The organism is Streptomyces sp. NPDC048590 (assembly GCF_043199535.1).
Taxonomy (GTDB): domain Bacteria; phylum Actinomycetota; class Actinomycetes; order Streptomycetales; family Streptomycetaceae; genus Streptomyces.
The window spans coordinates 89,957-145,779 of record NZ_JBICWC010000011.1 but is presented as its reverse complement, the minus strand read 5'-3'; the positions used below and the strand labels follow the sequence as shown (position 1 = coordinate 145,779).

Below are 55,823 nucleotides of genomic sequence, written 5' to 3'. Positions count from 1 at the left end.
TCGCGAACGCGGTGAGGCCCTCGGGGAGCCCCGCCGCGTCCGGGGCGAGATAGGCGAGATCCAGCTCGCCGGCGCGTACGGACTCGATCAGATCGGGTGTCGTCGCCTCCCGCAGCGAGATCTGCACCCCGGGGCGCAGCCGGTGGAACGCCGCGAGTTCGGCGGCGAGGTCCACACAGGTCAGCGTCTGGATGGTGCCGACGCGCACCCGCCCGGTGCGCAGCCCGGAGACGGAGGACACCGCGTCCCGCGCCGCTTCCGTGCCGGCCAGCACCGCCCGGGCCGCCGGGACGAGTGCCACGCCGGCCTCGGTCGGCACCACCCGGCGGCCCGTACGGTCGAACAGCTGGGCGCCCAGTTCGCGTTCCAGGTTCCTCACGGACGTGCTCAGGGCCGACTGCACGATCAGCTCCGCGCGAGCGGCCGCCGTGAAGCTGCCGTGCGCGACCACGGCCATGAAATGCCTCAGCTGGCGTATCTCCATGCCATCGACGATAGCGATGGCTGCCATCGAATCCATCTGTTGGACCGAACGAGACGATCCATCCGAACCTGATGGCATGACAACTCAGCTCCGTGGCATCCTCGTTCGCCCGTTCCGCCGCACCCTGGCGTTCCTGCGCGCCCTCGCCCTGGCCGACCACCAGTCGTCCGGCGGGTACTGAGGGCCGCGTAAACCGGGGCGTGGCCCGTCCCCAGATCGTTCGTTATACGGACACCACTGTCCGAAAACCGCCCTTGACGGTACTCGGTCATTCGTTGAGCATCGGGGGCGCACCGAAGCACCTCAGCTCCAGGCCCCGGCCGTGCACGGCCCGGGACCCCCCGCACGTTCCGTCAGTCCCCAACGGAATCCGGAGCCTTCGATGAGACCTGCCCGATTCAGATCCCTCGCCGCGGCGGCGCTCGCCGTCGCGGCCCTGCTGGCGACCGCCGCCCCAGCCGTCCAGGCAGCGCCTGCGGGAGCCCTCGCCGCCCCCGACATCCCGCTCGCCAACGTCAAGGCGCACCTGACCCAGCTCCAGTCGATCGCCACCGCCAACGGCGGCAACCGCGCCCATGGAAGGACCGGTTACAAGGCCTCGATCGACTACGTGAAGGCCAAGCTCGACGCGGCCGGGTACACCACGGCGCTCCAGCAGTTCACCTCCGGTGGCGCCACCGGGTACAACCTGATCGCGGACTGGCCGGGCGGCGACCCCGGCCAGGTCCTCATGGCCGGCTCCCATCTCGACTCGGTGACCTCGGGCGCCGGGATCAACGACAACGGCTCCGGCTCCGCCGCCGTCCTCGAGACCGCTCTCGCGGTGTCCAGGGCGCAGCTCGCGCCCGCCAAGCACCTGCGCTTCGCCTGGTGGGGCGCCGAGGAACTGGGCCTCGTCGGCTCCAAGTACTACGTCAACAACCTGGCCTCCGCCGAGCGCGCCAAGCTCGCCGGCTACCTCAACTTCGACATGATCGGCTCGCCCAACCCCGGGTACTTCGTCTACGACGACGACCCCGTCATCGAGCAGACCTTCAAGGACTACTACGCGGGGCTGTCGATACCGACCGAGATCGAGACCGAGGGCGACGGCCGGTCCGACCACGCCCCGTTCAAGAACGCCGGCGTCCCGGTGGGCGGTCTCTTCTCGGGCGCCGACTACACGAAGACCAGCGCCCAGGCCCAGAAGTGGGGCGGCACGGCCGGCCAGGCCTTCGACCGCTGCTACCACTCGTCGTGCGACACCACGTCGAACATCAACGACACCGCCCTGGACCGCAACAGCGACGCGGTGGCCCACGCCGTCTGGACCCTGTCCGCCGGCACCGTGACCCCGCCCACCGGCACGGTGTTCAGCAACACGGCGGACGTCGCCGTACCCGACAACGGAGCGGCCGTGACCTCGTCCGTCTCCGTCACCGGCCGTACGGGCAACGCCCCCTCGGCCCTCAAGGTGGGAGTCGACATCAGGCACACCTACCGCGGTGACCTCGTCGTGGACCTGCTGGCCCCCGACGGCACCGCGTACCGGCTGAAGAACTCCAGCAGCAGCGACTCCGCGGACAACGTGATCGCGACGTACACCGTCAACGCGTCGAGCGAGACCGCCAACGGCACCTGGAAGCTCCAGGTCAGGGATGTCGCCGCCCAGGACACCGGCTACATCAACAGCTGGCAGCTCACCTTCTGACCCGGCGGGGAGGCGCCCCACGAGCGGCGTCTCCCCCTGCCGGAGGGGTCAGAGGTACTTCTTGATCTCCCGCCGCGCCAGCGAGCGCTGGTGCACCTCGTCCGGACCGTCCGCCAGCCGCAGCGTCCGCGCCGACGCGAAGAGTTCGGCCAGCGGGAAGTCCTGGCTCACCCCGCCCGCGCCGTGCAGCTGCACCGCCTGGTCGAGGATGCCGACGACCGCGCGCGGGGTCGCGATCTTGATCGCCTGGATCTCGGTGTGCGCCCCGCGGTTGCCGACCGTGTCCATCAGCCAGGCCGTCTTCAGCACCAGCAGCCGCAACTGCTCCACCGTCACCCGGGCGTCCGCGATCCAGTTCTGGACTACGCCCTGCTGGGCCAGAGGCTTCCCGAAGGCCGTACGCGCCACCGCGCGCCGGCACATCAGCTCGATCGCGCGCTCGGCCATCCCGATCAGCCGCATGCAGTGGTGGATCCGGCCCGGACCCAGCCGTGCCTGGGCGATCGCGAAGCCGCCGCCCTCCTCGCCGATCAGGTTCGCGGCGGGCACGCGTACGTCGGTGAAGACCACCTCGGCGTGGCCGCCGTGCGAGTGGTCCTCGTAGCCGTACACCTGCATCGCCCGGCGCACCTCCAGGCCGGGGGTGTCACGCGGCACGAGGATCATGGACTGCTGGCGGCGGATGTCCTCGTTGTCCGGGTCCGTCTTGCCCATCACGATGAAGATCGCGCAGTCCGGGTTCATCGCCCCGGAGATGTACCACTTGCGGCCGTTGATGACGTAGTCGTCACCGTCCCGCGTGATCCGGGTCTCGATGTTCGTCGCGTCCGACGAGGCCACCTCGGGCTCGGTCATCGCGAACGCCGAGCGGATCTCGCCGGCGAGCAGCGGCTCCAGCCACTGCTTCTTCTGCGCCTCGGAACCGAACTGGAAGAGGACCTCCATGTTCCCGGTGTCCGGCGCCGCGCAGTTCAGCGCGGTCGGCGCCAGATGCGGGCTGCGGCCGGTGATCTCGGCCAGCGGGGCGTACTGGAGGTTGGTCAGCCCGGCGCCGTACTCCGCGTCGGGGAGGAAGACGTTCCACAGGCCCTGCTTGCGCGCCTCGGCCTTGAGGTCCTCCACGATCTGCGGGGTGTCCCACGGGGAGGCCAGCGCCGCGCGCTGCTCCTCGGCGACCTCCTCGGCCGGATACACGTGCTCGTCCATGAACGTGAGCAGCCTGGTGCGCAGCTCTTCGGTGCGGGCGTCGAATGCGAAGTCCACGGGGGGATCAGCCTTCCTGGAGGGTGGTGAGGCCGTGCGCGATGAAGACCGGGACCAGGTCGCCGATGCGGTCGAAGCCGGCGCCGACGGTCTGGCCCAGGGTGTAGCGGTAGTGGATGCCCTCCAGGATCACGGCGAGCTTGAACCACGCGAAAGCCGTGTACCAGGAGATGGCGGAGGTGTCGCGGCCGGAGCGGGCGGCGTAGCGCTCGATCAGTTCGGCGGGGCTCGGGTGGCCCGGGGCGCCGCTGGTGGTGGAGACGGGCGACTCGGGCAGGCCCAGGTCGGAGCTGTACATCACGAGCAGACCGAGGTCGGTCAGCGGGTCGCCGAGCGTGGACATCTCCCAGTCCAGCACCGCCTTGATGTGGTCGTCCCGGCCGACCAGCACGTTGTCCAGACGGTAGTCGCCGTGGACGACGGTGGGCGCCGGGGAGGAGGGCAGGTCCCTGCCGAGCGCCGCGTGCAGCTCGTCGATCCCGGCGAGTTCGCGGTTGCGGGAGGCGTCGAGCTGCTTGCCCCAGCGCCGCAGCTGGCGGTCCAGGAACCCCTCGGGGCGGCCGAAGTCGCCGAGACCGACCGCCGCCGGATCCACGGCGTGCAGATCGACCAGGGTGTCGACGAGTTCCAGCACCACCGCCCGGGTGCGCTCGGCGCCGAGCGGGGCGAGCTGCTCGGCGGTGCGGTACGGGGTGCCCTCGACGTGCTCCATCACGTAGAACGGCGAACCGATGACCGAGTCGTCCTCGCAGAGCAGGAGCGTCTCCGGCACCGGGACCGCGGTGGGGTGCAGCGCGCTGATCACCCGGTGCTCCCGCGTCATGTCGTGCGCGGTGGCCAGCACATGGCCCAGCGGAGGCCGGCGTACGACCCACCGGGCGGTGCCGTCGGAGACGATGTAGGTGAGGTTGGAGCGCCCGCCCTGGACCACCTCGGCCTCCAGCGGCCCGTTCACCAGCCCCGGCCGCTCGCGGTCGAGATGGCCGCGCAGCAGATCGAGATCGAGACCTGGCGGGTGGACTGGGCTCATGGTGCGCACCTCCGGGGCGGTTGAACGGACGGGACCATGATGCCGACCAGTCGGTATGTCGTCCAGTGTCCTCCCGTAATCCGAGAAGTGATCTCCGGCTCCACCGCGCACCGACGGCCTCCGGCGCCGGTGCCCGCGGGCGGCCGGAGGTCCTGAGTTGCGGGGAGCCCGGGCCCCGCCGATCGTCGGAGGATGAAGGCGATCAGCTACGGCGGGTACGGTTCCGTGGACGTCCTCGAGTACGGCGAACGGCCCGACCCCAAGGTCGGCCCGGACTCCGTCCTGGTGAAGGTCAGGGCCGCCGCCGTGAACCCCGTCGACTGGAAGGCCCGCGAAGGCTACCTCCAGGCGGGACTGGAGGCCGTCTTCCCCGTCATCCCGGGCTGGGACGTCTCCGGCGTCGTGGTGCAGCCCGGCGCGGCCGTCGATGAGTTCGCGGTGGGGGACGAGGTCATCGGCTACGTCCGCGAGGACTTCCTCTCACGCGGTACGTTCGCCGAGTACGTGGCGGCTCCCGTGCGCACCCTCGCCCGCAAGCCCCTGAGCCTCAGTTTCGAGGAGGCGGCGGGACTCCCGCTGTGCGGTCTCACCGCCTACCAGGTCCTGCACCGGGTCCTCAGGGTGCGCGAGGGCGAGACGGTCCTCGTCCACGCGGCCGCGGGCGGGGTCGGTTCGCTCGCGGTGCAGCTCGCCCGGCACGCCGGCTGCCGGGTCGTCGGCACCGCCGGACCCCACAACCACGACTACGTGAGCCGGATCGGCGGCGAACCGGTCGAGTACGGCGAGGGTCTGGCCGCCCGCCTCCGCGGCCTCGTCCCCGACGGTTTCGACGCGGCCTTCGACACCGTCGGCGGGGAGGCGCTCAGGGTCTCCGCCGACACCCTGGCGACCGGAGGCCGCCTCGCCTCCATCGCCGACGCCGAGGTCTTCTCCTACGGCGGGCGCTACGCCTTCGTACGGCCCGACGCGACGGACCTCACCCATCTCGCCGGTCTGGCCGAGCAGGGCATCGTCACCGTCCATGTGGACCGGGTCTTCCCGCTGGAGCAGGCCGCGGAGGCCTACCGGCTCAACCAGGAGGGCCGCACCCGCGGCAAGATCGTCGTCACCGTGGAGTGGGACGACTGATCCCCGGCCGGCGGGGCGTCAGAACAGCATCGTGGCGGCGAACACCGCGAGCGCCACCGTGCACGCGGCGGCCGTCAGGGCATGGCGGGGCGACAGCCGGGCGGGATCGACCGTCCCCATGCCGGTCACCCGACGGTGCGCCACCGTGAGGAACCCGAGCCAGGCCAGCAGGCTCATGGCCACGGCCAGCACCCCGCCGGCCGTCGGCCCCCCGTGGAGCGCCTGACGCCCCGCGAGCAGGGCCACCACCGTCCAGGACAGGGTGGTGCGCCGCCAGGCCAGCCGGGTCCGCTCCGGCTGCAGTCCGGGGTCCCGCGTGGTCATCGGCCCTCCCAGCCGAAGAGGACCACCACCACCATGGCCACCGCCACCACGGCGACGACCAGGCTCAGCAGGGCGGGGAACCGTGAGGTGGGGAGATCCTCACCGCGCCGCATGGCCTGCTCGCACCGGACCCAGTGGTTGACGGCGCGCAGCGAGCAGAGCACCCCGGCCGCGATCAGCCCGAGCGCCAGGCCGACGCGGACGCCCCACACCAGGCCGGGCAGGAACTGGTCGACGGCGAAACCCCCGCCGATGAGCGCCAGCGCCGTGCGGATCCAGGCGAGGAAGGTGCGCTCGTTCGCGAGGGAGAAGCGGTAGTCCGGGGTGTCGCCCTCCTCGCGTATCCGCTCGGGCGCGAACCACAGCCGCAGGCCCCTTACGAAGTCGCTCATGCGCCCGCCTCCGCCCGCGCGGCCCGGAACTCCCGGAGCCGGTGGTAGGTCTCCAGCCCGTCCGGCACCCAGGTCCACCGGCCGAGGTGCTCTTCGAGCTCGGCGTCCGTCAGGAAGGTGTGCCAGGCGACCTCCTCCGGCTGCGGACGTACGGGCAGCTCGCAGCGCACCTCGTACACCTTGCTCCACCAGGTGTGCCGACCGCTCTCGAAGAGGTACTTGAAGAGCGGGACGGGGCGGGGGAGGCCCGAGACGCCCAGCTCCTCCTCGGCCTCCCTGAGAGCCGCCTCGTCGTAGGACTCGCCGGCGCCCACGACGCCGCCGACGAACATGTCGTGGTGCGAGGGGAAGACGAGCTTGGTGGCCGTCCTGCGGTGCACGAAGAGCCGGCCCCGCGCGTCCCTGGCCTCGATGAAGACGCAGCGGTGGCGCAGGCCCCGCTCCGTCGCCTCACCGCGGGGCGCCTGCCCCACGACCTCGTCGTTCTCGTCGACGATGTCGAGGATCTCGTCAGCCGGAGTCATGGGGTCCATCATGGCGTCCATCCAACATCAACCGGTCGGCGGGCGTGGCACCGTGCCTCTCCTTGCCCTCCGGCATCGCCGGATGCAGCCCCAGCAGCACGATCCCCACGACGATCGCCGCGAGGCCGGCCGCGAGCCCGGCGAGGGCCGCGGTGTCCGTGTGCACCTGGTCTCCGAGGAACCCGATCCCGCAGACGATCCCGGCGAGCGGCTGGGCCGCGGTCAGCGCGGGCAGCGACTCCCGCAGCGGACCCGCCTCGAAGGCGCTCTGCACGAGGATCAGGCTGGTCACGCCCATGACGACCAGCGCGTAGGGCTGCCAGCCGGTGAACAGCGCCACCCAGCCGCCCTCCGAGAGCCGCAGCCCGCAGACCCGGGTCAGCGCGTCCTGGAGCCCGTACAGCAGCCCGCCGGCCAGCCCCAGCAGCGTGGGTGCCCAGGGCGTGCGCGGGTGCCGGGCGAAGGCGGTCAGGCCGAGCGCGAGCGCCACCACCGCGCCGATCACCAGCCAGTGCCGCAGAGGCTCCGTCACCGCCTCACCACCCCGTGGCCGGCCGGCCAGCAGGAAGGCGGTGACACCGCCGGCCAGCAGCACGAGACCGCTCCAGCCCTGACGGCCGAGACGCTGCCCGGTGAAGTACCGGGACAGACCCAGCGCGAAGAGGAGGTTGGTGGCGAGCAGCGGTTCGACGACCGAGACCTCGCCCTGTCCGAGCGCCAGCGCGCCGAGGACCATGCCGCAGATCATCAGGGCGATGCCGGCGAGCCAGCTCGGCACCCTCATCAGGTCCAGCAGGAGCCGCGGTGACAGGAAGTCGCTGGGCGGGGCGCGCCGGGCCGCGTCCTGCTGCAGGACGAAACCGAAGCCCGTACAGCAGGCGGCGCCCAGGGAGAGCAGGAGTACCGGCAGGGACACGGTCCGACGATAGCCCGGCATCCGCACCGAAGACGTGAGGCGCCCGTCGCCCGGACGGTTGACGTCGGCGCGACCCTTCCCCAAGATCTGACGCACAAGTAACTTCGCGCCGGCCCGGGATCCGCGCCGCGTCGCACCGAAACGCCCCGAAGGACGGAACCCATGGCGTACGACGCTGACGTGATCGTGATCGGGGCAGGACTCGCGGGGCTGGTGGCCACCGCGGAGCTCGTCGACGCGGGGCGCACGGTGATCCTCCTCGACCAGGAACCCGAGCAGTCGATCGGAGGCCAGGCGCACTGGTCCTTCGGCGGGCTCTTCCTCGTCGACTCGCCGGAGCAGCGCCGGATGCGGATCAAGGACAGCCACGAACTGGCTCTCGAGGACTGGTACGGCACGGCAGGCTTCGACCGCGACGAGGACCTCTGGCCGCGCCGCTGGGCCGAGGCGTACGTCGACTTCGCGGCGGGCGAGAAGCGGTCCTGGCTCCACGCCCAGGGGCTGCGGTTCTTCCCGGTCGTCGGCTGGGCCGAACGGGGCGGCTACGACGCGAGGGGGCACGGCAACTCCGTCCCCCGCTTCCACATCACCTGGGGCACCGGACCGGGCGTCGTCGCGCCCTTCGAGCGCCGGGTGCGCGCGGGCATGGCGAAGGGCCTCGTCCGCACCCGCTTCCGGCACCGGGTGACCGGCCTCGGCCGTTCGGCGGGCGCGGTCGACACGGTCACCGGCGAGATCCTCGCGGAGAGCGGCGCCGAGCGGGGGACCGCGAGCAGCCGCGAGGTCACCGGCTCCTTCGAACTCAGGGCGCAGGCCGTGATCGTCACCTCCGGGGGCATCGGAGGCAACCACGACCTCGTGCGCGCCCAGTGGCCCGAGCGGCTGGGCACACCGCCCGAGAAGCTCCTGTCCGGGGTCCCCGCCCATGTCGACGGACTGATGCTCGGCATCGCCGAGAAGGCGGGTGCCCACCACATCAACCGGGACCGGATGTGGCACTACACCGAGGGCATCGAGAACTGGAACCCGATCTGGGACAAGCACGGCATCCGGATCCTGCCCGGCCCGTCGTCACTCTGGCTCGACGCACGTGGCAAGCGTCTGCCGGTGCCGCTCTTCCCGGGCTTCGACACCCTGGGGACCCTCGAACACATCATGAGGTCCGGGTACGGCTACACGTGGTTCGTCCTCGACCAGAAGATCATCGGGAAGGAGTTCGCGCTCTCCGGCTCCGAGCAGAACCCGGACCTGACCGGCAAGTCGGTGCGGGACGTGATCGGCAGGGCGCGCGCGGACGTCCCCGGGCCGGTCCGGGCGTTCATGGACAAGGGCGCGGACTTCGTCGTCGAGAAGGACCTCGGCGCACTGGTGCGGGGCATGAACGCGCTGACGGACGAACCCCTGATCGACGAGGACGAGCTGCGCCGGGAGATCACCGCCCGCGACCGCGAGATCGACAACCCCTTCACCAAGGACCTCCAGATCACCGCGATCAACGGGGCCCGCTCCTACCTGGGTGACAAGCTGATCCGCACCGCGAAGCCCCACCGGATCCTCGACCCGGCCGCCGGGCCGCTCATCGCCGTACGGCTCAACATCCTGACCCGCAAGTCCCTCGGAGGTCTGGAGACCGACCTGTCCTCCCGCGTCCTGACCGAGGACGGCACCCCGCTGCCCGGGGTGTACGCGGCGGGGGAGGCGGCGGGCTTCGGTGGCGGCGGGGTCCACGGCTACCGGTCGCTGGAGGGGACCTTCCTCGGCGGCTGCATCTTCTCGGGCCGGGTGGCCGGCCGTGCGGCCGCCGAGGCCACCGGCTGATCCCCGACCTGATGGCGGAGCGCCGAGCGGCTGGCAGGGCGTCAAGCGGCCGGCGGAGCGTCGAACGGGGGGTGGAGCGCCGAACGGGTGGTGGAGCGTCAGAGCAGACGCTCCACCACCCGGAAGCGCTCGGCCACGATCATGGTCTCCTCGTCCACGGTGAAGTGAGGGTCCCCGAGCGCCTCGCGCATCTCCTCGCCGTGCCAGAACGGCTCCTGGCCCGCGCGCCATTCGGCCACCGAGCCGTGGCCCTCGCCCTCGTCGCGCACATGGGCCAGGTCCACCGCGCCCAGCGGCAGCACACGGACTTCGGTGAGTTCGACCACGGCCACCTCCCGCCCGTCGCTGTCGATCAGCGCGGACCGCTCGCCCACCGGCGGGAGTTCCTCGCGCTCCGCCTCGTACTCGGCGAGCAGCCCCGAGGTGGAGACCTTCTCGCCCGACAGCACCGCCGCCACCAGCCGGTCGCGCAGCGGCCCCGGGAAGGCCAGGAGGAAGGGTTTCAGCGGTTCACGGTTCTCCATGACGGAAGTGTGGCACGCGTCACTCGGCACCGGCGGCCGCCTTCGTGGCAGCCCGCCAGGCAGCGAGGGCAGGGGATCCCGGTGCCTGCTTCCATCAACTGAGTGAAAAATCAACAGAGTTGACCGCAGTCGCGCCTTGACGCGGACTGTTGCCTAACGCTTAACTGTGCGCGATCATTTGCTCGCGCACAGCATCGGAATGTGCGGGCGCCGTGCCGAAGTGGAAAAGGAAGCCTGCGGATGTCCCCGCCTCCGCCGCCCCTGGGCCGTTCACGCCGCAAGGGCGGGCGCCTCGGTCACCTCTTCGATCCGGCTCTCGGTGACGCCGAACTCATCGAAGTGCGAGCGCAGTTCACTCAGGGACGTTGGACGAGGGCCCGCTCCCTGCTCGTCGCGACGGGCACGGACTGGGACCGTCGCGCCCACCGTCTCCTCGCCCTCGCGGCCGTCCCGTCCGCCGAGGGCTGGGCCCGCGACTGGCTCCTCGCCGAGCCGGGCAGCGCCGACGCCACCACGCTCCTCGCCTGCGCGGCCGTCGCCCGGGCCGAGGGCGCCCGTACCTCGTCGGAGAGGAGCGACCGGGCCCGCGAGGCCTGCCGTGCCGCAGCGGCCCTCGACCCCGCCGACCCCACCCCCTTGCTGGGCCTGATGATGCTGGAGCGCGCGCACGGCACCCAGGAGGCCGTCGCCCGGCACTTCGAGGAGATCCGGGCCCGCCATCCCGAACACCACCACGCCCACCACCTCATGACCGCGGGACTGGCCGAGACGCATCCCGAGAGCGACCCGCTCCACGAGGTCTACGACTTCGCGGCGTGGGCCGCCGAGCAGGCCCCCGCGGACTCCCCGCTCGCGGTGCTCCCCGTCGTCGCCCACGCCGAGCGCTACCGCGTCCTCGTAGCGTCGGGCGCAGCACCGGGCGACCCGGCCGCCTCCGGCCACTGGTCGGGACGCCGGGCGAGACAGGTGATGAAGGCCGCCTTCGACTGGTGGCTCGAATGGGAACGCGAGGACCACCCCCGTCACCGCACCGATCTCAACTTCCTCGCCCACGCCAAGATCTGTGAGGGCCGCCCCGCCGAGGCCGCGGCCCTCCTCCACCGCATCGGCCCCCACGCGACCGCGGCCCCGTGGTCGTACGCCGGGCACGACCCGTACGCGGCGTTCCTCGCCGCGCGCACGCTCGCGCTCGGCGCCCCCTGACGCGTCTCGCGACCGACCTGACGCACCTCGCAACCGACGAAGGGACCGACCCCGCCATGTCGACGGGCAGTACAGATACGAGTGGGACCCGCTCCACCGGAACGCCCGGCGGCACCGGGGGGATCAACACCTACAAGGGCGAGGAACGAGCCCTGCGCGCCGACCGGCTCGGCACTCCGGGCCTCCTGCTGTCCGTCCTCGCCGCCAGCGCCCCGCTGATGGTCGTCGCCGGGGTGATGCCCACGGTCTTCGGCGTGATGGGCATCGTCGGACAGCCGCTGCTCTACGTCATCCTCGGCATCGTCCTGATGCTGTTCGGCGTGGGGTACGCGGAGATGAGCCGGCACGTCCACAACGCCGGGGCCTTCTACGCCTACATCGCCCGCGGCCTCGGTCCCACGGCCGGCGCGGGTGCCTCCCTGGTCGCGCTGGTGGCCTACAGCGCCATGCAGGTCGGCATCTACGGCATCCTCGGCTTCGAGGTCTCCGGGCTCTTCGCCACCTATCTCGACATCGAACTGGGGTGGTGGATACCGGCCCTGGTCTCCGTGGCGGTCGTCGGCGTGCTCGGCTGGCTGAAGATCGACCTCAACGCCAAGGTCCTGGGCGTCCTGCTCGTCGTCGAGTGCGCCCTGGTGGTGATCTTCGACATCGCCGCGGTCGGCAAGCCCGGCCCCGAGGGCCTGTCCCTGCACGCGTTCGACCCCTCGACGCTCACCGGCGCCGGCCTCGGTACGGCGCTCTGCTTCTGCATCGCGGCGTTCGTCGGGTTCGAACAGGCCCCCGTCTACGCCGAGGAGACCAGCCGCCCGCAGATCGTCGTGTCCCGCGTGATGTTCCTGGCCGTCGGCTACGCCGCGCTGTTCCTCGCCGTCAGTTCCTGGGCGCTCACCGTCGCGGCGGGCCCCTCCTCCATCGGCGACCTCTCGCTGAAGGAGGGGCCCGGGATGCTCTTCGGACTGACCGAGGAACGGCTCGGATCGGCCTTCACCGACGTCCTGCACGTCCTGTTCGTCACCGGCATGTTCGCCGCGCTGCTCAGCTTCCACAACGTCGTCGCCCGCTACGCCTTCGCGATGGGCCGCGAAGGACTCCTCCCCGCGGGCTTCGGCCGCACCACCCGGGCGAGCGGCGCCCCCGCCACCGGCTCCCTGCTCCAGTCCGCGGTCTCCGTGGTGATCGTGCTCGCCTTCGCCCTCACCGACGGCAACCCGGCCGGCGACCCCACCGCGCCCGTCCTGCACCTGTTCACCTGGATGGGCAATGTCGGGGCGCTGGGCGTCATCGTGCTGATGGCAGCCGCCTCCTTCGCCGTCATCGCCTTCTTCGTACGACGTGGCGCCGGGCGGGCCCAGGCACCCCGGCTGGTCGCCTCCGGCCTCGCCGGCGTCGCCCTGCTGGCCATCGCCGTCCTCACCGTCCGGGACTTCGACGCCCTGGTCGGCTCGGGCCCCGGTTCCTCGCTCGACCGGATCCTGCCGGGCGTCATCCTCCTCGCCCTCGTCGTGGGCCTCGTCTACGGGGAGGTACTGCGCCGGACCAGACCGGAGGTCCACGCGCGGATCGGCCTCGGCAACGAGGCGTTCCAGCTGGAGAAGACCGCGGAGAGCGGAGGAACGCCCCGCTGACCGGCGGATTCTTACCGATCCATGACGCGCACCCGCGGCACCTGGTGGGACAGGGGCCGCGGGTGTTCGAATGAGGGGGTGAACGCTTCCCCTCCCGATTCCGGTGGCACACCCGTCGGCCGCCGCCTGGTCCTCACCATGCTCGGCCTCGGCGTCGCCGGGGTGGCCGCCGCGCCCGTCCTCCAGGACGCGATGGAGAGCGGTCTGGGAGCGGTGGCCGACAAGGACCCCACCGGGCTCACCGGGCTGCTGCCCAACGGCGGCGGCTTCCGCTACTACTCGGTCACCTCGTCCGTGCCCCGGAAGACCTCCGCGGACTACCGGCTGACCGTGGGCGGACTGGTCGACCGCCCGAAGACGTACACACTGGACACGCTGAAGGCGCTTCCCCAGTCCCGGCTGGTGCGCGATGTCCAGTGCGTCACCGGGTGGCGGGTCCCGGAGACGCCGTTCGAGGGGGTACCGCTCTCCGCGCTGCTGGACGCGGCGGGGGTGCGGCCCGGCGCCAAGGCCGTCCGCTTCACCTGCTTCGACGGCGCGTACAGCGAGAGCCTGACACTGGAGCAGGCCCGGCGGCCCGACGTGTTGGTCGCCCTGCGGATGCGGGACGAGCCCCTGGCCCACGAGCACGGCGGGCCGGTCCGGCTGTACGTCGCGCCCATGTACTTCTACAAGTCCGCGAAATGGCTTTCCGGGATCACCGTCACCGACTCCGTGCGACCCGGCTACTGGGAGGAGCTCGGATATGACGTCGACGCCTGGGTGGGCCGGTCCAACGGCCGGGACGACGCACCCACCGTCTGATTCCACTTCGAGGATCCGCCGGTTCACCACCGCCGAACGCTGGGTGCACCGCACCACGGCCTGGCTGGTGCTGATCTGCGTGGCCACGGCCGCGTGCCTCTACGTACCCCAGCTCGCCCAGCTCGTCGGCCGCCGCCACCTCGTGGTGACCGTCCACGAGTGGTCCGGGCTGCTGACCCCGGTGCCGCTCCTCGCGGGGCTGGTCTCCAGGGCGCTGCGCGCCGACCTCTCGCGGCTCAACCGCTTCGGCCCCCACGACCGGGAGTGGCTCCGCGCCGCGCTGCGGCGTGACCGTACCCCCGGGTCCCGGCCGGCGGGGAAGTTCAACGCGGGCCAGAAGCTCTACGCCGCCTGGATCGCGGGCGGTCTGCTGGTGATGCTCGGCACCGGGCTGCTCATGTGGTTCACGGGGCTCGCGCCCCTGGTGTGGCGTACCGGGGCGACCTTCGTGCACGACTGGCTGGCGCTCGCCGTCGGCATCGTCCTCGCCGGTCACATGGCGAAGGCGCTCGCCGACCCGGAGGCACGCCGTGGCATGCGTACCGGATCGGTCGAGCGCCTCTGGGCCCGCGCCGAGCACCCCCTGTGGAGGGAGCCGGAGGAGTAGCGGTCGAACCCCGCGCCGGCTAGAGCACCAGCGACAGCAGCATGATGAATCCCAGGGCGACGACGGAGATGATCGTCTCCATCACCGACCAGGTCTTGACCGTCTGCGGCACGTCCATGCCGAAGTACTCCTTCACCAGCCAGAAACCCGCGTCGTTGACGTGGCTGAAGAAGAGCGAACCGGCGCCCACCGCGAGGACGAGCAGGGCGACGTGCGAGGTCGAGAGGTCGGCGGCCAGCGGGGCGACCAGGCCGGCGGCGGAGATCGTGGCCACCGTCGCCGATCCCGTCGCCAGCCGGATCGCGACGGCGATCAGCCAGCCGAGCAGCAGGGCGGGGATCGACCAGTTCTCCGAGAAGTCCAGGATCATCTGGCCGACACCGGCGTCGATGAGGGTCTGCTTGAACCCGCCGCCGGCGCCCACGATCAGGAGGATGCCCGCGATCGGGGCGAGCGACTTCTCGACGGTGGAGGAGAGGCGGTCCTTGGTGAATCCGGCCGCCCGGCCCAGGGTGAACATGCCGAGGATCACGGCCGCGAGCAGGGCGATCAGCGGGGAGCCGATGACGTCGGTGACCCGCTGGACGTGGTTCTCCGGGTCGTCCACCACGATGTCGACGAGCGCCTTGACCAGCATCAGGACGACGGGCAGCAGGATCGTCACGAGCGTGGCGCCGAAGCTGGGCCGGCGGTCCAGTTCCTCGGAGGGACGCTGCGGGATCATCTTCTCCGGCGCCTGGATGTCCACCCAGCGGGCGGCGTAGCGCGAGAAGACCGGACCCGCGATGATCACGGTCGGGATCGCCACCAGCACACCGAGCGCCAGGGTGACGCCGAGATTGGCGCCGAGGGCGTCGATCGCGACCAGCGGGCCGGGGTGCGGCGGGATCAGCCCGTGCATCACGGAGAGCCCCGCGAGCGCCGGGATGCCGATCCGCATCAGCGAGTAGTTGCCGCGCTTGGCGACCAGCAGGACCACCGGGATCATCAGCACGATCCCGACCTCGAAGAAGAGCGGCAGCCCGATGATCGAGGCGATCAGGACCATCGCCCAGGGCATCGCGCGTCCGCTCGCCTTGGCGAGGATCGTGTCGACGATCTGGTCGGCCCCGCCCGAGTCGGCGAGGAGCTTGCCGAGGATCGCTCCGAGGGCGATGAGTACGCCCACACCGGCGACGGTCGAGCCGAGGCCCGCGGTGAAGCTGGTGATCGTCTTCGCGGGGTTGGCGCCCGCGAAGGAGCCGAGGGCCAGCGAGCCGATGGTCAACGCGAGGAACGCGTGCATCCGCAGTTTGGTGATGAGCAGGACGATGACGGCGATGCCCGCCAGGACGGCGATGCCCAGCTGCGCGTTGCCGGCCGAGGTGATCGGCTCGACGGCGTCCGCTGCCAGCATCTCGACGCTGAGACTGGTCACGGTGATGATCCTCAGTTCTCGAGCCGGCGCAGCGCTGCGACGGCCCGTTCGGTGATTTCCTCGGGGGTGCCGGACACGTCCACGGCGACGCCCGCCTCGTCCTCCCGCAGCGGCTGCAGGGTGGCGAACTGCGAGTCGAGCAGCGCGGTCGGCATGAAGTGGCCCTTGCGGTCCGCCATGCGGCGTTCGATCAGGGACCGGTCCCCGGTCAGGTGCAGGAAGACGGCGCCGGGGGCCTCGGCCCGCAGCCGGTCGCGGTAGACGCGCTTGAGCGCCGAGCTGCTGACGACACCGCCGAGCCCCGCCCGGCCGTGCGCCCACTGCCCGATCGCGTCCAGCCACGGCCAGCGGTCCGCGTCGTCCAGGGGGGTTCCGGCGGACATCTTGGCGATGTTGGCCGGCGGGTGGAAGTCGTCGCCCTCGGCATAGGGGACGCCGAGTGCGTCGGCGAGCAGGGGGCCGATCGTGGTCTTGCCGGTCCCTGCTACGCCCATCACCACGACGACGTGGGGGGTGCTCATTGCTGCCTCGCTGTCTTCATCGACATCGGTCCGTCGCGCTACTGAAACCCATTACATACGACTTATTCAAGAGGCTGTGACATAAACGTCGTACTTTTCGGTCGGCGAGGCCGCCCCGTAGGCTTGCGGGCATGACCACACCTGCCCAGGGGCTCCATACGCATGTGCTGGACACCCTGGGCCTGGAGATCGCCGCGGGTGACTGCCCGCCCGGCACGGTCCTGCGCACCGACGAGCTCGCCGGGCGGTTCGACGTGTCACGCACCGTCGTACGCGAGGTGATCCGCGTCCTGGAGTCGATGCACCTGGTCGAGTCGCGCCGCAGGGTCGGGGTGACCGTCCTGCCCGCCGAGGAGTGGAACGTCTACGACCCCCAGGTCATCCGCTGGCGGCTCGCCGGCGCCGACCGGCCTCGGCAGCTGCGCTCGCTCACCGTCCTGCGGTCCGCCGTCGAACCCGTCGCCGCGGGGCTGGCCGCCCGGCACGCCACCGCCGAGCAGTGCGCCGCCCTCACGGAGTGCGCGCTCGGCATGGTCGCGACCTCACGAGGCGGGCAGCTCGAGGGCTACCTCCGGCACGACATCGCCTTCCACCGCATCGTGCTCAACGCCTCGGGGAACGAGATGTTCGCGCGGCTCGGCGACGTCGTCGCGGAGGTCCTCGCCGGACGGACCCACCACCAGGTGATGTTCGAGGACCCCGACCCCGCGGCCGTCACGCTCCACGTGCGGCTCGCCGAGGCCGTGCGCGAGGGCGACGCCCAGGGCGCGGAACGGCTGACCAAGGAGATCGCCGTCGGGGCCCTGCACGAGCTGGACGTACTCGCGCCCTGAGGCGGGGACGTCGCCGGCGGACGCGCGCCCTCCGGGAGGCGCTCAAGCCCCTCCGGGTGCGCGCTCAGGCCCCTCCGGGTGCGCGCTCAGGCCCTCCGGGTACTTGCGCCCTCCGGGTGCGCGCTCAGGCCCCCGGCACTCAGGCCCCCGCCGGGTCCTGGCGCAGGTGCAGCAGCCGGGCCGAGGCGGCGGCGAGCATCATCTCCAGCGCGGCGGGATAGCCGCTGGTGCGCATCTCCTTCACGAGTACCGGCGCCGTCGCGGCGATGTGGGGACGACTCGCCGCCGGCTGCTGCGCGTAGACCTCCTGCCACGCCCGCGCCTCCTGCTCCCTGGCCTGCTCCGAGAGCACCAGGGCCGAGGCGTCGAGGGCCGCGAAGGACAGCGTCTGGTCGACGAACACGTGGTAGATCCGCACGGCCTCGGCGTCCGGGAACCCCGCTCCACGGAGCACCCCCAGGATCGCCTCCACCGAACTGACCTCGTGCGTCCGGCCGGTCACCCGTGAGCAGGTCAGCATCGCCGCCCTGGGGTGCGCCAGGTAGTCCGCGTGCATCCGCAGCCCCAGACTCCGCAGATCGGCCCGCCACTCGCCCGTCGGCCGCCACGCGCGCAGGGTCCTGCCGATCAGCTCGTCGGCCACCGCCAGGAGCAGTTCGTCGGTGTCCCGGAAGTACCGGTAGAGCGCGCTGGGATCGCAGCCCAGCGCAGCTCCGAGCCGCCGCACGGTGAGCGCGGCCGCTCCGTGCTCACCGATCAGGCGCAGCGCCGTCTCCACGATCAGCTGCTCCGACAGCACCGTGCCCTGCTTGGTGGGGCGCCTGCGGCGGCGCGCCCCCTCCGGCACCACCCGGTCGTTCGCCTTCATGCGCGGACCTTACGACAACACCGTTGACCTGTGGAAGCCCCCGGGAGTTCGATGTGCGCCGGCGGGGCCGAAGAGCGCCCCTCGGCGAAGGAGCGACCGTGACGACACCCTGTACTCCCTCCGGCGGCGAACCACCGGCCCCGGCCGGCCTGACGAAGAACCTCGGCGTGATCGACGGCTTCGCCATCGCGGCCTCGTCGACCGCGGCCACCACCAGCATCGGCATCGGTCTCGGCGTCACCGCCGGCGCCGTCGGGCTGCATCTGCCGATCATCATGCTGCTCGCCTTCCTGCCCGTCCTGGGCATCGCGAGCGCCTACACCCGGCTCAACCGGGTCGAGCCGAACATGGGCAGCGGCTACGTCTGGGTCGGCCGCTCCCTCAGCCCCTGGCTGGGATTCCTCGTCGGCTGGATCGCCATCGTCGCCACGATGGTCTTCCTCGCGTACACCACCACCGTCACCGGCTCCGCCCTGCTGCAGCTCGCGGGCGAGGCCGGACTGCACGACCTCGTGGGACTGCGGCTCGACCCCGACTCCACCGCCCAGTCGACCGCCCTCGGCATCGTCGTCCTGATCGCGGTCACCCTCACCGCCGTCACCGGCGTACGCTCGGCCGCCAACCTCCAGAAGTACCTGCTGGTGTTCGAGTACGTCGTCCTGCTCGGCTTCTGCGGATACGGCCTGTTCGCCGGTCCGCACCCCTTCAGCCTCGACTGGATCAACCCCTTCTTCATCCCCTCCGCGGAGCAGCTCGCTCAGGGCCTCCTGCTCTCCGTCTTCTGCTTCTGGGGCTTCGAGGCGTCGTTCAGCGTCACCGAGGAGGTGGGCGACCCGCGGGACGCCTCCAGGGCCGGGATCATCACGCTCTTCACCATGCTCGGGCTCTTCCTCCTCGGCTCCTTCGCGTTCCAGCGAGTCCTCTCCCTCGACGAGCTGACCGGCCACGGTGCCCAGGGCCTCACCTACTTCGGGGACCGGCTCGCCGACCAGCCGCTCGCCGCTCTGCCACTGATCGCCCTCACCTTCTCCGCGGTCGCCTCGCTGCAGTCCGGTGTGATCCCCACGGTCCGAGGCATGTTCGCGATGGGCCGGGACCGCACGCTCGGCCCCCTCTGGACGAAGGTCAGCCCCCGGTACGGGACTCCGGCCGCGGGAACCGTCGCGGTCGGCTGCCTCGCGGCCGCGGTCGCCGTGCTCTCGCTCGTCATCCCGAAGGTCGGCGACCTGATCCTCGCCTCCGTCAACGCGATCGGGGTCGTCGTCGCGATCTACTACGCCCTCACCGCGCTGGCCGCCGCCGCCCGGTTCCGGGGCACGCTGCGGGGGGACCGGCGCCAGATCCTGGGCGCGGTGGTGATCCCGGTGGCGAGCGCACTCTTCCTGCTCGCCCTCGGCGGTTACCTCTGCTGGACGTTCTTCGACTCCGCCGACCACTTCGAGATCAGTCCGGACAACGGCTGGTTCATGCTCACCACCCCGGCCGTGATGCTGCTGACCGGAGTCCTGGCCGCCGCGTGGGCCAAGTGGGTCAGGAAGTCCGACTACTTCGTCACCGGCCGCACCACCGAGGAGCCCGGCCCGGCGGTTCCCGAGCCCGCCCGCGACCCGGCCTGACCGCCCCGCCCGCCGCCGCTCCCGCACGGCCGGCCCTCCGCGCCCGCGGACCAACGGAACGGAACCACCCATGCACCACACCCACGCCGACCTCGTCCTCACCGGCGGGCCCGTCCACACGACGGACGCCGCCCGCACCCGCGCCACCACCGTCGCCGTCACCGGGGACCGGATCACCGCCGTCGGCCACGACGAGGTGCGCGAACTCATCGGCCCGCGCACCGAGGTCGTCGACCTCGCCGGACGCCTCCTGATCCCCGGCTTCCAGGACGCCCACGTCCACCCGGTCACCGCCGGACTGGAACTGGCCCTGTGCGACCTCACCGGCCTGCCGGACACGGAGGCCACCGTCGCCGCCGTACGCGCCTACGCCGACGCCAACCCGGACAGGGACTGGATCACCGGCGGCGGTTGGTCCATGGAGGCCTTCGACAACGGGGCCCCCACCCGGCAGCAACTCGACACCGCCGTGCCGGACCGCCCCGCCTACCTGGTCAACCGTGACCACCACGGGGCCTGGGCCAACAGCCGGGCCCTCGCCCTGGCAGGCGTCACCACCCGTACCCCCGACCCGGCCGACGGCCGCATCGAACGCGACGAACGGGGGGAACCCACCGGGCTCCTCCAGGAGGGCGCCATGGACCTGGTCGCCCGCCACACACCACGCTCCACCACCGCGGACCGGCTCGACGCCTTGCTCCGGGCGCAGAGCCTGCTGCACTCCTACGGCATCACCGCCTGGCAGGACGCCATCATCGGGTCGTACGGGTCGATGGACGACGTGTCCGACGCCTATCTCGCGGCCGACAGGGACGGTACTCTCACCGCCCGCGTCGCCGGCGCCCTGTGGTGGGACCGCGAACGCGGCGGCGAGCAGATCCCCGAACTGGTGGCCCGACGCCGAGAGCTGAGCGGCCGGAACTTCCGCGCGCGCACCGTCAAGATCATGCAGGACGGAGTCGCGGAGACCGGCACCGCCGCACTCCTCACCCCGTACCTCGACGCATGCGGCTGCGCCACCTCCAACACCGGGACCAGCTTCGTCGATCCGGCCGCCCTGCGCCGCCACGTCACCGAACTCGACGCGCTCGGCTTCCAGACCCACTTCCACGCCCTGGGCGACCGGGCGGTGCGTGAGGCGCTGGACGCCGTCGAGGCCGCCCGCGCCGCCAACGGGCGTACCGACACCCGGCCCCACCTCGCCCACCTCCAGATCGTCCACCCCGACGACATCCCCCGTTTCCGCGCCCTCGGCGCGACGGCGAACATCCAGCCGCTCTGGGCGGCCCACGAACCGCAGATGGACGAACTGACCATCCCCTTCCTCGGCGGCGAACGAGCCGCGCTCCAGTACCCCTTCGGCGCGCTGCTGCGCTCCGGCGCCACCGTCGCCGCCGGGTCCGACTGGCCGGTCAGCAGCCCCGACCCGCTGCACGGCATCCACACCGCGGTCAACCGGGTCGCACCCGGAGGGGAGGGGCCGGTCTTCCTCCCGGGCCAGCGCATCTCCCTCACCGACGCGCTGGCCGCGTACACGGCGGGTTCCGCGTACGTGAACCACCTGGACGACACCGGGACCATCCGCGCCGGAGCCCTCGCCGACCTGGTGATCCTGGACCGCGACCCCTACGCCGCACCCGCCGAGGAGATCGCCGAGGCGCGCGTCCTCGCGACGTACGTGGGCGGCCGTCGCGTCCACGGGGACTGAGGGGGCCCGGCGGGACGTATGTGCCCGACGCGGCGCGGTCCCGGCCCGCCCCCGCACGGCGTACGGTTGTTCGTGATCGAATCCCCGCGACCGGTCCCCGAATCCTCGTGACCGGTCGCGGAGGAACGCCGGGAAAAGGGAGTCCACGGGAATGCCGCAGCAGGTACAAGGGGTCGTCGCACCGGGAAAGAACGAGCCGGTACGGGTCGAGACCATCGTGATTCCGGACCCCGGCCCCGGTGAGGCCGTGGTCAAGATCCAGGCGTGCGGCGTCTGCCACACGGACCTGCACTACAAGCAGGGCGGGATCAACGACGAATTCCCCTTCCTCCTCGGCCACGAGGCCGCGGGCGTCGTGGAGTCCGTCGGCGAGGGTGTCACCGACGTCGCGCCGGGCGACTTCGTCGTCCTCAACTGGCGTGCGGTCTGCGGCCAGTGCCGCGCCTGTCTGCGCGGGCGCCCCTGGTACTGCTTCGACACCCACAACGCCAAGCAGAAGATGACCCTCCTCGACGGCACGGAGCTCTCGCCCGCGCTCGGAATCGGTGCCTTCGCCGAGAAGACCCTCGTCGCCGCCGGTCAGTGCACCAAGGTCGACCCCGAGGTCTCCCCGGCCGTCGCCGGTCTCCTCGGCTGCGGAGTGATGGCGGGCATCGGCGCCGCCATCAACACCGGGCAGGTCGGCCGGGGCGACTCCGTCGCGGTGATCGGCTGCGGTGGCGTCGGCGACGCGGCGATCGCCGGTGCCCGGCTCGCCGGAGCGGCGAGGATCATCGCCGTCGACATCGACGACCGCAAGCTGGAGACGGCGCGGAAGATGGGCGCCACCCACACCGTCAACTCCCGCTCCGACGACCCGGTCGAGGCGATCCGCGCCCTCACCGGCGGCAACGGCGCCGACGTCGTCATCGAGGCCGTCGGCCGCCCCGAGACCTACAAGCAGGCGTTCTACGCCCGCGACCTGGCCGGCACCGTGGTCCTCGTCGGTGTCCCCACGCCGGAGATGAAGCTCGAACTCCCGCTCCTCGACGTGTTCGGCCGCGGCGGTTCGCTCAAGTCCTCCTGGTACGGCGACTGCCTGCCCTCACGCGACTTCCCGATGCTCATCGACCTGCACCAGCAGGGCCGCCTGGACCTGGGTGCCTTCGTCACCGAGACCATCGGGCTCGGCGAGGTGGAGCAGGCCTTCGACCGGATGCACGAGGGTGACGTCCTGCGGTCCGTGGTGGTGCTGTGATGGCGGCCCGCATCGACCACCTGGTCACCTCCGGCACCTTCGCCCTCGACGGCGGCGAATGGGACGTGGACAACAACGTCTGGATCATCGGCGACGACACCGAGGCTGTCGTCGTCGACGCCGCCCATGACGCGGCCGCGATCGAGGCGGCGCTCGGCGGCCGTACCCTGCGCGCGATCATCTGCACCCACGCCCACAACGACCACATCGACGCGGCACCCGCCCTCGCCGACGCGACCGGGGCGCCGATCCTGCTGCACCCCGACGACCTGCCGCTGTGGAAGCAGACCCACCCGGACCGCGATCCGGACGGGGAACTGGCCGACGGCCAGGAGATCGAGGTGGCCGGGACCAGGCTCACCGTGCTCCACACCCCCGGCCACGCGCCCGGCGCGGTCTGCCTGCACGCCCCGGAGCTGTCCACGGTCTTCACCGGGGACACCCTGTTCCAGGGCGGGCCCGGCGCCACCGGGCGGTCCTTCTCGCACTTCCCGACGATCATCGACTCCATCAGGGACCGGCTGCTCGCCCTCCCCGCGGAGACCGCGGTGCGCACAGGCCACGGTGACTCCACCACCATCGGGGCCGAGGCCCCTCAGCTGGACGACTGGATCGCCCGGGGCCACTGACCCGGGCGGGGGTTCACCGGTCCGGCCACGCGGAGAGCCGCAGCCCGCTCTCGAAGCGGCGCGGCTCACCCGTGACCGGGTCGGTGAACTCCAGTACCTTCGCCAGCAGTTGGAGGGGCCGCTCGAAGTCCCCGGGCTCCCTGTCCGGCTCGACGACCGGATACACCGGATCGTTCAGCAGCCCCAGGCCCAGCGCGTTCATATGGACCCGCAGCTGGTGGGTGCGGCCGGTCGCGGGAAGCAGCCGGTAGCGCCCCAGCCCCGAGCGGTGCTCCAGCAGCTCGATCCGGCTCTCGCTGTTGACCGGGCCGGGCTCCTCACGCGCGGCGATCACCCCGCGCTCCTTGACGATCCGGCTCCGCACCGTGCGCGGCAGCGGGATCTCCCCGTCGTACCGGGCGACGGCCTCGTACTCCTTGCGCACCAGCCGGTCCCGGAACAGGGTCTGGTACGCGCCCCTGTCCCCAGGGCGTACGACACAGAGGACCAGACCGGCCGTCAGCCGGTCCAGTCGGTGCGCGGGCTGGAGCTCCTCGATCCCCAGCTCGTCACGGAGCCGGGCGACCAGGGTCTGGGTGACATGTCGGCCGCGCGGTGTGGTCGCCAGGAAGTGCGGCTTGTCGGCGATGACCAGATGCTCGTCGCGGTGGACCACACCGATGGGGAAGGGCACCGGCACCTCCGGCGCGAAGTCGCGGTGGAACCAGAGGTGGCGCCCGGCCGTGTACGGCTCGTCGGCCCGTACCGCACCGCCGTCCACGCCGACGAACCTGCCCTCGGCCAGCATGGAGTCCACCCGTCCCGCACCGACCGCACCCGCGAACCGCTCCAGCAGATGGTCCCGGACGGTCGGCCACGCACCGGCCGGATCAGCGGGGAGACGCACCCGTACGGGATCGACGCCGGCGCGCTGGGGGAGCGGGGCGGCGGGCGGCTTCGCCCGTCCTCTCATCGCGTGGTCCTGGTCGGGTGAGTGGCCCGCTGAGGCCGGGAACTGGGTGGTCCCCTCCATCATCGCACCGCCCGCGGGAGCGGCGTCCGTCGCGTCGCGGCGGCCGACCGCCCCGGCGGAGCCCGTCGAGGGACCGCTGTCGGGTACCGGCCGTCGTCCTGAATCGAATCAGGCTCTCCTGAGCCGTAGAAAGCGCTTGCGAGTGCCGCTATGGTTCCAGCTCGTTGAATCCATTCAATACGTCAGGAGCCCTTCATGCGCCAAGCCGGTACCGCACTGCTGGCCGCCTGTGCCGCCGTCGTCACCCTCACCTCCGTCGCGGCAGCCCCGGCCCCCACCCGCGGCCGCGACGGAGGTGACGGCGGGCTCGGTCACTGCACCGGCACCGCCCCCGTCGTCTGCCACCTGGACGTCGCCCCCGGGACCTACCGGGTCCGGGTCCGTCTCGGCGGAGGGCCGCAGGCCGGCTCCACCTCGGTCACAGCCGAAGCGCGCAGGACGATGCTCGCCGAGACGCCCAACGCCGCGGGTGAGACGGTCCGCCGCGCCTTCACCGTGGACGTCCGCGATCCGGAGGGTGAGCCCACCGGCGCCACCGGAAGCCCCGGGCTCGACCTCACCTTCGGCGGCGCGGCCCCGCGACTCGTCTCGCTGGAAGCCGTGCGCGTCCGCACCCCGCAAATCCTGCTCGCCGGGGACTCCACGGTCTGCGACCAGGCGTCCGCGCCCTACACGGGCTGGGGGCAGCAGCTCCCGCAGTACCTCACCGACCGGATCTCCGTATCCAACTACGCCGACTCCGGTGAGAGTTCGCAGAGCTTCCGGGACAACCCCGCGCTCTTCCCCGCCCTCCGTGCCCGTATCCACCCCGGGGACCTCGTCCTCGTCCAGCTCGCCCACAACGACAAGCAGACCGACCGCGACACCTACCGCGCCAACCTCAGGGCGATGGTCGAGGACGTACGCGCCGAGGGCGGCAGGCCCGTACTGGTCACCCCGATAGTCCGGCGCTGGTTCAACGCCGACGGCACGCTCGACAACGGCACCGCGCTGCTCGTCAACGGACTGGGCGTGGACCTGCCGGCCGAGATACGCGCCCTCTCGGGTGAACTGGGAACCCCGCTCGTCGACCTCACGGCACTGACCAGGGCGCGCGTGGAGGAACTGGGCCCCGAGGGGTCGAAGGCCCTCTACCTGTACGACGAGAAGCGCGACAACACCCATACCTCGTCCCGTGGGGCGAGCGAGTACGCCGCGCTCGTGCTGGGCGAACTCCGGGGCCAGGGGCTGGTCCCGGACCGCGCCGTCCGATGACCCGGTGAGCCCGAGGCCCTGAAGTGCCTCGACCGGGTGCTCCGTACAACGCGAAACTCCCCAGGTCTGTGACCTGGGGAGTTTCCGCTGGTGTCCGAGGGGGGACTTGAACCCCCACGCCCGATAAAGGGCACTAGCACCTCAAGCTAGCGCGTCTGCCATTCCGCCACCCGGACCGGGTGTCTGTCGTTCCGGGCCTTGCCCGTTCCGACGTGGAAAACAATAGCAAACATTCAGGGGTGCTCGATCACGCCCCCGGGCCGCGTGAACGACGCGTGACGGAGGGCGGGCGCCCTTGGGCCCACGGGGGCGGGCGCGCGAGGATGAGGGGGAGCACCACCGCGCCAGTGGAAGGAAGCAGCGTGAGCGAGACCAACACGGCCCGGTCCGGCATCGGCGAGCGCGCCGAGAACGAGGTCGTGGACCTCTGTCGTGACCTGATCCGGATCGATACCAGCAATTACGGCGACCACTCGGGCCCGGGGGAGCGGGCCGCCGCCGAGTACGTGGCCGAGAAGCTCGCCGAGGTCGGGCTGGAGCCGAAGATCATCGAGTCCCACAAGGGGCGCGCCTCCACCGTGGCGCGGATCGAGGGCGAGGACCCCTCCAGGCCTGCGCTGCTGATCCACGGACACACCGACGTCGTGCCCGCCAACGCCGCGGACTGGACCCACGACCCCTTCTCCGGGGAGATCGCGGACGGCTGCGTGTGGGGCCGCGGAGCGGTCGACATGAAGGACATGGACGCGATGACGCTCGCGGTCGTACGCGACAGGATGCGCAGCGGGCGCAAGCCCCCGCGCGACATCGTGCTGGCCTTCCTCGCGGACGAGGAGGCGGGCGGCACCTTCGGGGCGCGCCACCTCGTCGACCACCACCGCGATCTGTTCGACGGGGTCACCGAGGCGATCGGCGAGGTCGGTGGATTCTCCTTCACCGTCAACGAGAACCTCCGTCTCTACCTGGTGGAGACCGCCCAGAAGGGCATGCACTGGATGCGGCTGACCGTGGACGGCACCGCCGGGCACGGCTCGATGACCAACAACGACAACGCCATCACCGAGCTCTGCGAGGCCGTCGGCCGGCTGGGGCGCCACCAGTGGCCGGTCAGGGTCACCAAGACCGTCAGGTCCTTCCTCGACGAGCTCTCCGACGCGCTGGGGACCCCGCTCGACCCGGAGGACATGGAGGCGACCCTCGCGAAGCTGGGCGGCATCGCCAAGATGATCGGCGCGACGCTGCGCAACTCCGCCGCACCGACCATGCTCGGCGCCGGCTACAAGGTGAACGTCATCCCCGGTCAGGCCACCGCGCACGTCGACGGGCGCTTCCTGCCCGGCTTCGAGGACGAGTTCCTCGCCGACCTCGACCGGATCCTCGGCCCTCGGGTCAAGCGCGAGGACGTGCACGGCGACAAGGCGCTGGAGACCAGCTTCGACGGCTCCCTCGTCGACGCCATGCAGGTCGCGCTGAAGGCCGAGGACCCGATCGCGCGCGCCGTGCCCTACATGCTCTCCGGGGGCACCGACGCGAAGTCCTTCGACGACCTCGGCATCCGCTGCTTCGGTTTCGCCCCGCTGAAGCTCCCGCCGGAGCTGGACTTCGCCGGGATGTTCCACGGCGTGGACGAACGGGTCCCGGTGGACGGCCTGAAGTTCGGTGCCCGGGTGCTGGACCGCTTCATCGACCACTCCTGACCGTTCCGCGACCAAAATCGCCAGCCTGTGCGCACGTCACCGAAAGGGTGAAAGTGATCGCCGACTCGTAGCCCCCGCGATTCCTCGTCGTTACAGGTGATGCGGTCCGCGGCTGGGACCGCACTTGTCAACACAGGAGGAATCATGATCAAGAAGGTCGTCGCAATCGCGGCCGCCACCGGTGGTCTCGTGCTCGCGGGTGCGGGTATGGCTTCTGCCGACGCCGGTGCCCAGGGTGCCGCCATCGGCAGCCCCGGCGTGCTCTCGGGCAACGTCATCCAGGTTCCGGTCCACGTTCCCGTGAACGTGTGCGGCAACACGATCTCCGTGATCGGTCTGCTGAACCCGGCCTTCGGCAACGCCTGCGTCAACGACTGACGAGTGCGTCAACCCGTAAGGGTGTGAGCCCTGTCGGCCTCGGAGTGCGTGCCATGCACTCCGGGGCCGCTGGGCATTCCGCCCCGCGCACGTCTGCGACGGGGCATTTCGTCAGGCAGAAGGCAGGAAGACAACGTATGCGACAGGTCACACGCAAAGGCCTGATCACCATGGCGGCGGCGGGTGGAGTGCTCGCGCTCGGCAGCGGCTACGCACACGCCGACGCGGGTGCGGCGGGTACCGCCTCGGGTTCACCGGGTGTTCTCTCGGGGAACTCGATCCAGGTCCCGATCGACGTACCCGTCAACGTCTGCGGAAACTCCGTCGACGTCGGCGGTCTGCTCAATCCCACGAGCGGAAACGAGTGCGGAAACGGATCTTCGGACTCCGCTCACGCGCACGGCTCGGACGAAGGTTCCCGGTCCGGCCACGGCTCCCACGGCAGGTCCTCCGACCACGGCCGGGACGGCAAGGGCTCCGACGGCAAGGGCTCCGGTCACGGCCGGGACGGCAGGGGCTCCGGCCACGACGGCATGCGCGACGGCGGCATGCGTGACGGCGGCGAGGGGACGGGCAGGCACCGCGCGCCCGGCGCCTCGGCCCAGGCGGAGACCACCGGGTCCCCCGGCATCCTCTCCGGCAACCAGGTGCAGGCTCCGGTGGAGATCGCCCTGAACGTCTGTGGCAACAGCGTCACCGTGGGCGGACTGCTCAACCCGGTCTTCGGCAACTCCTGCGAGAACGGCACGGAGACGGCACCGCCTCCCGTCGTACCGCAGACTCCGCACGACCCGCAGGAGCCGGTCACGCCCCAGGAGCCCCCGGCTCCCGAGACCCAGCTGGTGGTGGGCGAGCAGCTCGCGCACACCGGTGGTGGCGGCCTCGACCTGCTCGTCCCGGCCGGTGCCGGTCTGCTGCTCGCGGGTGCGGGCACGGTCCTCTACCGGCGCTCGCGCAGCGCCGCGTAGCGCGGGTGACGCTCACCACGTTGTGACGCCCGGCACGGACGCCGCTCCCTCACGGGCGGACATCGCCTGCGGCGGTACGGGCAACGGCACGACACCCGTACGACGGGCGGGTTCCGCGGGTGCGGAACCCGCTCCGTCCTACCAGGTGGCGCGGATCTGGCGGATGATGCGGCGGCGCAGCCGCACCCGGCGGCTCCCGTCGAGACGCAGCGTCAGCCGGTCCAACTCCCAGTGGCCGTACTCGGCGTGGTCGGTCAGCAGTCGGGCCGCCTCTTTGCGGGAGACCCCGCGCGGCACGTACACATCGATGAATTCGTATTCCGGCATCGCATCTATTGTGCGGGCAGACCCCCGCTACGGATAGCGTCTGTCCCATGTCTGATGCTGCGCAGCCCACCGCTGCCGAGGTACGCGCCGCCGCCGATGCAGTCAAATCCGCGCTCGACCGCCACCTCCAGGCTGTCGAGCGCCGTACCGGGGACGACGACCCCGCCGTCTACGACGCGTTCAACGCACTTGCCGCCGCGGCCGAGGTCTACGACGAACTCCTCTACGACCGCTACGACGAGGTCACCCCCTTCGAGATCCCGGGCGCGGAGGACTCCCTCCCGCCCTACGAGGGCCCCGAGGAGCCTCACGCCGTGAGTGTGCTGATCAGGCGCGACTACGCCGTGGCGGAGCCGGCCCGGCTGCTCGCCCAGGCCCAGCGGCTCGCCGACCTCGACCCCGACGCGGCGGAGGCCGGCGTCCCCACGGTCGCCGACGGTGGTGTGCACGCCGCGCTCGGGGTGGTCTTCGGCGAGTACGAGGCGGACGAGATCGCCTCCCGGCACACGGAGTTCGGGCTGGAGGAGGGGGACTCCACCCTCTGGGTCTCCGCGATCGACGAGCTCCCCGATCCCGGGGACTGGCTCGGGTCACCGTTCGAGGACGCCGACGCCGCACTGGTCGTCTGCCGGTTCGACGTCAGCGCGGTCTTCGACGAGGAGGACGAGCCGGACGAGGACGCGGACGGTCCCGCCACGGGACGCGCCTGATCCCGAGCCGGCGCTCACCGCCCCGGCGGACCCGGCGTCGCACGCCGGGGTCCGCCGGGGCGGTTCCCGTTCACGGAGTCATGAGGCGTCCGGCGTGGGCAGGGCCTCCAGCAGGGGCCGCAGCCGGGTCGTCCGCTCCTGGGCCGGCACCTCCGCCACCGCGCGTGGCAGTGCCTGGTCCACACCGTGCACCACGGACAGGTGCCGCTCGCCCCGGCTGAATGCCGTGTACACCCAGGGCCTGCTCAGCCCCTGCGCGGCGTCACCCGGCAGCACGACGACGACGGCCGGCCAGCGCATCCCCGCCGCCTGATGGGCACTGAGCGCCCATCCATGGCGTACGGCGGTCTCCACCCGGTCCGGCGGCACGACGACCGGCGTGCCCGCGCAGTCCAGGCGCAGGCCCTCGGGACCGGCCGACACGACCGAGCCGGGCACCGCCCGGCCGGGGGCCGGCACATGGACCACGCGATCGCCGGGGTCGAAGCCGCCGAAGCGCCCCGGTCCCGGATTGAGACGCTGCTTCAGTGCCGCGTTGAGCGCGGAGGTGCCCGCGGAGCCGCCGTGTCCGACGGTGATCACCTGCGTGTCGCCGGACGGCACGCCCAGGGCGCGCGGCACCGAGTCGGCGACCAGCTGCACCGTGCGGTGCACCGCCTCACCGGCGTCACGGACGGGCACGATCACCACCTCCTTGCCGGGCGCCTCGACCTGCGCCAGCTCGCCGACGCCGATGCCGGAGACGAGCTCCCCGATCGGCCCCGGGTCCGGGGTCCGTGAGACCACGTGGGGGCAGGAGCGGGATCCGGCGACATCGGCGAACACCCGGCCCGCACCTGCCGAAGCGAGCACACCGGGATCACCGCTCAGGACCAGCCGTGTCCCGTCCGCGAGCGACTCCACCAGGATCGCCGCCGTCTCCACGTCGAGCTGCGGGGCGTCCAGCACGACCAGTACGTCGAGGGCGAGCGCTCCGTCGGCGTCCCGGCCGGGGCCCTCCTCCCCGGAGAGCAGGGCCGAGAGCGTGACGGCCGAGCGTGGTTCTCCGACCGTCTCCGCCAGCCTCCGCCGCCCGTCGGCGCTGTGCGTGGTGCCCAGGGCGCGCAGACCCAGGCCGTGCGCGGCCGCGATCAGCGCGGCGGGCTCGGCCCGGGCACTCTCCCCGCCGCTGTGGACGACCAGGCCGGCGGTCGCGGCGGCCCTGATCAGCTCGGCGGCCGAGGGGGTCGGTGCGGCCGCGGCGGCCTCCGTCCAGTCGGCGTCCTTCTCGCAGGAGTTCATCAGCCGGGCCAGACCGTCGGCCAGGCTCTCCTCGGCCAGGGCGTACCTGTCGAGGCCGAGCAGGACACGCGCCGGTTCGCCGTCGTCCTGCCGGCCGGCCGGGTCGTCGCCCTGTTCCTCCGGCTGTTCCCCGTCCCCGGGGTCCGCGGCGTCCGCACCGTCCTGGAAGACCAGGACCACGCCCTCGGCGACGGCCTGCCGGACGGCCTCACCCGGATCGGTCACCGCGAATCCCGACAGTGCCGTGCGCACCTCGTCCGCGTCGAGAGCGGTGTGGCCGCGCAGCGCGGCCCGCTCCAGCAGGTGCCCGACCAGGGCCGCCGTGCGCCGCTCGTCGTCGGGCCCGCACTCCGCCCCGAGCAGCGCCCGCGCGAAACCGTCGGCCTGCTCCGGCCGCACACCGGGCACCGACAGCAGCTGCCACGGGTCCGCACGCAGGGCGTCCGCCGCGCCCTCGCCGAGCGTGGCCGCCACCAGGTCCGCCAACGCCCCGGGAGCCCCGCCCTCGGCCAGCACGGCGGCGACGGCGGCAGCGGCCTCGGCGGAGGCGACGCGCGGGGCCGGGTGCACGGGGGCGGGGGAGGGACGGACGACGGGAGCGGCTGCCGCGCGGCGGGGGGCGGGTGCCTCCCGGGGGGAGTCGAAGAAGTCCGTACCCGGCTTCTCGCCGCTCTCGACCGCGCGTACGGCAGCGAGCAGGTCCGCCGCCGTGCCGCTCAGCTTCGTACCGGCGGCGATGGGGCCGTCCTTCTCAGCCTTGCGCTGCTCGATCCGCCGGCGGAGCTCACGCTGCGCCGCCAGCTCCGCCTCGGCCTCGGTGGGAGCGGCGGCCCCGTCGGAGCCCTCCCCGGTCTCCCGCGCCCCTTCCGCGCCGTCGTCCGCCCCCTGTGCGCCCCCCTCTTCGGGCGTACCGGGCGTGTCGTCGGCGTTCACGCCGCCGTCCTCGCCGGCCTCGTGGTCCTCGGCCGCGGGGTCCGGGGTCTCTCCCCGGGGGTGCGCAGTCACAGCGTGCTCCAGTCCTGGTCGGGATAGCGGTGCACGGGCGCCGAAACGTCGTCGAGCGCCTGGCAGATCTCGTCAGGAAGACTAAGCGTCTCCACTGACAACGCCTCCGTCAGCTGCTGCGCGTTGCGCGCGCCGACGACCGGGGCCGCCACCCCGGGACGGTCCCGCACCCAGGCGAGCGCGACCTGCAGCGGGGTCGTGGCGAGGCCGTCGGCCGCCGTGGCCACCGCGTCCACGATCCTGCTCGCGGCCTCGTCGAGGTACGGCTCGACGAACGGGGCCATGTGCTCGGAGGCACCCCGGGAGCCGGAGGGGGTGCCGGTGCGGTACTTGCCGGTCAGTACGCCCCTGCCCAGCGGGGAGGAGGGAAGCAGTCCCACCCCGAGGTCCAGTGCCGCCGGGAGCACCTCCCGCTCGACGCCCCGCTGCAACAGCGAGTACTCCATCTGCGTCGAGGCCAGGCGGGTGCGCGGCCCCGGCGCGGCCAGCTGCCAGGTGGCCGCCTTGGCCAGTTGCCATCCGCTGAAGCCGGACACCCCGGCGTACCGTACGCGCCCCGACGACACCGCCAGGTCCAGCGCCTGCAAGGTCTCCTCCAGCGGTGTCGCGGCGTCGAAGGCGTGGACCTGCCACAGGTCGACGTAGTCCGTCCCCAGCCGCCGCAGGGACGCGTCCAGGGCAGCCAGCAGGTGGCCGCGCGATCCGTCGAAGCGGCGGTAGGGGTCGGGCACGCTGCCGGCCTTGGTCGCCACGACCAGGTCCGCTCTCGGCACCAGGCTGTCCAGCATGCGCCCCAGTACGTACTCGGCCTCCCCGCCGCCGTACACGTCCGCGGTGTCGACGAGGGTGCCGCCCGCGTCCCAGAAGGCCTTCAGCTGATCGGCGGCGTCGTGCTCGTCCGTGTCCCGGCCCCAGGTGAGCGTGCCCAGCCCGATCCGCGACACACGAAGGCCGGTACGGCCGAGATGCCTCTGCTCCATGGGCGCTGAGATTACTGGCCAAGGCCCCACGGGGTGGAGCCCTGTGGACGACGTGCCACCCGGGGCGGGCCTGCCGCGTCCACGCGCTCCGCGCTAGAGTCCCCGGCACAGGAACGTTACTGATCAGTAGAGGGAGCGTGGGTATGCGACTCGGCATCAATCTCGGTTACTGGGGTGCGGGGATGGACGGTGACAACCTCGCCGTCGCCCAGGAGGCCGACCGGCTCGGTTACGACGTCTGCTGGGCGGCCGAGGCCTACGGCTCCGACGTTCCGACGGTGCTGGCCTGGGTCGCCGCCCGGACCGAGTCGATCGACGTCGGATCGGCCATCATGCAGATCCCGGCCCGTCAGCCCGCCATGACGGCGATGACGGCGGCCACCCTCGACTCGCTGTCCGGAGGCCGCTTCCGCCTCGGCCTCGGTGTCTCGGGACCGCAGGTATCCGAGGGCTGGTACGGGGTCAAGTTCGACAAGCCCCTCGCCCGTACCCGCGAATACGTCGAGATCGTGCGCAGGGCGATGTCCCGTGAGCGGCTGTCCTACGAGGGCGAGCACTGGACCCTCCCGCTGCCCGACGGACCCGGCAAGCCGATCAAGCTCACCGTCCACCCCCAGCGTGAACACATCCCCCTCTACATCGCCGCGATCGGCCCGAAGAACCTCGAGCAGACCGGTGAGATCGCCGACGGCGCCCTGCTGATCTTCCCGTCCGCCGACCACCTCCAGGAGACGGCGGTCCAGCACCTGCGGGCAGGCCGGGAGAAGGCGGGGCTGACCATGGACGGGTTCGACGTCTGCCCGACGCTGCCCCTGGCCGTGGGCGACGACATCAACGGCCTCGCCGACATGTTCCGCCCGTACACCGCGCTCTACGTCGGCGGCATGGGCAGCCGCAAGCAGAACTTCTACAACCAGCTCGCCCAGCGCATGGGGTACGAGAAGGAGGCCGCCGAGATCCAGGACAAGTACCTCTCCGGCGACAAGGCCGGCGCCGCGGCCGCCGTCCCTCACAAGCTGATCGACCAGACCACACTGCTCGGCTCGGTGGACCGGATCGCCGACCGGATGCAGGCCTACGCGGCCGCGGGTGTCACCACCCTGACGCTCGCCCCGGCCGGCTTCACCCTCGACGAGCGGCTCGCCGCGCTGCGCGCCGGGACCGAAGCCCTGGAGCGCTCCGGTCTCGCGGCCTGAACCACTGGCCGGGCACTCCCGGACAGCACTGCGGCCGTGGTGGGGGCTCGGGGCCCACCCCGCCACGGCCGTCGCAGGGAACAACGCGCCGCCCGGCACGCGGGTTACGCCCCGTCCCCCTCACGGGACGCCCCGGCAGGTCCGGCGGCCGTCCGGGCGCCCGTTCGGCCCTGCCCGGAGCCTCCCGTGTTGCCTACCGACCCGTACCGAATTTGACTGTGCCTCTGCGGACACCGGTGCGAAAGGTGGCAGTGATGCTCTCGGCAAAGAGTCTGTTCCAGGAGATCCTCGACAACGACGAGTCGTTCCGGCTGTTCTGCTCCATCGCCGCCGGCGGCGAGTCGCAGGGGGGCTGGGAGAACGGACGCATCGCCTCCCTCGTCCCTCCCGCCCTGAGCCAGCTGGCACCCAAGGTCGCCCGGCACGGCGCCGACGAGGACAAGCACGGCCGGATCTTCAACGCACTCCTGAAGCAGCGCGGACTCCAGCCCGTCTCCGTGCCGTACGAGACCGACTACACCCTGCTGCTGGAGCGCCGAGGCATCGGACTGGCCCACGACCGGCTCGGTCGCGAGGAGCCCCTCACCGAGCGGGACATCATCGTCTACCTGGCCCACAGCCGGGTCACCGAGCAGCGGGCCTCGGAACAGATGCGGCTCCTGCTCAGGCACTTCGCCGAGCATCCGGTCCTGGGCCGTGCGGTCAGGATGATCTCGCGCGACGAGGACAGCCATCTCGCCTACTGCCACGAGGAACTCCTCCGCTTCGCACGGGCCGGGCACGGCCGGACCATCCAGTCCGTCCTGCGGGAGTGCGCCCAGGCCGAGATCCGCGTCTACCGCGACGTCAGCCTCGCCGTGATGAGCCACATGGGCACCGTCCTGCGCTGGCCCCGCGCGAAGGCCGCCGTCCTGGCCGCGGGCATCCACGCCATGTACGCGTACGAGCGCCTGGTGGGATGGAGGCGCATGGTGAGTCTGCGGCAGCCCGCCCTGCGCGACGCGCTGGGCGGTCCGCCGGCACCGGAGACCGAGTACGCCTGAGGCCGGCGGCTAGGGCGTGCTTCGAAAGTCCCGTCTGTCTGGCGGCGTCTGGCACGCACTCCCCCAGACTTCGTCCGGGGGTGCCCCCACGCCGCGTTGTCGGGATCGCCCCGATACGCCCAGTATCGGGGCGACCCTCCGCCTTGCGATCGCACGCACCAGACGCCGCCAGGCCCGCCCTGCGGGCGGGCGACGCTACTTTCGAAACACGCCCTACATCCAGCCGCGGTTCTTGAACAGGCGGTACAGGCCGGCGACCGCGACGCCCATCAGCACGATCACCGCCGGATAGGTCCACTCGAGGTCGAGCTCGGGCATGTGGCTGAAGTTCATCCCGTAGATCCCGGCCACCATGGTCGGGACTGCGGCCATGGCCGCCCACGCGGAGATCTTCCGCATGTCGTCGTTCTGCCGTACACCCACCTGCGCCAGATGGGCCGCCAGGATGTCCGAGAGCAGCCGGTCGAGCCCCTCGACATGCTCGACCGCACGCGTCAGGTGGTCGTTGACGTCCCGGAAGAAGGGCTGCGAGCCGGTGTCGACGAAGGGCACCCCCGCGCCCGAAAGCCGCGTCATCGGCGTGACCAGGGGATTGGTGGCGCGACGGAACTCGAGCACCTGCCGCTTGAAGGTGTAGATCGCGGCCGCCGTGTTCTTGGTGTCCCGGGACCTGCCCTGCGGGGCGAAGACCTGGGCCTCCAGCTCCTCCAGGTCCACCTGCAGCTCCGCGGCGACCTCGATGTAGTGGTCCACGACCGCGTCGCTCACCGCGTACAGGACCGATGTCGGCCCGTGCCTGAGGACTTCGGGCTCCGCCTCCAGCCGGCGCCGTACCGCCGCCAGCGGGGCGCCCTCGCCGTGCCGCACGGTCACCACGAAGGAGTCCCCTATGAAGAGCATCAGCTCTCCCGCGCTCACGGTGTCGCTGCGCTGCTCGTAGACCACCGGCTTGATGACGACGAACAGGGAGTCGTCGTAGATCTCCAGCTTCGGCCGCTGGTGCGCGCGCAGGGCGTCCTCCACCGCCAGCGGGTGCAGCCCGAACTCGCTGCTGACGAGGTCGAACTCCTTCTCCGTCGGTTCGTGCAGACCGATCCATACGAAGGCGTCCCCCGCGGTCCGTGCCTCACCGAGGGCGTCGGAGAGGTCGGCGGGGCCTTCGGTCCGGCGCCCGTCCCGGTAGATTCCGCAGTCGACGATCATCCGCGCATTCTTCCCTGCCAGGAAGGGTTCACGCACCTCTACGCTGGCAGGTATGCCCACGCTCATCCTTGTACGTCACGGACGCTCGACCGCCAACACCTCCGGAGTGCTCGCGGGCCGGACCCCCGGCGTCTCCCTCGACGAACGCGGTGCCGCGCAGGCGGCCGCGCTGCCCGGACGGCTGTCGGCGCTCACCCTCGCCGCAGCGGTCAGCAGCCCCCTCCAGCGCTGCCGCGAGACCCTCCAGCCGCTCCTGGACGCCCGTCCGGACCTCCCGCTGCACACCGAGGACCGGATCAGCGAGTGCGACTACGGGGACTGGTCGGGACGCAAGCTCGCCGAGCTCTCCGACGAGCCGCTCATGAAGGTCGTCCAGCAGCACCCCTCGGCCGCGGTCTTCCCCGGCGGCGAGTCCATGCGCGCCATGCAGGCACGGGCGGTCGAGGCGGTACGGGAGTGGAACGACAGGATCGGGGCGGAGCACGGGGACGACGCCACGTACGTCATGTGCTCGCACGGCGACATCATCAAGGCGATCGTCGCCGACGCGCTCGGCATGCACCTCGACCTCTTCCAGCGCGTCCAGGCGGACCCGTGCTCGGTCACCGCCATCCGTTACACGGCGCTGCGCCCCTTCCTCCTGCGCCTCGGCGACACCGGTGACTTCGCCTCCCTGGCGCCGCGCGAGCGACCCGCCGGGGCGGACGCGGCCACCGCCCCGGCGACGGACGCGGCCGTGGGGGGCGGCGCTGGGGCGCCGTGATCGCTCAGCGCAGTAGGGTGGACGCGCCGTAGAGGCCCCGCGGGACACCCCGTGGTGCCCCGGGGCCGCCCCATCCGCCCACACTTCTCTCAAGGGAGACAGGACGTGTCACGTCAGGTGTTCCTCTACGACCCGCCGGACCGCTTCGTGGCCGGCACGGTCGGGCTGCCTGGCCGCCGTACGTTTTTCCTGCAGGCATCCTCGCGCGGACGGGTCACGAGCGTGGCCCTGGAGAAGACCCAGGTCGCCGCGCTGGCCGAACGGATCGACGAGCTCCTCGACGAGGTCGTCCGGCGGACCGGCGGCAATTCACCGGTCCCCGCGGTGGCGCCCATGGACGTCACCGACACCGCGCCCCTCGACGCCCCCGTCGAGGAGGAGTTCAGGGTCGGCACGATGGCCCTCGCGTGGGACGGCGAGGAACAGCGCATGATCGTCGAGGCGCAGGCGCTCGTCGAGCTGGACGCGGACTCCGAGGACGACCTCGCGGAGGCCGAGGAAAGGCTTCTGCAGGACGAGGAGAACGGCCCGCCCATGCTGCGCGTCCGGCTCAGCGGCGCCCAGGCCCGTGCCTTCGCCAAGCGAGCCCTCGACGTCGTCAACGCGGGTCGTCCCCCGTGCCCGCTGTGCAGCCTGCCCCTCGACCCGGAAGGACACGTATGTCCGCGCCAGAACGGATACCGTCGCGGGGCCTGACGGAGGCCGCGCTGCGCACCCTGCTGGCCGAGGGCGAACTGACCGTTCTCGGCCGAGTCCGGGGTGCCTCCAACGCGGTGCTTTACTGCACGGTCGCGTACGAGGGCGAGGAACGCACCTGCGTCTACAAGCCGGTCGCGGGCGAGCAGCCCCTGTGGGACTTCCCCGACGGCACACTCGCCCAGCGTGAGGTCGCGGCGTACGAGATCTCCGAGGCCACCGGCTGGGGGCTCGTGCCCCCGACCGTGCTCCGGGAGGGACCCTACGGCCAGGGCATGTGCCAGCTGTGGATCGAGGCCGAACCCGAGGAGCCCGCGGAGGACTCCGAGGAGGAGGACTCCGACGGGCTGGGGCCGCTGCTCGGGCTCGTCGAGGCCGAGGAGCCGGGAGAGGGCTGGAAGGCCGTCGGTCTCGCGGATGTGGGGGAGGGGCGGACCGCCCTGCTGGTGCACGCCGACGACCCCCGGCTGCGCAGACTCGCGGTACTCGACGCCGTGATCAACAACGGCGACCGCAAGGGCGGGCACCTGCTGCCCGCACCGGACGGGCGGTTGTTCGGCATCGACCACGGGGTCACCTTCAACGTGGACGACAAGCTGCGGACGCTGCTCTGGGGGTGGGCGGGCGAGCCGCTCACCCAGGAGGCGACCGAGGTCCTCGACACCCTCCTCGCCGGTCTCGCCCCGGGGGCGGTGCTCGCCACCCGCTTGGGCGAACTGATCACGGAGACGGAACTCGACGCCCTGCGCGGACGCGTGGAGAGCCTCCGGAAGTCCGGCCACCACCCCCGGCCGAGCGGGGAGTGGCCGCCGATCCCCTGGCCCCCCGTGTAGGCGCCTGCTGCCCGCCTCGCCCCCTGCGCGAGGGGCGCAGCACGGCTTCCGCCCGTACGCAAGAGCGCCTCGTCGGCCAGGATCAGGCATCCGGTTCGTATCCGGAAGCATCGTCCGGTTACGCTCGTGACATGCATGCCTGGCCCGCTTCTGAGGTCCCCGCCCTGCCTGGCAAGGGCCGCGACCTTCGGATCCACGACACCGCGACCGGCGGACGGATCACCCTTGACCCCGGTCCCGTCGCCCGCATCTACGTCTGCGGCATCACGCCGTACGACGCGACCCACATGGGTCATGCGGCGACCTACAACGCGTTCGACCTCGTCCAGCGCGTGTGGCTCGACACCAAGCGGCAGGTTCACTACGTCCAGAACGTGACCGACGTGGATGATCCTCTGCTGGAGCGGGCCGTGCGCGACGGCGAGGACTGGACCGCGCTCGCGGAGCGCGAGACGGCGCTCTTCCGGGAGGACATGACGGCCCTGCGCATGCTCCCCCCGAAGCACTACATCGGTGCCGTGGAGGCGATACCGGGCATCGTCCCGCTCGTCGAGCGCCTGCGTGACGCCGGCGCCGCCTACGAGCTCGACGGCGACGTGTACTTCTCCGTGGACTGCGACCCGCACTTCGGGGAGGTCTCGGGGCTCGACGCCGACGCCATGCGGCTGCTCTCAGCCGAGCGCGGCGGAGACCCGGAGCGCCCCGGCAAGAAGAACCCGCTCGACCCGATGCTCTGGATGTCCGCCCGTGAGGGCGAGCCGAGCTGGGACGGCGGCAGCCTCGGCCCGGGCCGGCCCGGCTGGCACATCGAGTGCGTCGCCATCGCCCTGGACCACCTGGGGATGGGCTTCGACGTCCAGGGCGGCGGCTCGGACCTCGCCTTCCCCCACCACGAGATGGGCGCCTCCCACGCGCAGGCGCTCACCGGCGAACACCCCTTCGCGCGGGCCTACGTGCACGCCGGCATGGTGGGGCTCGACGGCGAGAAGATGTCCAAGTCCAAGGGCAACCTCGTCTTCGTGTCGGCGCTGCGCCGGGACGCCGTGGACCCCGCGGCCATCAGGCTCGCGCTGCTCGCGAACCACTACCGGGCCGACTGGGAGTGGACCGACCAGGTCCTCGCGGACGCCGTCGAGCGTCTCGCCCGGTGGCGTGCGGCCGTCTCCAGGCCGGACGGTCCTTCCGCCGACGCGGTGGTCGAACAGGTACGCGAGGCGCTTGCGGACGACCTGGACAGCCCGGCGGCGCTCGCCGCGATCGACGCGTGGGCCGCACTGCAGAGCGCGGACGGCGGTACGGACGAGGGCGCGCCCGGTCTCGTGTCGCGCACCGTGGACGCCCTGCTGGGCGTCGCGCTGTAGCGCTCACAGAGCCCGCACTCGGACGGCCCCGGGCCTGCGATCTCTCGCAGGTCCGGGGCCGTCCGCGTGCCTGATGGCTGTCCCGCAATCCCTGGCGGGCGCGGATTGCGGGACAGTCCTTGGTCAGCCGTCCGAGGAGTCCTCGTCCGGGCCGGTGGGCGGATCCTCGGGCGGCTGCTGCCCCCCGTCCTCCTCCTTCGGACGGCCCTTCTCCGGCCGCTGCGGCTTCGGCGGCCTGGTCCGGCCCCCTGAGGTGTCCCGCAGATAGGGCGCGTCGCCGCTCTCCGTCGCGTGACCGCCCGGACCGCCGACGTCCCTGCGCCGCAGATAACGCTCGAACTCCCGGGCGATCGCCTCTCCGGACGCCTCGGGGAGCTCGGCGGTGTCCCTGGCCTCCTCCAGCGTCTGGACGTACTCCGCGACCTCACTGTCCTCGGCGGCCAGCTGGTCGACGCCCACCTGCCAGGCGCGCGCGTCCTCGGGAAGCTCGCCCAGCGGGATCCGCAGCCCGAGCAGGTCCTCGAGACGGTTCAGCAGTGCCAGAGTCGCCTTGGGGTTGGGCGGCTGCGACACGTAGTGCGGAACGGCGGCCCAGAGGCTCACCGCGGGGACCCCGGCATGGGTGCAGGCCTCCTGCAGGATGCCCACGATGCCGGTCGGGCCCTCGTAACGGGTCTCCTCCAGGTCCATGGTCCTCGCGAGATCCGGATCCGAGGTGACCCCGCTGACCGGTACCGGCCTGGTGTGCGGGGTGTCGCCGAGCAGTGCTCCCAGGATGACGATCATCTCGACGCCCAGCTCGTGGGCGAAACCGAGGATCTCGTTGCAGTACGACCGCCAGCGCATGGAGGGTTCGATGCCGCGGATGAGCACCAGGTCCCGGGGCTTGTCGCCGCCGACCCGGATCACGGACAGGCGCGTGGTGGGCCAGGTGATCTTCCGTGTCCCGCCGTCCATCCACACGGTGGGCCGGTTGACCTGGAAGTCGTAGTAGTCCTCGGCGTCGAGCGCCGCGAACACCTCGCCCTTCCACTCCCGGTCCAGATGCGCGACCGCTGTGGAGGCGGCGTCACCGGCATCGTTCCAGCCCTCGAACGCGGCCACCATGACCGGGTCGATCAGCTCGGGTACCCCCTCGAGCTCGATCACCCAGGCCTCCTTCCGAAGTTCCCTTGTGTACGGACCAACCTTACGGCTTTCCCCTTGCTCCGACGCAGTCCGTTTGCATGCGGGGACGAACCGTGCCGCCCCTTGATTCATCCGAGCTGTACCGGTCGAAAGTGATCAATTTTCATCCGGACCCTGGACCGGGGCGCACTGTTGGAGTTATACATCGGATGACCGCTGAGAGATCCGATGTTATTCCCTGGGGGCGCACATGAATCTGACCGTCACGGATCTCGAGGTCGAGGACATCCGGTTCCCCACCTCGGAGCAGCTGGACGGCTCGGACGCGATGAACCCCGACCCCGACTACTCGGCCGCATACGTGATCCTGCGGACCCAGGGCGGCCCGGACGCGGAGGGCCACGGATTCTGCTTCACCATCGGCCGCGGCAACGATGTCATGGCCGCCGCCGTCGAGGCGCTCCGGCCCTTCGTGGTTGACCGCCCCGTCCCGCGCACGGCCGCGGACCTCGCCGACCTCCACCGCGCCCTCACGCACGACTCGCAACTGCGCTGGCTCGGCCCTGAGAAGGGCGTGATGCACATGGCCGCGGGGGCGGTCGTCAACGCGGCCTGGGACCTCGCGGCGAAGCTGGCCGGCAAGCCCGTATGGCGGTTCCTCGCGGAGATGACCCCGCAGGAGCTCGTCTCCCTCGTCGACTTCCGCCACCTCACGGACGCCCTCACCCCCGAGGAGGCGCTCGCCATCCTCCGCGCCGCGGAGCCGGGCCGTGCGGAGCGCACCGAGCTCCTGCTCGCCGAGGGATTCCCGGCGTACACCACGACACCGGGCTGGCTCGGTTACGACGACGAGAAGCTCGTACGGCTCTCCAAGGAGGCCGTGGCCGACGGCTTCACCCAGATCAAGCTGAAGGTCGGAGCCGATCCGGACGAGGACGCCCGCAGGCTCTCCCTGGCACGCCAGGCGGTCGGACCGGACATCCGGATCGCCGTCGACGCCAACCAGCGCTGGGACGTGGCCGAGGCCGTGGACCGGATGAACGCCCTCGCCCCGTACGACCCGTACTGGATCGAGGAGCCGACCAGCCCCGACGACGTCCTCGGCCACGCGGCCGTCCGCGCCGGACAGCCCGTCAAGGTCGCCACCGGTGAACACGTCGCCAACCGGATCGTGTTCAAGCAACTGCTGCAGGCCGAGGCCGTGGACTTCGTGCAGATCGACGCCGCACGCGTAGCGGGGGTGAACGAGAACCTCGCGATCCTGCTGCTCGCCGCGAAGTACGGCGTCCCGGTCTGCCCGCACGCCGGTGGCGTCGGCCTGTGCGAACTCGTGCAGCACCTCTCGATGTTCGACTACGTCGCGGTCTCCGGAAGCCTGGAGAACCGGGTCATCGAGTACGTCGACCACCTCCACGAACACTTCGCCGACCCGGCCGTCGTCGAAGCGGGCCGCTACGTCGCACCGCGTGTGCCCGGGTTCTCGGCCCGCATGCTGCCGGACTCGATCGCCGAACACCGCTACCCGCAGGGCCCCGTATGGCAGGCCCGCCGCACCTCGGAGGAGACCGACTGATGACCGGTACGCAGGATTTCGACGGACTGTCCGCGCTGGTGACCGGCGGCGCGTCCGGCATCGGGGCCGCCGTGGCTGCGGCGCTGCTCGCCCGGGGGGCACGGGTGGCGGTGCTCGACCTGGACCCGAAGGGGGCACCCGAGGGCGCGCTCGGCATCGAGGCCGACGTGACGGACGACGAGGCCGTACGGAACGCGGTCGACCGGGCCGCCGCGGAACTGGGCGGCCTGCACACCCTCGTGTCCAACGCCGGGACCGGATCGATCGGCACGGTCGAGGACAACACCGACGCCGAGTGGGCGCGCGTGCTGGACATCAACGTGCTCGGCATGGTCCGCACCGCGCGCCACGCCCTGCCGCATCTCCGGCGGGCCGCCGCCGCGCGCCCGGGCGCCGTGTCGATCACCCAGACCTGCTCCATAGCCGCCACCGCGGGTCTCCCGCAACGCGCGCTCTACAGCGCCAGCAAGGGGGCGGTGCTCTCCCTCACCCTGGCCATGGCCGCCGACCACGTCCGGGAGGGGATCAGGGTCAACTGCGTCAACCCCGGCACCGTCGACACCCCCTGGATCGGCCGGCTGCTCGGGCAGGCGGAGGACCCGGTGGCGGAGCGCGCCGCGCTCGGCGCCCGGCAGCCGCTCGGACGCCTGGTGTCCGCCGAAGAAGTGGCCGCGGCCGTCGTCTACCTCGCGAGCCCGGCGTCCGCCTCCGTCACGGGCACCGCGCTCGCGGTCGACGGGGGGATGCAGGGGCTGCGTCTACGGCCCGTCGAGGTCCCGCGGGGCTGAGCCGCGCGCGGTGCCCCGCCGGACCTCACAGGGTCGAGCGGAGCCACTGCTCGATGCTCGCCACGTGCACCGTCGCCCAGGACCTGGCCGCCTCCGCGTCGCGGTCCCGCATCGCGGCCAGGATCGCCCGGTGTTCGTACAGGGTGCGGCTGACCGCGTTCTCCTGCGTCAGCCCCCGCCACACCCTGGCCCGTGTGGTCGGGCCGGACAGGCCGTCGAGCAGCGAGCAGAGGACCGAGTTGCCCGAGCACCGCACGATCCCCCGGTGGAACTCCAGGTCGGCCGCGACCAGGGCCTCCACCGAGGGATCGGTGCCGAGCGCGTCCAACTGAGCTTCAAGAGCGTCCAGTTGTTCGTCCTCGATGCGCAGCGCGGCCATGGCCGTGGCCGCCGGTTCCAAGATCCGGCGGACGGCGAAGAACTCCAGCACCGTGTCGTCGCGGTGGAAGTCCACCACGAAGCTCAGCGCCTCCAGCAGGAGCTGGGGATCCAGACTGGTGACGTAGGTGCCGTCGCCCTGGCGGACGTCGAGGATCCGGATCAGCGACAGCGCGCGCACCGCCTCACGCAGGGAGTTGCGTGACAGCCCGAGCTCCGCCGCGAGTTCGCTCTCCTTGGGGAGACGGTCCCCGGGGGCCAGGGCACCCGAGACGATCATTTCCTTGATTCTCTCGATCGCTTCGTCGGTGACGGCCATGAGGGGCCTCCTCGCACACAAGACATCCGATGTATCGCCTCATTATGCGGGCAGGGGCGGTGCGAGGCCGCACACCGCCCCTGATCGCGGCCCGGGCCGTCAGCGACCCTCGGCCAGCATGCCCTCGACCCCGGCCCGGATCTCGTCCGTGGCCAGGCCCCGGATCGTCAGGGTGGTCCGGCGGCGCAGCACGTCGTCGGCCGTCGTGGCCCACTCGCGGTCCCGCGCGTACGCCACCTGCGCCCAGATCTCCGGGGCGTCGGGGTGGATGCGCTCGGCCAGTGCCGGGTTCTCGTCCGCCAGCCGGGCGATCTCGAAGGAGAGGGAGCCGTAGTGGGTGGCCAGGTGGCGGGCCGTGTCGGCGGGCATGCGCGGCCCCGGGGTGCCGCCCTCGGCGAGCAGCCTGTGCGCCACCGCGTCCGGGTTGGCGATACCGGGGAGCGGTACCTTCCGCGGCAGCCTGGCCATCGGTTCCATGTCCTCGGCGAGGGGGCGGCCGGGCAGCTCGGCGAGCTTGTTCATCACCGTCCGGCCGATGTGGCGGAACGTCGTCCACTTGCCGCCGGCGACCGACAGCATCCCGCCGCGGCCCTCGGTGACGACCGTCTCCCGCTTGGCCTTCGAGGTGTTACCGGGTCCGCCGGGCAGCACGCGCAGGCCCGCGAAGGAGTACGTGATCAGATCGCGGGACAGCTGCTGGTCCCGGACCGAGAACGCCGCCTCGTCGAGGATCTGCGCGGTGTCCTTCTCGGTGACCGCCACATCGCCGGGATCGCCCTCGTACTCCTCGTCGGTGGTGCCGAGCAGCAGCATGTCCTCCCACGGGAGGGCGAACGTGATCCGGTACTTGTCGATCGGTGTCGCCAGCGCGGCCCTCCACGGGCGTGTGCGCCGCAGGACGAGGTGGGCGCCCTTGGACAGGCGGATGGAGGGAGCCGCGGCGGGGTCCTCCATCTTCCGCAGATGGTCGACCCACGGACCGGTGGCGTTGAGCACGAGCCGGGCGTCGACGCCGAACTCCGTACCGTCCTGACGGTCCTTCAGCTCGGCGCCGGTGACCCGGCCCCGGGTGAACCTGAGCCCGGTCACCGCCGCGTGGTTGAGGACGACCGCGCCCGCGTCCACGGCCGCGCGCACGGTCATCAGCGCCATCCTGGCGTCGTTCATCTGGTCGTCGCCGTAGACCGCGACCGCCTTGAGCCCGTCGGTACGCAGCTCCGGTACGTCCCGGGCCGCCCGGGACGGGCTGATCACATGCCCGACGCCGTCACCGAAGGCGGACAGCGCCGAGTAGGCGAAGACCCCCGCACCGAGCTTGGCGGCGCCGTGCGGACCGCCCTTGTAGACGGGCAGGTAGAAGGTGAGTGGGTTGGCGAGGTGCGGGGCGACCTGGCGGGAGACCGCGCGCCGCTCGAAGTGGTTCTCGGCGACCAGCTTCACCGCACCGGTCTGGAGGTACCGCAGGCCGCCGTGGAGCAGCTTGGACGAGGCGGAGGAGGTGGCGCCGGCGAAGTCGCCGGCATCCACCAGGGCCACCCGCAGTCCGGACTGCGCGGCGTGCCAGGCGGTGGAGATGCCCAGGATGCCGCCGCCGATCACCAGGAGGTCGTACGTCGCCTTCGAAAGCCGTTCCCGGGTCTCGGCGCGGCTCCGGAGGGAGCCGGAGGCCGGATGCGTCCCGAGAGTCGGGACGCTCTGCAGGGTGGTCATGTCGATTGCTCCTCAGCTCTCGTCGTCGATCCAGCCCATGGTCCGTTCGACGGCCTTGAGCCAGCTCTTGTACTCGCGGTCACGGGTGGCCGCGTCCATGCGGGGTGTCCACTCGGCGGCGCGGCGCCAGTTGGCGCGCAGCGCGTCGGTGTCCGGCCAGAAGCCGACGGCCAGGCCGGCGGCGTAGGCGGCGCCGAGGCAGGTCGTCTCGGCGACCATGGGGCGCACCACGGGCGCGTCCAGGAAGTCGGAGAGCGTCTGCATCAGCAGGTTGTTGGAGGTCATGCCGCCGTCGACCTTGAGCGCGGTGACCTCGACGCCGGAGTCCTTGGTCATGGCGTCGCTGATCTCGCGGGTCTGCCAGGCGGTGGCCTCGAGCACGGCACGGGCGATGTGCGCCTTGGTGACGTACCGGGTGAGGCCGGCGATCACGCCGCGTGCGTCGGGGCGCCAGTAGGGGGCGAACAGCCCGGAGAAGGCGGGTACGAAGTACGCCCCTCCGTTGTCCTCGACGGAGGAGGCCAGCGTCTCGATCTCCGCCGCGGACTTGATCAGGCCCATCTGGTCACGCATCCACTGGACGAGCGACCCGGTGACGGCGATGGAGCCCTCCAGCGCGTACACCGCCTTCTGGTCGCCGATCCGGTAGCCGACGGTGGTCAGGAGGCCGTTGTACGAGTTCACCGGGGTGTGGCCGGTGTTGATCAGCATGAAGGTGCCGGTGCCGTACGTGGACTTGGCCTCGCCCTGGGCGAAGCAGGTCTGCCCGAACAGCGCCGCCTGCTGGTCACCGAGGGCCGAGGCCACCGGGACACCGGCGAGCACGCCGCCCTTGGCGGTGCCGTAGACCTCCGCGGAGGACCGGATCTCGGGGAGCACGGCGGCGGGGATGTCGATGGAGCTGAGGATCTTGTCGTCCCACTGCATGGTGTGCAGGTTCATCAGGAGGGTGCGCGAGGCGTTGGTGACGTCCGTGACGTGCACGCCGCCGTCGGTTCCGCCGGTGAGGTTCCAGATGACCCAGGAGTCCATGGTGCCGAAGAGGATGTCGCCGCGTTCGGCGCGCTCCCGCAGGCCCTCCACGTTGTCCAGCAGCCAGCGGACCTTCGGGCCGGCGAAGTACGAGGCGAGGGGGAGACCGGTCTCGCGGCGGAAGCGGTCCTGGCCGACGTTGCGGCCGAGCTCCTTGCACAGGGCGTCGGTGCGGGTGTCCTGCCAGACGAGGGCGTTGTGCACCGGCTCACCGGTGTGCCGGTCCCAGAGCAGCGTGGTCTCACGCTGGTTGGTGATGCCGATCGCCTTCACGTCCGCGGCGGTGATGCCGGCCTTGACGACCGCGCCCGCGACGACCTCCTGGACGTTCTCCCAGATCTCCTTGGCGTCGTGCTCGACCCAGCCCGGCTTGGGAAAGATCTGCTCGTGTTCCTTCTGGTCGACGGAGACGATCCGGCCGTCCTTGTCGAAGACGATGCAGCGGCTGGAGGTCGTGCCCTGGTCGATGGCCGCGATGAACGGGCCGGTGGTGTGTGCGTCGGTCACGGTTGGCTCCCGGAGTCTGTGTGGTGTGGAGAGGTGCGTCTCAGGCGAAGGCGAGGTTGTAGAGTCCGCCGGCCAGTGCCGCCCCGATGAGCGGTCCTACCACCGGTACCCAGGCGTAGCCCCAGTCCGACCCGCCCTTGTTCGGCAGTGGCAGCAGGGCGTGCACGATGCGCGGCCCGAGGTCGCGGACCGGGTTGATCGCGTAGCCGGTCGGGCCGCCGAGCGAGAGGCCGATTCCGACGACCACCAGAGAGGTGATCAGGGCGCCGAGCGCGCCGAGGCCGTTGCCCTCGTCGTTGAGGCCCTGCGTGAGGATGGCCAGGATCAGCACGAAGGTGGCGATGACCTCCGTGACCACGTTCTGCACCGCGTTGCGTATCTCCGGGCCCGTGCTGAAGATTCCGAGCACGGGACCGGCCTTCGGGGCGGCGGACCGGTCCACCAGCCCCTCCTCGGGCGGCAGGTCCTTCACGATCTCCGGATCGGTGAGGTGCGCGTGGAACTGTCCGTAGTAGACGGCCCAGACGAGCACGGCACCGATCATCGCTCCGAGCAGCTCGGAGGCGAGGTACAGGGGTACGTCGCTCCAGGCGGTGCCGCCCTGGATCGCCAGGCCGATCGTGACCGCCGGGTTGAGATGCGCGCCGGAGACGCCGGAGGCGATGTAGGCGCCGGTCAGCACGGCGAACCCCCACCCGAAGGTGATGGCGAGCCAGCCGGCGTTCTGCGCCTTGGAGCGCTTGAGCGTGACGGCGGCACAGACACCGCCGCCGAGCAGGATGAGTATGGCGGTACCGATGGTCTCGCCGATGAAGATGTCGGAGCTGGACACCCGCGACTCCTTTGTCCTTCGTCCAGGGGAAGGCGAAACACCGGGTCCCTCCGGTGGATCGCGCCCCAGATGGGTACCTCTGGAAGAGCAGGCACCCCACCTGTAGGGCTTGACCGGCCCTCGGCACTGTCACACCCTAACGCGTATTGCCGTTAGGTGTTCGACAATGCCGACCGGTGAACGGTCATGCTTCTCCCCGAACGTGAGTGCGTCAAGGGGTGTGTGACGCGCGACTCGATCGTTACCGGCGCCGTGGGCGCTCGGTCAGAAGCGTCCCGCGCCCAGATCCCGCGACACGGCGCGGGCGCAGTCCCGTACGGCCGCGACGAGTTCGGGGCGCAGTTCCCCGCCGGGGCACACGCGCTCCACGGCGCCCGTCACCGCCACGGCGCCGACCGGCATCCTGCGCCGGTCGTGGATCGGGGCCGCCACCGCGGCGACGCCCTCCCAGGTCTCCTCCACGTCGGAGGCCCAGCCCTGGGCCCGGACCAGGTCGAGCAGCGACTCGAACTCCGCGTCGCCCGTGACGGTCCGCGGCGTGAAGGACCGCCGTTCCGTCTCGGTGGCCTCGCTGTGCGCGACGGGGTCGTAGGCGGTGAGCACCTTGCCGAGCGCGGTGGAGTGGAGCGGCTGCATCGCGCCGACCTCGAGCACCTGGCGGCTGTCGTCCGGCCGGAAGACGTGGTGGACGATCAGCACGCCGTGCTGGTGCAGGACGCCCAGGTGGACGCTCTCGCCGCTGGACCGGGCCAGGTCGTCGGTCCATACGAGCGCGCGGGCCCGCAGCTCGTGCACGTCGAGGTAGCTGTTGCCCAGCCGCAGCAGTTCGGCGCCCAGCTGGTAGCGGCCGGACGCGCTGTCCTGCTCGACGAAGCCCTCGTGCTGGAGGGTGCGCAGGATGCCGTGCGCGGTGCCCTTGGCCAGACCCAGCGACGACGCGATGTCCGACAGTCCGAGCCGGCGCTCGCCGCCCGCCAGCAGGCGCAGCATCGCCGCTGCCCGCTCGAGCGACTGGATGTTCTTCGCCATCGCGCCGTACTCCTCCACTCGGTTCGACAATGCTGAACACTATCGGTCGATGTCGACCTCTGTCCGGTGGCGCGCGCAATATGCGTCACGCCGCGAGCCGGCCCGTTCACCGCACAGCATGCAGTCCGCCCCGTGGGACGCGTCGACCGGCCCGGACGCCTCCCGGCTACGCTGGCCGCGTGCCCCCCTCCGCAGAAGGGGGCGAAGCCGACAGCCGTCGCATCCCAGGGAGAACATTCCATGGCCTCGTCGCCGACCCCCACAGCTGACAGCCGGAACCGAGCCACCGCGCTCCGTGAGGCGCTCGCCACCCGGGTGGTGGTGGCCGACGGCGCGATGGGCACCATGCTCCAGGCCCAGGACCCCACCCTCGAGGACTTCGAGAACCTCGAGGGCTGCAACGAGGTCCTGAACGTGACCCGGCCCGACATCGTCCGCTCGGTGCACGAGGAGTACTTCGCGGTCGGTGTGGACTGCGTCGAGACGAACACCTTCGGAGCCAACTCCTCCGCCCTGGGCGAGTACGACATTCCCGGCAGGATCCACGAGCTCTCCGAAGCCGGCGCCGCGATCGCACGCGAGGTCGCCGACCGCTTCACCGAGTCCACCGGTCAGCAGCGCTGGGTCCTCGGCTCCATCGGCCCCGGCACCAAGCTGCCGACGCTGGGACACGCCCCGTACACGGTGCTGCGCGACGGCTTCCAGCAGAACGCCGAAGGGCTGATCGCCGGCGGCGCCGACGCGCTCATCATCGAGACCACCCAGGACCTCCTGCAGACCAAGGCCGCCGTGCTCGGCGCCAAGCGGGCGCAGGAAGCCCTCGGCACCGACCTCCTGGTGCTGTGCTCGCTCGCCTTCGAGACCACGGGCACCATGCTGCTCGGCTCCGAGATCGGCGCCGCGCTGACCGCCCTCGAACCGCTCGGCGTCGACATGATCGGCCTGAACTGCTCGACCGGCCCCGCGGAGATGAGCGAGCACCTGCGCTACCTCACCCGCCACTCGCGCATCCCGCTGCTCTGCATGCCGAACGCCGGTCTGCCCGTCCTCACCAAGGACGGCGCCCACTTCCCGCTCGACGCGGAGGGCCTGGCGGACGCCCAGGAGACCTTCGTCCAGGAGTACGGCCTCTCGCTGATCGGTGGCTGCTGCGGTACGACGCCCGAACACCTGAGGCAGCTCGTCGAGCGCGTCCGCGGCGCCGAGCTCACCGCCCGCTCCCCCCGCCCCGAACCGGGCGCCGCCTCGCTCTACCAGAGCATCCCCTTCCGCCAGGACACCTCGTACCTCGCGATCGGCGAGCGTACGAACGCCAACGGGTCCAAGAAGTTCCGTGAGGCCATGCTCGACGCCCGCTGGGACGACTGCGTGGAGATGGCCCGCGACCAGATCCGCGAGGGCGCGCACATGCTCGACCTCTGCGTCGACTACGTGGGTCGCGACGGTGTCGCCGACATGGAGGAACTGGCGGGCCGCTTCGCCACCGCCTCCACGCTGCCGATCGTGCTCGACTCCACCGAGGTGCCCGTCCTGCGCGCGGGGCTGGAGAAGCTCGGCGGCCGCGCCGTGCTGAACTCCGTCAACTTCGAGGACGGCGACGGCCCCGAATCACGCTTCGCGCAGGTCGCCGGCCTGGCCGCCGAGCACGGTGCCGCGCTGATCGCGCTGACCATCGACGAGGAGGGCCAGGCCCGTACCGTCGAGCACAAGGTCGCCATCGCCGAGCGGCTCATCGAGGACCTCACCACCAACTACGGCATCCGTGAGGAGGACATCCTCATCGACTGCCTCACCTTCACCATCTGCACGGGGCAGGAGGAGTCCCGCAAGGACGGGATCGCCACGATCGGGGCCATCCGCGAGCTGAAGAAGCGCCACCCCGACGTCCAGACCACCCTGGGCCTCTCCAACATCTCCTTCGGCCTCAACCCGGCCGCCCGTGTCGTCCTCAACTCGGTCTTCCTGGACGAGTGCGTGAAGGCCGGCCTCGACTCGGCCATCGTGCACGCCTCCAAGATCCTTCCGATCGCCCGGCTCGAGGAGGAGCAGGTCAAGGTCGCCCTCGACCTGATCCACGACCGCCGGGAAGAGGGTTACGACCCCCTGCAGCGCCTCATGGAGCTCTTCGAGGGCGTCAACATGAAGTCGATGAAGCAGGGCAAGGCCGAGGAGCTCCTCGCGCTGCCGCTGGACGAACGGCTCCAGCGACGCATCATCGACGGCGAGAAGAACGGCCTGGAGGCCGACCTCGACGAGGCGCTGGAGACCACCCCCGCCCTCGACATCGTCAACAACACCCTCCTGGAGGGGATGAAGGTCGTCGGCGAGCTCTTCGGCTCCGGCCAGATGCAGCTGCCCTTCGTGCTCCAGTCCGCCGAGGTCATGAAGAGCGCGGTGGCCTACCTCGAGCCGCACATGGAGAAGACCGACGACGACGGCAAGGGCACCATCGTCCTGGCCACCGTCCGCGGCGACGTCCACGACATCGGCAAGAACCTCGTCGACATCATCCTGTCCAACAACGGCTTCAACGTCGTCAACCTGGGCATCAAGCAGCCCGTCTCCGCGATCCTGGAAGCAGCCGAGGAGCACCGCGCCGACGTCATCGGCATGTCCGGGCTCCTGGTGAAGTCCACCGTGATCATGAAGGAGAACCTCGAGGAGCTGAACCAGCGCAAGCTGGCGGCCGAGTACCCGGTGATCCTGGGCGGCGCCGCCCTCACCAGGGCCTACGTCGAGCAGGACCTGCACGAGCTCTACGAGGGCGAGGTCCGCTACGCCCGTGACGCGTTCGAGGGCCTGCGCCTCATGGACGCCCTGATCGCGGTCAAGCGCGGGGTGCCCGGGGCGGCCCTCCCCGAGCTGAAGCAGCGCAGGGTGCCCAAGCGGGACACGGCGGTGACCGAGGTGCGTGAGCCCGAGGAGGGCGTGCGCTCCGACGTCTCCGTCACCAACCCGGTCCCCGAGCCGCCCTTCTGGGGCACCAGGGTCGTCAAGGGCATCCAGCTCAAGGAGTACGCCTCCTGGCTCGACGAGGGAGCCCTCTTCAAGGGCCAGTGGGGGCTCAAGCAGGCCCGCGCCGGTGACGGGCCCACGTACGAGGAGCTCGTGGAGCGGGAAGGGCGGCCCCGGCTGCGCGGCTGGCTCGACAAGCTCCACACCGAGAACCTGCTGGAAGCCGCCGTGGTCTACGGCTACTTCCCCTGCGTCTCCAAGGGCGACGACCTGATCCTGCTGCACGAGGACGGCTCGGAGCGGACCCGCTTCACCTTCCCGCGCCAGCGCCGCGGCCGGCGCCTCTGCCTTGCCGACTTCTTCCGCCCCGAGGAATCGGGGGAGACGGACGTGATCGGGCTCCAGGTCGTCACGGTCGGCTCGAGGATCGGCGGAGCCACCGCGGAGCTGTTCGAGGCCAACTCCTACCGGGACTACCTGGAGCTGCACGGCCTGTCCGTGCAGCTGGCCGAGGCGCTCGCCGAGTACTGGCACGCGCGTGTCCGCGGCGAGCTCGGCTTTGCCGGGGAGGACCCGTCCGACGTCGAGGACATGTTCGCGCTGAAGTACCGCGGAGCCCGTTTCTCCCTGGGCTACGGCGCCTGCCCCGACCTCGAGGACCGGGCCAAGATCGCCGATCTCCTGGAGCCGGAGCGGATCGGCGTGCAGCTCTCCGAGGAGTTCCAGCTGCACCCGGAGCAGTCCACCGACGCCATCGTCATCCACCACCCCGAGGCGAAGTACTTCAACGCACGGTAGAGAGCCGCTCGACGCGCGGTGACGCCACGCTGCGCATCGAGCGGGCACAGTCGTAGACTGGTCGGTCCAGTGCAGGCCGGTCGCCGTTCCCACCGGGAAGGCGGCCGGCCTTCTCGTCCCTCATGGAGGTGTGCCGGATGACCAGTACGGTCCCCGCGTCCCTGATCCGTACGGCCGAAGGGTCGGCGCTGCAAGCGGTGCTGCTCGACATGGACGGCACACTGGTCGACACCGAGGGTTTCTGGTGGGACGTGGAGGTCGAGGTCTTCGCCGACCTCGGTCACCGGCTCGACGAGGCATGGCGTGACGTGGTCGTCGGCGGGCCGATGACGCGCAGCGCCGGGTACCTCATCGAGGTCACCGGCGCGGACGTCGCCATCGAGGAGCTCACCGTCCTGCTGAACGACCGCTTCGAGAAGCGGATCAGCCGCGGTGTCCCGCTGATGCCGGGCGCCTCCCGGCTGCTCGCCGAACTCTCCGCGCACAAGGTGCCTACCGCCCTCGTCTCCGCCTCGCACCGGCGGATCATCGACCGGGTGCTTGACTCGGTCGGGCGCCACCACTTCGCGCTCACCGTCGCGGGCGACGAGGTCACCCGGACCAAACCCCACCCCGAGCCCTATCTCGCCGCCGCGGCCGGCTTCGGGGCGGACCCGTGGCGGTGCGCCGTCGTCGAGGACACCGCGACCGGGGTCGCCGCGGCGGAGGCGGCGGGCTGTCGTGTCGTGGCGGTGCCGTCCGTGGCGCCGATCGCCCCGGCGCCGGGGCGGGTGGTGGTGCCCTCGCTGGAGCAGGTGGATCTCGCGTTCCTGCGCGGACTCGTCGCGGACGACTGACGTCCGACGGGGACGGGGGCCGGGAAATCCCTCCCGGCCCCTTTTGGTCGAAATATCAGGTCCATGTCAACGTGTCGGTCATTTCGGATCAGTGACGTTCGTCACTCGACGTGACGCCCGTGGGCCTGGCGAGTCGGTCGTAATGCCCGATCCGGGCGGTCTTACGTCCGCTTTCGAGAGGTGATGCACGAAACATTCCCGGACGTGACGTGGACAACCCGTCATCGATGATCACCCAGTGGATACGGGGCCGAACCGGCCCGGTAGGGCCCTCCCGCGGCGGCCATTAATCTCGGTTTGCTCGCATGCCGTACTGAGGGAGAACGTCCAGATGAACCGCAAGACGCTGGTGTTGCCGGCCGTAGTGGGCCTGCTCGCGCCCGTGCTCGCCGCCTGTGGCGGGTCGGACGACGGGGGCGATGCCATCGTTGTCGGGACCACGGACCAGTTTGTCGCCTCGAAGGACGCCCCGGCCCCGCTCGACCCCGCCATCGGTTACGAGGCGGGCGTGTGGAACGTGCTGCGGCAGACGGTGCAGACCCTGACCCACATACCGCGTGGCGGCGGCGCACCGGCCCCGGAGGCCGCCAAGAGCTGCGCCTTCACCGACACGGAGAACGAGAGCTACCGCTGCACCCTGCGTGACGGCCTCACCTTCGCGGACGGCACCCCGGTCACTCCGGAGGACGTCAGGTACTCCATCCAGCGTGTCCTCGACATCAAGGACGAGAGCGGTCCGATCGGCCTCCTCGCCAACATCGACACGATGGAGACCAAGGGTGACAAGGAGATCGTCTTCCACCTGAAGACTCCGGACGCGACCTTCCCCTACAAGCTCGCCACGCCGCCCGCCGGCATCGTCCAGAAGGACAAGTACCCCGCGAAGTCCGCGCGCGAGGGCTTCCAGGTCGACGGCTCGGGCCCGTACACCATGAAGCCCGAGGTCGAGGGCGACCAGGTCACCAAGGTGGTCTTCACCAGGAACCCGAAGTACAAGGGCGACCTGAAGGTCAGCAACGAGAAGGTGGAGCTGGACCTCTTCCCCGACGCCGCGGCGATGGGCAAGGCGCTCGACGACAAGAAGATCGACATGATGACGCGCACCATGTCGCCCGAGCAGGCCCAGTCGATGCTGGCCAAGCCGAAGGACGGCGTCAAGCTGACCGAGATGCCCAGCCTCGCCATCAGCTACCTCGCCTTCAACACCGACGACCCCGCGGTGAAGGACAAGGCCGTGCGTCAGGCCATCGCCCAGGTCATCGACCGCGGGGCCGTCGCGAAGTCGGTGTACGGCAGCACGGCCGAGCCCCTCTACTCACTCATCCCGTCGGGCATCACCAGCCACACCACCTCGTTCTACGACCGCTACGGCGAGCCCAGCGCCACCGAGGCCGCGAAGATCCTGGACAAGGCGGGTGTCAGCACCCCGGTGAAGTTCACCCTGCACTACACGACCGACCACTACGGTCCGGCCACCAAGGCCGAGTTCGAGACGCTCGCCAAGCAGCTCAACGCCTCGGGTCTCTTCCAGGTCGACGTCAAGGGCACCCCGTGGGCCGAGTACCGCCCCGCCCAGATGAAGGGCGACTACGCGGTCTACGGCATGGGCTGGTTCCCCGACTTCCCGGACGCGGACAACTACACCGCGCCGTTCCTCGACGAGAACAACTTCCTCAACTCGCCGTACCGGTCGTCCGTCGCGGAGAACACCCTGATCCCGCAGTCCCGCAGGGAGGCCGACCGGAGCGCCGCGAGCCCGGCCTTCGACAAGCTCCAGGACATCGTCGCCGAGGACGTCCCCGTCCTTCCGGTCTGGCAGGGCAAGCAGTACGTCGCCTCGCTCGACGGGCTGACCGGTGTGGAGTGGTCGGTCAACTCCTCGGCCGACCTCCAGCTCTGGGAGCTCGGGCGCGGCGACTCCTGACCCGTCACACCTCATGGAAGAACCGGCGCGGGCCCGGGGCACGCCCCCGGGCGCGCCCGGGGTTACCAGACCGCGCACAGGGCGCCCGGCCGCACCCGGCCGGGGTGGGACGGGGTGGGCGCGGCCGGCCAGGGGGGGGCGCG

The 55,823-nt window shown here is 71.4% G+C and carries 50 protein-coding genes and 1 tRNA gene (1 of these 51 cut by a window edge); 28 read left to right on the top strand and 23 right to left on the bottom strand.

Annotated features, from left to right (window positions below):
* Positions 1 to 484: the 5' portion of a LysR family transcriptional regulator gene (locus ACGFNN_RS29195; protein WP_393560514.1), read on the bottom strand. It extends 428 nt beyond the left edge of the window; 484 of the gene's 912 nt are visible here — the first part of the coding sequence; it begins with the start codon at positions 482 to 484; its stop codon lies off the left edge, out of view.
* Between the two features lie 382 nt (positions 485 to 866).
* Between ACGFNN_RS29195 and ACGFNN_RS29190 the strand changes: the two genes are divergently transcribed.
* Positions 867 to 2,174: a M28 family metallopeptidase gene (locus ACGFNN_RS29190; RefSeq protein ID WP_393560326.1), complete on the top strand. Its 1,308-nt coding sequence runs from the start codon at positions 867 to 869 to the stop codon at positions 2,172 to 2,174.
* Between the two features lie 48 nt (positions 2,175 to 2,222).
* Here the strand turns inward: ACGFNN_RS29190 and ACGFNN_RS29185 are convergent, their stop codons facing one another.
* Together ACGFNN_RS29185 and ACGFNN_RS29180 are read right to left on the bottom strand one after the other, a co-directional pair.
* Positions 2,223 to 3,437 carry an acyl-CoA dehydrogenase family protein gene (locus ACGFNN_RS29185; RefSeq protein WP_393560324.1) on the bottom strand — a complete coding sequence of 405 codons (1,215 nt, stop codon included), beginning with the start codon at positions 3,435 to 3,437 and terminating at the stop codon, positions 2,223 to 2,225.
* A gap of 7 nt (positions 3,438 to 3,444) precedes the next feature.
* Positions 3,445 to 4,467, bottom strand: a complete 1,023-nt coding sequence (locus ACGFNN_RS29180) for a phosphotransferase family protein (protein ID WP_393560322.1) — start codon at positions 4,465 to 4,467, stop codon at positions 3,445 to 3,447.
* Between the two features lie 192 nt (positions 4,468 to 4,659).
* On the opposite strand from ACGFNN_RS29180, the gene ACGFNN_RS29175 reads away from it, so the two are divergent.
* Entirely contained in the window at positions 4,660 to 5,595 is a 936-nt protein-coding gene (locus ACGFNN_RS29175; RefSeq protein WP_393560320.1) for an NADP-dependent oxidoreductase, read from the top strand.
* Positions 5,596 to 5,613: 18 nt separating this feature from the next.
* Here the strand turns inward: ACGFNN_RS29175 and ACGFNN_RS29170 are convergent, their stop codons facing one another.
* The 4 genes from ACGFNN_RS29170 to ACGFNN_RS29155 are packed head-to-tail and all read right to left on the bottom strand — an operon-like array spanning position 5,614 to position 7,751.
* Positions 5,614 to 5,919, bottom strand: coding sequence for a DUF202 domain-containing protein (locus tag ACGFNN_RS29170; protein ID WP_362674810.1), 306 nt, complete (start codon positions 5,917 to 5,919; stop codon positions 5,614 to 5,616).
* On the bottom strand, positions 5,916 to 6,311 hold the full coding sequence (locus tag ACGFNN_RS29165) for a DUF202 domain-containing protein (RefSeq protein WP_365522930.1): 396 nt from the start codon (positions 6,309 to 6,311) through the stop codon (positions 5,916 to 5,918). Before ACGFNN_RS29165 ends, ACGFNN_RS29170 begins: the two co-directional genes overlap by 4 nt.
* The gene (locus ACGFNN_RS29160; protein WP_393560318.1) at positions 6,308 to 6,835 is read right to left on the bottom strand and encodes an NUDIX hydrolase; all 528 of its coding nucleotides are present in this window, start codon (positions 6,833 to 6,835) and stop codon (positions 6,308 to 6,310) included. The genes ACGFNN_RS29165 and ACGFNN_RS29160 overlap by 4 nt, the downstream gene beginning before the upstream one ends.
* Positions 6,822 to 7,751, bottom strand: a complete 930-nt coding sequence (locus ACGFNN_RS29155; RefSeq protein ID WP_393560316.1) for a DMT family transporter — start codon at positions 7,749 to 7,751, stop codon at positions 6,822 to 6,824. Before ACGFNN_RS29155 ends, ACGFNN_RS29160 begins: the two co-directional genes overlap by 14 nt.
* A 162-nt stretch (positions 7,752 to 7,913) precedes the next feature.
* Here ACGFNN_RS29155 and ACGFNN_RS29150 point away from each other — a divergent pair, with 162 nt between their 5' ends.
* The gene (locus ACGFNN_RS29150) at positions 7,914 to 9,569 is read left to right on the top strand and encodes an FAD-binding dehydrogenase (RefSeq protein ID WP_393560314.1); all 1,656 of its coding nucleotides are present in this window, start codon (positions 7,914 to 7,916) and stop codon (positions 9,567 to 9,569) included.
* Between the two features lie 98 nt (positions 9,570 to 9,667).
* Here ACGFNN_RS29150 and ACGFNN_RS29145 read toward each other — a convergent pair whose 3' ends face one another.
* The gene (locus ACGFNN_RS29145) at positions 9,668 to 10,093 is read right to left on the bottom strand and encodes an ASCH domain-containing protein (protein WP_393560312.1); all 426 of its coding nucleotides are present in this window, start codon (positions 10,091 to 10,093) and stop codon (positions 9,668 to 9,670) included.
* Positions 10,094 to 10,333: 240 nt separating this feature from the next.
* Here ACGFNN_RS29145 and ACGFNN_RS29140 point away from each other — a divergent pair, with 240 nt between their 5' ends.
* From ACGFNN_RS29140 to ACGFNN_RS29125, 4 genes are all read left to right on the top strand, one after another.
* Positions 10,334 to 11,296, top strand: coding sequence for a hypothetical protein (locus ACGFNN_RS29140; RefSeq protein WP_393560310.1), 963 nt, complete (start codon positions 10,334 to 10,336; stop codon positions 11,294 to 11,296).
* A gap of 56 nt (positions 11,297 to 11,352) precedes the next feature.
* Entirely contained in the window at positions 11,353 to 12,924 is a 1,572-nt protein-coding gene (locus ACGFNN_RS29135) for an APC family permease (RefSeq protein ID WP_393560308.1), read from the top strand.
* A 138-nt stretch (positions 12,925 to 13,062) separates the two neighbouring features.
* On the top strand, positions 13,063 to 13,728 hold the full coding sequence (locus tag ACGFNN_RS29130; protein WP_393560512.1) for a molybdopterin-dependent oxidoreductase: 666 nt from the start codon (positions 13,063 to 13,065) through the stop codon (positions 13,726 to 13,728).
* Positions 13,670 to 14,335, top strand: coding sequence for a cytochrome b/b6 domain-containing protein (locus ACGFNN_RS29125; RefSeq protein ID WP_393560306.1), 666 nt, complete (start codon positions 13,670 to 13,672; stop codon positions 14,333 to 14,335). Before ACGFNN_RS29130 ends, ACGFNN_RS29125 begins: the two co-directional genes overlap by 59 nt.
* Before the next feature lie 19 nt (positions 14,336 to 14,354).
* Here ACGFNN_RS29125 and ACGFNN_RS29120 read toward each other — a convergent pair whose 3' ends face one another.
* Both ACGFNN_RS29120 and ACGFNN_RS29115 read right to left on the bottom strand, forming a co-directional pair.
* On the bottom strand, positions 14,355 to 15,752 hold the full coding sequence (locus ACGFNN_RS29120; protein WP_362671771.1) for a gluconate:H+ symporter: 1,398 nt from the start codon (positions 15,750 to 15,752) through the stop codon (positions 14,355 to 14,357).
* A gap of 11 nt (positions 15,753 to 15,763) precedes the next feature.
* Positions 15,764 to 16,273, bottom strand: a complete 510-nt coding sequence (locus ACGFNN_RS29115; RefSeq protein WP_393560304.1) for a gluconokinase — start codon at positions 16,271 to 16,273, stop codon at positions 15,764 to 15,766.
* 131 nt (positions 16,274 to 16,404) lie between these two features.
* On the opposite strand from ACGFNN_RS29115, the gene ACGFNN_RS29110 reads away from it, so the two are divergent.
* Positions 16,405 to 17,106 (top strand): FadR/GntR family transcriptional regulator, encoded by a 702-nt coding sequence (locus ACGFNN_RS29110; RefSeq protein WP_362555791.1) that lies wholly within the window; start codon positions 16,405 to 16,407, stop codon positions 17,104 to 17,106.
* 139 nt (positions 17,107 to 17,245) lie between these two features.
* Here the strand turns inward: ACGFNN_RS29110 and ACGFNN_RS29105 are convergent, their stop codons facing one another.
* Positions 17,246 to 17,974 (bottom strand): TetR/AcrR family transcriptional regulator, encoded by a 729-nt coding sequence (locus ACGFNN_RS29105; RefSeq protein WP_393560302.1) that lies wholly within the window; start codon positions 17,972 to 17,974, stop codon positions 17,246 to 17,248.
* A 98-nt stretch (positions 17,975 to 18,072) separates the two neighbouring features.
* Here ACGFNN_RS29105 and ACGFNN_RS29100 point away from each other — a divergent pair, with 98 nt between their 5' ends.
* The 4 genes from ACGFNN_RS29100 to ACGFNN_RS29085 all read left to right on the top strand — a co-directional run bounded on the left by ACGFNN_RS29100 (position 18,073) and on the right by ACGFNN_RS29085 (position 23,164).
* Positions 18,073 to 19,590: an APC family permease gene (locus tag ACGFNN_RS29100; RefSeq protein ID WP_393560300.1), complete on the top strand. Its 1,518-nt coding sequence runs from the start codon at positions 18,073 to 18,075 to the stop codon at positions 19,588 to 19,590.
* Between the two features lie 70 nt (positions 19,591 to 19,660).
* Positions 19,661 to 21,298, top strand: coding sequence for an amidohydrolase (locus ACGFNN_RS29095; RefSeq protein ID WP_393560298.1), 1,638 nt, complete (start codon positions 19,661 to 19,663; stop codon positions 21,296 to 21,298).
* A gap of 151 nt (positions 21,299 to 21,449) precedes the next feature.
* Positions 21,450 to 22,535, top strand: coding sequence for an S-(hydroxymethyl)mycothiol dehydrogenase (locus ACGFNN_RS29090; protein ID WP_362555783.1), 1,086 nt, complete (start codon positions 21,450 to 21,452; stop codon positions 22,533 to 22,535).
* Complete coding sequence (locus tag ACGFNN_RS29085) at positions 22,535 to 23,164, top strand: MBL fold metallo-hydrolase (protein ID WP_362555781.1); 630 nt, start codon at positions 22,535 to 22,537, stop codon at positions 23,162 to 23,164. Before ACGFNN_RS29090 ends, ACGFNN_RS29085 begins: the two co-directional genes overlap by 1 nt.
* 13 nt (positions 23,165 to 23,177) lie before the next feature.
* Here ACGFNN_RS29085 and ACGFNN_RS29080 read toward each other — a convergent pair whose 3' ends face one another.
* Complete coding sequence (locus tag ACGFNN_RS29080; RefSeq protein WP_393560296.1) at positions 23,178 to 24,116, bottom strand: pseudouridine synthase; 939 nt, start codon at positions 24,114 to 24,116, stop codon at positions 23,178 to 23,180.
* A gap of 255 nt (positions 24,117 to 24,371) precedes the next feature.
* Here ACGFNN_RS29080 and ACGFNN_RS29075 point away from each other — a divergent pair, with 255 nt between their 5' ends.
* The gene (locus tag ACGFNN_RS29075; RefSeq protein ID WP_393560294.1) at positions 24,372 to 25,430 is read left to right on the top strand and encodes a rhamnogalacturonan acetylesterase; all 1,059 of its coding nucleotides are present in this window, start codon (positions 24,372 to 24,374) and stop codon (positions 25,428 to 25,430) included.
* Between the two features lie 88 nt (positions 25,431 to 25,518).
* Here the strand turns inward: ACGFNN_RS29075 and ACGFNN_RS29070 are convergent.
* Positions 25,519 to 25,606, bottom strand: a tRNA-Leu gene (locus ACGFNN_RS29070).
* A gap of 186 nt (positions 25,607 to 25,792) precedes the next feature.
* Between ACGFNN_RS29070 and ACGFNN_RS29065 the strand changes: the two genes are divergently transcribed.
* The 3 genes from ACGFNN_RS29065 (at position 25,793) to ACGFNN_RS29055 (ending at position 28,473) form a co-directional block, all read left to right on the top strand.
* Positions 25,793 to 27,127, top strand: coding sequence for a M20/M25/M40 family metallo-hydrolase (locus ACGFNN_RS29065; protein WP_393560292.1), 1,335 nt, complete (start codon positions 25,793 to 25,795; stop codon positions 27,125 to 27,127).
* A gap of 144 nt (positions 27,128 to 27,271) precedes the next feature.
* On the top strand, positions 27,272 to 27,505 hold the full coding sequence (gene chpH / locus ACGFNN_RS29060; RefSeq protein WP_329212748.1) for a chaplin ChpH: 234 nt from the start codon (positions 27,272 to 27,274) through the stop codon (positions 27,503 to 27,505).
* A 137-nt stretch (positions 27,506 to 27,642) separates the two neighbouring features.
* Positions 27,643 to 28,473, top strand: coding sequence for a chaplin family protein (locus tag ACGFNN_RS29055; RefSeq protein WP_393560290.1), 831 nt, complete (start codon positions 27,643 to 27,645; stop codon positions 28,471 to 28,473).
* 138 nt (positions 28,474 to 28,611) lie between these two features.
* Here the strand turns inward: ACGFNN_RS29055 and ACGFNN_RS29050 are convergent, their stop codons facing one another.
* The gene (locus ACGFNN_RS29050; protein WP_277334798.1) at positions 28,612 to 28,800 is read right to left on the bottom strand and encodes a DUF5703 family protein; all 189 of its coding nucleotides are present in this window, start codon (positions 28,798 to 28,800) and stop codon (positions 28,612 to 28,614) included.
* 47 nt (positions 28,801 to 28,847) lie between these two features.
* Here ACGFNN_RS29050 and ACGFNN_RS29045 point away from each other — a divergent pair, with 47 nt between their 5' ends.
* The gene (locus ACGFNN_RS29045) at positions 28,848 to 29,510 is read left to right on the top strand and encodes a hypothetical protein (RefSeq protein ID WP_393560288.1); all 663 of its coding nucleotides are present in this window, start codon (positions 28,848 to 28,850) and stop codon (positions 29,508 to 29,510) included.
* Between the two features lie 78 nt (positions 29,511 to 29,588).
* Here ACGFNN_RS29045 and ACGFNN_RS29040 read toward each other — a convergent pair whose 3' ends face one another.
* Entirely contained in the window at positions 29,589 to 31,796 is a 2,208-nt protein-coding gene (locus ACGFNN_RS29040; RefSeq protein WP_393560286.1) for a helix-hairpin-helix domain-containing protein, read from the bottom strand.
* Positions 31,793 to 32,776 (bottom strand): aldo/keto reductase, encoded by a 984-nt coding sequence (locus ACGFNN_RS29035; protein ID WP_362555766.1) that lies wholly within the window; start codon positions 32,774 to 32,776, stop codon positions 31,793 to 31,795. Before ACGFNN_RS29035 ends, ACGFNN_RS29040 begins: the two co-directional genes overlap by 4 nt.
* Positions 32,777 to 32,919: 143 nt before the next feature.
* Between ACGFNN_RS29035 and ACGFNN_RS29030 the strand changes: the two genes are divergently transcribed.
* Together ACGFNN_RS29030 and ACGFNN_RS29025 are read left to right on the top strand one after the other, a co-directional pair.
* Entirely contained in the window at positions 32,920 to 33,972 is a 1,053-nt protein-coding gene (locus ACGFNN_RS29030; RefSeq protein WP_362671741.1) for an LLM class F420-dependent oxidoreductase, read from the top strand.
* 254 nt (positions 33,973 to 34,226) lie between these two features.
* Positions 34,227 to 35,015 carry a ferritin-like domain-containing protein gene (locus ACGFNN_RS29025; protein WP_393560284.1) on the top strand — a complete coding sequence of 263 codons (789 nt, stop codon included), beginning with the start codon at positions 34,227 to 34,229 and terminating at the stop codon, positions 35,013 to 35,015.
* Positions 35,016 to 35,228: 213 nt separating this feature from the next.
* Here ACGFNN_RS29025 and ACGFNN_RS29020 read toward each other — a convergent pair whose 3' ends face one another.
* Positions 35,229 to 36,218, bottom strand: coding sequence for a magnesium and cobalt transport protein CorA (locus ACGFNN_RS29020; protein WP_393560282.1), 990 nt, complete (start codon positions 36,216 to 36,218; stop codon positions 35,229 to 35,231).
* Positions 36,219 to 36,270: 52 nt separating this feature from the next.
* On the opposite strand from ACGFNN_RS29020, the gene ACGFNN_RS29015 reads away from it, so the two are divergent.
* The 4 genes from ACGFNN_RS29015 (at position 36,271) to mshC (ending at position 39,871) form a co-directional block, all read left to right on the top strand.
* A complete protein-coding gene (locus ACGFNN_RS29015) occupies positions 36,271 to 36,981 on the top strand; it encodes a histidine phosphatase family protein (RefSeq protein WP_393560280.1) in 711 nt (236 codons plus the stop codon).
* 105 nt (positions 36,982 to 37,086) lie between these two features.
* Positions 37,087 to 37,677, top strand: coding sequence for a DUF3090 domain-containing protein (locus tag ACGFNN_RS29010; protein WP_033304581.1), 591 nt, complete (start codon positions 37,087 to 37,089; stop codon positions 37,675 to 37,677).
* Complete coding sequence (locus ACGFNN_RS29005) at positions 37,641 to 38,510, top strand: SCO1664 family protein (protein ID WP_393560278.1); 870 nt, start codon at positions 37,641 to 37,643, stop codon at positions 38,508 to 38,510. Before ACGFNN_RS29010 ends, ACGFNN_RS29005 begins: the two co-directional genes overlap by 37 nt.
* A gap of 131 nt (positions 38,511 to 38,641) precedes the next feature.
* On the top strand, positions 38,642 to 39,871 hold the full coding sequence (mshC, locus tag ACGFNN_RS29000; protein ID WP_393560276.1) for a cysteine--1-D-myo-inosityl 2-amino-2-deoxy-alpha-D-glucopyranoside ligase: 1,230 nt from the start codon (positions 38,642 to 38,644) through the stop codon (positions 39,869 to 39,871).
* Positions 39,872 to 39,994: 123 nt separating this feature from the next.
* Here the strand turns inward: mshC and ACGFNN_RS28995 are convergent, their stop codons facing one another.
* The gene (locus ACGFNN_RS28995; RefSeq protein ID WP_393560274.1) at positions 39,995 to 41,020 is read right to left on the bottom strand and encodes a PAC2 family protein; all 1,026 of its coding nucleotides are present in this window, start codon (positions 41,018 to 41,020) and stop codon (positions 39,995 to 39,997) included.
* 229 nt (positions 41,021 to 41,249) lie between these two features.
* Here ACGFNN_RS28995 and ACGFNN_RS28990 point away from each other — a divergent pair, with 229 nt between their 5' ends.
* Complete coding sequence (locus ACGFNN_RS28990) at positions 41,250 to 42,572, top strand: enolase C-terminal domain-like protein (protein ID WP_393560272.1); 1,323 nt, start codon at positions 41,250 to 41,252, stop codon at positions 42,570 to 42,572.
* Positions 42,572 to 43,360 carry an SDR family NAD(P)-dependent oxidoreductase gene (locus ACGFNN_RS28985; RefSeq protein ID WP_393560270.1) on the top strand — a complete coding sequence of 263 codons (789 nt, stop codon included), beginning with the start codon at positions 42,572 to 42,574 and terminating at the stop codon, positions 43,358 to 43,360. Before ACGFNN_RS28990 ends, ACGFNN_RS28985 begins: the two co-directional genes overlap by 1 nt.
* A 25-nt stretch (positions 43,361 to 43,385) precedes the next feature.
* Here ACGFNN_RS28985 and ACGFNN_RS28980 read toward each other — a convergent pair whose 3' ends face one another.
* The 5 genes from ACGFNN_RS28980 to ACGFNN_RS28960 all read right to left on the bottom strand — a co-directional run bounded on the left by ACGFNN_RS28980 (position 43,386) and on the right by ACGFNN_RS28960 (position 49,185).
* Positions 43,386 to 44,057, bottom strand: coding sequence for a FadR/GntR family transcriptional regulator (locus ACGFNN_RS28980; protein WP_365098293.1), 672 nt, complete (start codon positions 44,055 to 44,057; stop codon positions 43,386 to 43,388).
* Between the two features lie 99 nt (positions 44,058 to 44,156).
* The gene (locus ACGFNN_RS28975; RefSeq protein ID WP_393560268.1) at positions 44,157 to 45,767 is read right to left on the bottom strand and encodes an FAD-dependent oxidoreductase; all 1,611 of its coding nucleotides are present in this window, start codon (positions 45,765 to 45,767) and stop codon (positions 44,157 to 44,159) included.
* 12 nt (positions 45,768 to 45,779) lie between these two features.
* Positions 45,780 to 47,306, bottom strand: a complete 1,527-nt coding sequence (gene glpK / locus ACGFNN_RS28970) for a glycerol kinase GlpK (RefSeq protein WP_393560266.1) — start codon at positions 47,304 to 47,306, stop codon at positions 45,780 to 45,782.
* 40 nt (positions 47,307 to 47,346) lie between these two features.
* Positions 47,347 to 48,138: an MIP/aquaporin family protein gene (locus tag ACGFNN_RS28965; RefSeq protein WP_362552152.1), complete on the bottom strand. Its 792-nt coding sequence runs from the start codon at positions 48,136 to 48,138 to the stop codon at positions 47,347 to 47,349.
* 264 nt (positions 48,139 to 48,402) lie between these two features.
* Entirely contained in the window at positions 48,403 to 49,185 is a 783-nt protein-coding gene (locus tag ACGFNN_RS28960) for an IclR family transcriptional regulator (RefSeq protein WP_393560510.1), read from the bottom strand.
* A 222-nt stretch (positions 49,186 to 49,407) separates the two neighbouring features.
* Here ACGFNN_RS28960 and metH point away from each other — a divergent pair, with 222 nt between their 5' ends.
* The 3 genes from metH to ACGFNN_RS28945 all read left to right on the top strand — a co-directional run bounded on the left by metH (position 49,408) and on the right by ACGFNN_RS28945 (position 55,680).
* Positions 49,408 to 52,920: a methionine synthase gene (gene metH, locus ACGFNN_RS28955; protein ID WP_393560264.1), complete on the top strand. Its 3,513-nt coding sequence runs from the start codon at positions 49,408 to 49,410 to the stop codon at positions 52,918 to 52,920.
* A gap of 137 nt (positions 52,921 to 53,057) precedes the next feature.
* Positions 53,058 to 53,756 carry an HAD family hydrolase gene (locus ACGFNN_RS28950; RefSeq protein ID WP_393560263.1) on the top strand — a complete coding sequence of 233 codons (699 nt, stop codon included), beginning with the start codon at positions 53,058 to 53,060 and terminating at the stop codon, positions 53,754 to 53,756.
* A 331-nt stretch (positions 53,757 to 54,087) separates the two neighbouring features.
* Positions 54,088 to 55,680, top strand: a complete 1,593-nt coding sequence (locus ACGFNN_RS28945) for an ABC transporter substrate-binding protein (RefSeq protein WP_393560261.1) — start codon at positions 54,088 to 54,090, stop codon at positions 55,678 to 55,680.
* The last annotated feature ends 143 nt before the right edge of the window (positions 55,681 to 55,823 follow it).

Excerpts from the sequence above, each read along its gene's own strand:
- ACGFNN_RS28950 (WP_393560263.1), top strand. The coding sequence starts at position 53,058 with ATGACCAGTACGGTCCCCGCGTCCCTGATCCGTACGGCCGAAGGGTCG.
- ACGFNN_RS28985 (WP_393560270.1), top strand. The coding sequence starts at position 42,572 with ATGACCGGTACGCAGGATTTCGACGGACTGTCCGCGCTGGTGACCGGC.
- ACGFNN_RS29125 (WP_393560306.1), top strand. The coding sequence starts at position 13,670 with ATGACGTCGACGCCTGGGTGGGCCGGTCCAACGGCCGGGACGACGCAC.
- ACGFNN_RS29190 (WP_393560326.1), top strand. The coding sequence starts at position 867 with ATGAGACCTGCCCGATTCAGATCCCTCGCCGCGGCGGCGCTCGCCGTC.
- ACGFNN_RS29130 (WP_393560512.1), top strand. The coding sequence starts at position 13,063 with ATGCTCGGCCTCGGCGTCGCCGGGGTGGCCGCCGCGCCCGTCCTCCAG.
- ACGFNN_RS29045 (WP_393560288.1), top strand. The coding sequence starts at position 28,848 with ATGTCTGATGCTGCGCAGCCCACCGCTGCCGAGGTACGCGCCGCCGCC.
- ACGFNN_RS29015 (WP_393560280.1), top strand. The coding sequence starts at position 36,271 with ATGCCCACGCTCATCCTTGTACGTCACGGACGCTCGACCGCCAACACC.
- metH (WP_393560264.1), top strand. The coding sequence starts at position 49,408 with ATGGCCTCGTCGCCGACCCCCACAGCTGACAGCCGGAACCGAGCCACC.
- ACGFNN_RS29005 (WP_393560278.1), top strand. The coding sequence starts at position 37,641 with ATGTCCGCGCCAGAACGGATACCGTCGCGGGGCCTGACGGAGGCCGCG.
- ACGFNN_RS29050 (WP_277334798.1), bottom strand. The coding sequence starts at position 28,800 with ATGCCGGAATACGAATTCATCGATGTGTACGTGCCGCGCGGGGTCTCC.
- ACGFNN_RS29140 (WP_393560310.1), top strand. The coding sequence starts at position 10,334 with ATGTCCCCGCCTCCGCCGCCCCTGGGCCGTTCACGCCGCAAGGGCGGG.
- ACGFNN_RS29090 (WP_362555783.1), top strand. The coding sequence starts at position 21,450 with ATGCCGCAGCAGGTACAAGGGGTCGTCGCACCGGGAAAGAACGAGCCG.
- ACGFNN_RS29080 (WP_393560296.1), bottom strand. The coding sequence starts at position 24,116 with ATGAGAGGACGGGCGAAGCCGCCCGCCGCCCCGCTCCCCCAGCGCGCC.
- ACGFNN_RS29035 (WP_362555766.1), bottom strand. The coding sequence starts at position 32,776 with ATGGAGCAGAGGCATCTCGGCCGTACCGGCCTTCGTGTGTCGCGGATC.
- ACGFNN_RS29115 (WP_393560304.1), bottom strand. The coding sequence starts at position 16,273 with ATGAGCACCCCCCACGTCGTCGTGGTGATGGGCGTAGCAGGGACCGGC.
- ACGFNN_RS29145 (WP_393560312.1), bottom strand. The coding sequence starts at position 10,093 with ATGGAGAACCGTGAACCGCTGAAACCCTTCCTCCTGGCCTTCCCGGGG.
- ACGFNN_RS29095 (WP_393560298.1), top strand. The coding sequence starts at position 19,661 with ATGCACCACACCCACGCCGACCTCGTCCTCACCGGCGGGCCCGTCCAC.
- ACGFNN_RS29055 (WP_393560290.1), top strand. The coding sequence starts at position 27,643 with ATGCGACAGGTCACACGCAAAGGCCTGATCACCATGGCGGCGGCGGGT.
- ACGFNN_RS29150 (WP_393560314.1), top strand. The coding sequence starts at position 7,914 with ATGGCGTACGACGCTGACGTGATCGTGATCGGGGCAGGACTCGCGGGG.
- ACGFNN_RS29020 (WP_393560282.1), bottom strand. The coding sequence starts at position 36,218 with ATGATCGTCGACTGCGGAATCTACCGGGACGGGCGCCGGACCGAAGGC.
- ACGFNN_RS28980 (WP_365098293.1), bottom strand. The coding sequence starts at position 44,057 with ATGGCCGTCACCGACGAAGCGATCGAGAGAATCAAGGAAATGATCGTC.
- ACGFNN_RS29165 (WP_365522930.1), bottom strand. The coding sequence starts at position 6,311 with ATGAGCGACTTCGTAAGGGGCCTGCGGCTGTGGTTCGCGCCCGAGCGG.
- ACGFNN_RS29110 (WP_362555791.1), top strand. The coding sequence starts at position 16,405 with ATGACCACACCTGCCCAGGGGCTCCATACGCATGTGCTGGACACCCTG.
- ACGFNN_RS29160 (WP_393560318.1), bottom strand. The coding sequence starts at position 6,835 with ATGACTCCGGCTGACGAGATCCTCGACATCGTCGACGAGAACGACGAG.
- ACGFNN_RS29030 (WP_362671741.1), top strand. The coding sequence starts at position 32,920 with ATGCGACTCGGCATCAATCTCGGTTACTGGGGTGCGGGGATGGACGGT.
- ACGFNN_RS28975 (WP_393560268.1), bottom strand. The coding sequence starts at position 45,767 with ATGACCACCCTGCAGAGCGTCCCGACTCTCGGGACGCATCCGGCCTCC.
- ACGFNN_RS29105 (WP_393560302.1), bottom strand. The coding sequence starts at position 17,974 with ATGAAGGCGAACGACCGGGTGGTGCCGGAGGGGGCGCGCCGCCGCAGG.
- chpH (WP_329212748.1), top strand. The coding sequence starts at position 27,272 with ATGATCAAGAAGGTCGTCGCAATCGCGGCCGCCACCGGTGGTCTCGTG.
- ACGFNN_RS29175 (WP_393560320.1), top strand. The coding sequence starts at position 4,660 with ATGAAGGCGATCAGCTACGGCGGGTACGGTTCCGTGGACGTCCTCGAG.
- ACGFNN_RS29135 (WP_393560308.1), top strand. The coding sequence starts at position 11,353 with ATGTCGACGGGCAGTACAGATACGAGTGGGACCCGCTCCACCGGAACG.
- mshC (WP_393560276.1), top strand. The coding sequence starts at position 38,642 with ATGCATGCCTGGCCCGCTTCTGAGGTCCCCGCCCTGCCTGGCAAGGGC.
- ACGFNN_RS29170 (WP_362674810.1), bottom strand. The coding sequence starts at position 5,919 with ATGACCACGCGGGACCCCGGACTGCAGCCGGAGCGGACCCGGCTGGCC.
- ACGFNN_RS29025 (WP_393560284.1), top strand. The coding sequence starts at position 34,227 with ATGCTCTCGGCAAAGAGTCTGTTCCAGGAGATCCTCGACAACGACGAG.
- ACGFNN_RS29085 (WP_362555781.1), top strand. The coding sequence starts at position 22,535 with ATGGCGGCCCGCATCGACCACCTGGTCACCTCCGGCACCTTCGCCCTC.
- ACGFNN_RS28990 (WP_393560272.1), top strand. The coding sequence starts at position 41,250 with ATGAATCTGACCGTCACGGATCTCGAGGTCGAGGACATCCGGTTCCCC.
- ACGFNN_RS29180 (WP_393560322.1), bottom strand. The coding sequence starts at position 4,467 with ATGAGCCCAGTCCACCCGCCAGGTCTCGATCTCGATCTGCTGCGCGGC.
- ACGFNN_RS29075 (WP_393560294.1), top strand. The coding sequence starts at position 24,372 with ATGCGCCAAGCCGGTACCGCACTGCTGGCCGCCTGTGCCGCCGTCGTC.
- ACGFNN_RS28945 (WP_393560261.1), top strand. The coding sequence starts at position 54,088 with ATGAACCGCAAGACGCTGGTGTTGCCGGCCGTAGTGGGCCTGCTCGCG.